The organism is Microbacterium sp. UBA1612 (assembly GCF_002321605.1).
GTDB classification, from domain to species: domain Bacteria; phylum Actinomycetota; class Actinomycetes; order Actinomycetales; family Microbacteriaceae; genus Microbacterium; species Microbacterium luteum.
Map to the genome: position 1 here is coordinate 4404 of NZ_DCMW01000041.1, position 44543 is coordinate 48946.

Sequence of the window (44543 nt, forward strand, 5' to 3'; positions counted from 1 at the left end):
CGCTCGGTGCCGTTGATGATGAACGTGCCCTTGTCGGTCTGGAGCGGGAAGTCGCCCATGAAGACCGTCTGGGTCTTGATCTCACCGGTCTGGTGGTTCATGAACTCGGCCTCGACGTAGAGCGGGGCAGCGTACGTCTTGCCGCGCTCCTTGCACTCCTCGATGGAGTACTTCTCGGGCTCGAGGTAGGGGTTCGTGAACGACAGCTGCATCGTCTCGGAGAGGTCCTCGATCGGCGAGATCTCCTCGAAGATCTCCTCGAGACCGCTCTGCAGGGCGACGTCGGTGCGGCCCGCGGCCTGCGCCTCGGCGAGGCGGTCGCGCCACGCCTCGTTGCCGACCAGCCAGTCGAAGGACTCGGTCTGCAGCGCCAGCAGGTCGGGGACCGTCAGCGTGTCGGAGACTTTGGCGAACGAGAGACGGGAAGCTCCGCGTCCGTTCTTGGGGGTGGTGGTGGATGCGTTGCTCGCAGCAGCCAAGGGGATTACCTCCGTGGGCCCGGGCGGGGCCTGTTTCCTTGTCGTCAGGTGGAGTGCTCAGTCGTCCCCGAAGTCCGCGAGCCGCACGCCGCTTCGTGTCGATCTCGTGAAGCGGGGGCACACGGACACCGCCGACCACCATATGAGGGCAGGGGGAATCCAAAGCGCAAAGACTCACTATACGCCCCGCGACGCGCCATGTCCAGCCGATCCTTGACCCGGCCCGTCCGGTGGGGTATAAACCGCTCATGACTGGGGGTTCGCCCGTCATCCGCACGCCTGACCAGCGGATACGGGTGTTCGTGAGCTCGACCCTGCGCGAGCTGCAGGGCGAGCGCCGTGCCGCCCGCGCAGCCATCGAGCGTCTGCGCCTGGCGCCGGTGATGTTCGAGCTCGGCGCCCGACCGCATCCACCCCGCACCCTTTATCGCTCCTATCTCGCCCAGAGCGACGTCTTCGTCGGGATCTATCACGCCAGTTACGGCTGGGTGGCACCGGGAGAGGACGTGTCCGGACTCGAAGACGAGTACAACCTCTCCCCGCCCACTCTGCCCAAGCTGATCTACGTCAAATCCGCTGATCACCGGGACGAACGCCTGAATCGCCTGCTGGAACGCATCCGCGACGACGACACCGCCGCCTACCTGCCCTTCGACGACCCAGCCGATCTCGAGGAGCAGATCGCGGCAGACCTCGCCACCCTGCTCGCCGAGCGCTTCGCGCAGTCGCAGGAGGCGGGTACCGGCACGGAGGCCGCCACCGCGGCCCTGCTCTCGCGCGTTCCCGCCCCCGCGACGACGACGATCGGCCGGGACGATGACATCGCACGGTTGCGCTGCTTGCTCGCGGAGGGGTCTGACCGCGTGCTCAGCCTGATCGGCCCGGGCGGGATCGGCAAGAGCCGCCTCGCGACCGAGACCGCCAGAGCCTGCGAAGACCTCTTCCCCGACGGCGTCTACTTCGTCGCCCTCGAAGGTGTGCTGGAACCAGCCCTGCTGCTGCCGACGATCGGCTACGCACTGGGCATCCGCGACAACGGCGAGGCACCGCTGGAGGATCGCATCTCGCGGTCGCTGGAGTCCAGACGAGTGCTCGTCGTGCTCGACAACTTCGAGCAGATCGTCGATGCCGCTCCGGCGCTCGTGAGACTGTCCGCGGCCGCCCCGAGCGCCCGCTTCCTGGTCTCCAGCAGAGTCGTGCTGCGCATTCGGGGCGAGCGCGTCTACGACGTCGATCCGCTGCCGTTCCCGGACGCCGGCACGGTGAGCACGCTGTCCCGCGCGGAGACGTGCGACGCCTGCGCGCTGTTCGTCGATCGCGCTCGCGCCGCCGACCCGGGCTTCGCTCTGACCAAGGACAACGCCGCCGCCGTGATCGACATCTGCCGCCGTCTGGACGGGCTGCCACTGGCGATCGAGCTGGCCGCCGCCAAGGCGCGCCTGCTCACGCCGCAGGTCATGGCTCAACGACTCGAGCGACGCCTGCCGGTGCTGAGCGCGACGGTGCGCGACATGCCGGACCGCCACCGCACCCTCCGCGCGACGCTGGACTGGAGTGTCGACCTGCTCGCCCCTGCGCAGCGCGCTCTCCTGGAGGATCTCGGCGTCTTCGGCCCGCGGTTCGGTATCGAAGCGGTCGAGGCGATCGGGGCGGGGCGCAGCTGGGAGGGCGAGGAGATCGACGCGATCGCCGCTCTCGTCGACGCCTCGCTCGTGCGCCGCGTCGCCATCGGCGGCCGTGTCGTGCTGTCCTTGCTGTCCATCGTGCGCGAGTACTCGCTCGCGCGACTGAAGGAGCGCGGCGACGCCGATCTGATGCGCGAGCGTCACGCCGACCACTACGTGGCCCTGGCCGCGCGTGTGGCGCCGGATCTGCGGGGAGCCGGTCAGACCGCAGCCCTGGGACTTCTCGGCATCGAACTGTCGAACCTGCGGGCGGCCGTCCGTCACCTCGTCTACATCGACCGACTGGATGACGCCGCCGACCTCGCCTGGAGCCTGCTCATCTACTGGTGGATCATGGGGTTGTTCGCAGGCGTGCGCATGTGGATGCTCGAGCTCCTCGACAAGCAGCAGCCGATCAGCCCGCACACCCGGGCGGTGGCCTGGTTCTTCGCGCTCTGGGGCGAGATGTGGCAGCGCCCGGCACCCGAGGTCGTCGCCGGTCTCGCCGAATGCGTGCGCCTGTTCACCGAAAGCGGCGACGAGGACGCAGCGGCGATGGCGGTCGCTGCGCGAGCGACGGCGCGCGTGCAGCTGCCCGACCCCGATCTCGATGCCGCCGAGCGGGAGCTGACCGAGGCTGTGGCATCCCTGCGGCAGCTCGGCAACGGGTGGGGCGAGGCGATCAGCCAGGTATCCCTGGGCCGCGTGGCATGGCTCCGACATTCCCTCGACGGGGCCATCGACCATTTCGAGCGCGCCGCCGACATCGCCGAGCGCGGCGGCGACCGCTTCACAGGGTCGATCGCCGGAAATCAGATCGGTCGGCTCCTGCTCGTGCGGGGAGAGACCGACCAGGCCGAGGGGGTGTTCCGCCGCACCCTGGTCGACGCCGTGCGCCTGCATCACGAAGAGGGCGTCGCCTACGGCCTCGAGGGCCTTTGCGCCATCGCGGCCGCACGTGGCGACGCCGAACGAGCCGGCGAGCTTTCGGCCGCCGCGGCCGCTATCCGTCACCGGATCGGCGTCTTCGACGTCGAGGCCTTCACCGTGCATTCACTGTCGCTGGATGCGGCGCGCGCGGCAGCGCCGGAGGAGGTCGCGGCGGGCGAGCACCGCGGCGCGTCGTTGAGTCTCGCCGAGGCGGTCGTGTGCGCTCTCCCACCCTCGGACCGGGCCATCCTCGCCGACACGCTCGCGGCGTGGTGACGCGGCGTCAGCCCGCGTGGCGCACGTGCCGGAAGCGGATCCGGGAGCCCGGGCGCGCCTGTGCGAGCAGGTCGAGATCGGCATCCGCCACCACCGCGATCACCGGGTAGCCGCCGGTGACCGGGCCGTCGGCCAGCAGCACGGTGGGTCGTCCGGTCGGGGCCACCTGGAGGGCACCGGGCACCATCCCCTCGCTCGGCAGCTCGCCGGCGCGGCGCCGCGTCAGCACGGGGCCGTCCAGTCGCACGCCGACCCGGTCGGCGTCGGCGGCGACGGTCCACTCCCCGTCGAACAGGGCGACGCGTGCGTCGTCGTCGAACCAGTCGGACCGAGGCCCGGGAGCCAGACGGAGCTCGATCTCATCGGGCGGTGCGCCCCACGTGGCCGTGGGCGCGACGGGCACCGGCGCAGCCGGATCGGGTCCCACCTCGACGTGCGCGCCGGCCGCGAGACGATCGGGTCCGAGCCCCGCCATGACGTCGGTGCTGCGGGATCCGAGCACACGCGGACCCGCGACGCCGCCGCGTACCGCGAGCATCGCGCGGACGCCGTGCTCGGCCCAGTCCACGTGCAGCTCGGCGCCGGCGGGCCATTCGTGCGCCGTGTAGGGGTCGACCGGACGCCCGTCGAGCGTCACCGGTCCCCACGCGCCGGTGACCGCGAACCACAGCCGCGTCGCTGCACGGGCCCGGAATCCGCCCATCGTGATCTCAATGCCGGCGGCACCCTCGGGATTGCCGACGAGCCGGTTGCCCGCGCGCAGCGCCGCCCGGTCGAGTGCACCCGAGCGGGCAACGCCGAGGGCCGCGTGACCCGGGCGTCCGAGGTCCTGAACGGTCGCGAGCAGCCCCGCCTCGATCACCTCGATCCCCCGGCCGGCGCCGGCGGGTGCGGTTCCGGGCGCGGCTTCGGCACCGGCACCGGGTGCGGTCCCGTGTTCGGTACCGGCCCTGGGTGCGGTCCCGGCGCCGGGTGCGGTCCTGTGTTCGGTACCGGCCCCGGGTGCGGTCCCGTGTTCGGTACTGGCCGCGGTCCCGGCCCTGGATTGGGTACCGGTACCGGGTTCGGCACCGGGAGTCGTGTGCCCCAACTCAGGCTGAGCGGGCACCGGCGGCCGCGTTCCGGCGTCTCCGGCGGGCGGCGACGTCTTCCAACCTGAGTTACGGCTCGAAACGGTGGCGACACCCGGCTGCGTGGCGGCACCTGCCTCCGAGGCCGCGGCGTCGCTCAGGACGGCGTCCGCGGCCGGGCTTCCCCCCGACGTGTGCCCTGACTCAGGCTGCGTCGGGGCGGACGGTGGTGAACCGGGGTTCTCGGCGGGTGCCGGCGGCACCCAGCCTGAGTTAGGACTCGAAACGGAGGCCGGAGAGACGGAGGCCGGAGAAGCCGGGGACGCCGTCGAAGAGGCGGGGGCGGGGGAAGCCGAGGCGGGGGAAGCAAGGGATTTCGGCGGGATGGAAGGGACGGGGATGAAACGGACGCGGGTGCCCGGCGCGAGAAGGGCGGGCTGGGCCGCGGCCGGGTCGAAGAGGGGCGCGTCGGTCGTGCCGATGAGGCGCCATCCGCCTGGCGTATCGCGCGGGTAAGCGCCGGTGAAGCCGGCGGCCAGGCCCACCGACCCGGCCGGAACGCGTGTGCGCGGGGACTCCAGACGCGGCACGTCGAACGACCACGCGTCGCTCACGAGATAGCCGAAGCCGGGCGCGAATCCGGTGAACGCCACGCTCCACGTCGCGGCAGCGTGGCGGCGCGCCAGCTCGTCTGGCGAGATGCCGAGCACCGCAGCGGTGTCAGCGAGGTCGGCACCGTCGTACCGCACGGCGAGTTCGACGGCCTGCGCCTCGACACGTTCCGACGGGATGCGCCGCACGTCACCCGTCAGCGCACGGTCGATCCACGCGCGCGCCGACGCGAGAGACAGGATCGCCGGATCCACGTGCACGAGCACCGTGCGGGCGGCGGGTACCACGTCGACCACGCCATCCGGCGGCGCGGCGACGAGCGCCGCGTGCAGGTCCAGCACCTCGGAGAGCCCCGGGGCCTCGATCAGCAGCGCTCGCTCACCCATCGGCAGGATGCGCCACGACTCACCGGACGATGCCGCCTTCACCACGGTGCCCTCACGTCCACGCCGGCGGCATCGAGCGCCGCGCGCACCGCTCGCGCCATCGCCACCGCGGCCGGGCTGTCGCCGTGCAGGCACATCGAGGGCGCGTCGACGGCGAGCATGTGGCCGTCGACGGCATCCACGACCCCGTCGATCGCCAGGCGGACCGCGCGGCGCGCGACCAGATCAGGATCGTCGAGGAGAGCGCCTGCCTCGCCGCGCGGCACGAGGCCGCCGTCCGCGAGGTAGCCGCGATCGAGGAACGCCTCGCGCACGAACGGCAGGCCGGCCTCCTCGGCGGCGCGGCTGCCGGCACCGCCGAGACCGAGGAGCGGCAGCTCGCGACCGAGACGATCGGCAAGTCGCCGCACGGCGGCGGCGACGACGCGGGCGGTCGCAGCGTCGGCGGTGACGGCGTGGTAGAGCGCGCCATGCGGCTTCACGTAGCGGATGTCCCCGCCCGCCGCGGCGAGCGCCTCGAGCTGCTCGTCGAGCGTGGCGCGCAGCTCGACCTCCGTCAGCGTCAGGGCTGACCGGCCGAAACCGGCGCGGTCGGGGTAAGACGGATGCGCCCCAACGGCGACGCCGTACCGCGCCGCCCGGGTGACCGATTCGTGCATGGATGCCGCATCGCCGGCGTGGCCGCCGCACGCGACGGAGGCGCTGGACACGACGGCGAACATCGCTTCGTCGTCGGCGGTCGGCACCCCGTCGACGGTCTCGCCGAGGTCGGCGTTCAGGTCGATGGCGGACATGTCCTCACGGTACCGGCGGCACTCGCAGCCGGGCATCGGGCAAGCTGGGAACATGGCCCGCGCGCGCAATGAGCACACCGAACCGCCGGTGCGCCTGGGCGACGGGGCGCTCGCATCCGTCGAACCGTCGCCCTATACATCGGGCTACGAACTCGTCGTCGACGGGACCCCGCAGTCGCACGTCGACCTCGACGACCCGACGCATCTGCACTTCGAGTACGTCGCGCGGATGGCCGCCGTGATCGACCGGCTGAAGCTGCCCGGGCAGCCGCTCACCGCGGTGCACCTCGGCGCCGGCGCCATGACCCTCCCCCGCTACATCGACGCGACGCGGCCCGGCTCCCGCCAGCAGGTCGTCGAACTCGAGCCCGAGCTGATCGCCCTCGTACGCGAGCGGCTGCCGCTGCCGCGCGGCGCCTCCATCCGCGTGCGGATCGGGGATGCGCGCCAGGCGCTCGGCCGGTTTCCCGCGGGACTGGTCGGCCAGGTCGACGTGCTGGTGGCTGACGTCTACGCCGGCGCGCAGATTCCCGCGCACCTGACGTCGGTCGAGTTCTACGCCGCCGCCGCGCGTCTTCTGGGTCCCGACGGCGTGCTGCTGGTCAACGTCGCCGACGGCGCGGGACTCGCCTTCGCGCGTCGGCAGGTCGCGACGGTGCGCGAAGTGCTCGCGAACGTCATCGTGCTCGCCGAGGTGCAGACCCTCAAGGGGCGACGATTCGGCAACCTCGTCGTCGCGGCCTCGGCGTCGCCGCTGCCGACGGCGTGGCTGCCGCGCCTGATGGCGGCGGGACCGCATCCGGCGAAGGTCGCCGAGGGGGCCGAGATCGAGGAGTTCGTCCGCGGAGCGCGGCCCGCGACCGACGCCGACGCCGTGCCGTCGCCGAAGCCGCCTTCGAAGCTGTTCGAGCGCTGACCAGCTCCGCCGACACCCCACACTCCGCAGTCACAACACGCGCTGACCCCGGTGCCGCACCCACACATCCTGACTGCGGAACGCCGCTGGGGTGCTCGGACTGCGGAACGCCGCTGGGGTGCTCGGACGCGGCGGCGCGGAGCGAGCGGAGCGAGACGGAACGACGCATCCGCGCGCACGGGATGCCGCCTGTCGGCGTGGCCACCCGGAACCGACGGCGCGGGAGGGCACACTGAGGAGGCGAGCCGCACGCGAAGGGAGTCGACGGTGAGCTTCATCCACGGATACGACCCCGACACGCTGCGGGAGATCGTCGACCCTGCCCAGTGCAAGGAGCGCCTGGCCGAGCTCGGCGATCAGCGCAGCCTCGTGTCGATGCTCGAACGCGTGTGGCTGCTGAAGGTACTCGGCGAGACCGACGACGCCCTCACCCTGTCGGAGCACGCCGTGCGCTTCGCGCGGATGGCCGGCACCCGCAAGGATCTCCTGCGCGCCCGCATCCTGCATGCCACGGTCGTTCAGGCGCGCGGAGCCTACGCCGCCGCCGAGCAGGAGCTCACGACGTGCGCCGAAGAGGCCGAAGGGCAGGGATGGGCCGCGATCGCGGCCTTCGCCCTCCAGCATCGCGGCAAGGTGAATTTCGACGCCGCGGAGTTCGAGGAGGCCCGCAAGGACTTCAAGCGCGCGCTCTTCCTGCGTCAGGAATCCGGCGCCCCGGAGTCGCAGCTGCAGGCCGTGCTGCTGGCGATCGATCTGTGCGACCGCCGGCGCGCGCAGACCGCGGTCGCGAGCTGATCGCCGCAGTGTCGTAGGTCTGTTCTACTCTTCCGACATGTCAGAACCGCATCGCGTACGCCAGTGGGCGGAGGCGTTGATCTCGTCGCACCTCGACTCGTCGTGGACGTTCGGCTTCGACAACGCCAAGCGCCGCGCCGGTCAGTGCGACTACACGCGGCGGCGCATCACCGTGTCGCGCTACCTCTCGGCCCGCTACGACGACGACACCAACCATCAGACGCTCCTGCACGAGGTCGCCCATGCCCTGGCGGGGGCGACGGCCGGCCACGGACCGAGGTGGAAGTCGATCGCCCGCGGCCTCGGCTACGTCGGCGGCACGACCCATCGCGGCGAGACCGCCGTCGAACTCGCCCCCTGGGTCGGGGTGTGTCCGGCCGGGCATGTGGCCTACCGTCATCGTCGGGCATCGCGTCCGACCTCATGCGCACGATGCGCGCCGCGGTTCGACGAGCGTCACCTGCTGACGTGGACCCGGCGGGAGATCACCCCTGCGACACGGCTTGCGGCGATGACGCCGCGCTGATCGACGGCCGGTAGCGGCCCGGGTCGTCGCTCGCGTCGAGTTCTGCGGCGCGCAGCACGTCGGCACGACGACCCTCGGCGACCAGACGCTGTCCGGTCCCGCCAGCGGTGAGCAGGTGTCGCACGGCGCGTCCCAGCCCGCGATACGACTCGGCGGCTGCGGCAGCCTCGGGCGACGTGTGGTCGATCCCCCGGTTCCCCAGAGCGTCGATGACGGCGCCGGCGCCGAACTGGTCCTCGACGGCGAAGCGCACGCCGTGCGGGGTCTCCTCCCCCGCCGAGACGATCGAGACGCTCGTGCGCGCTCCCCGGCGCGCCTGCTCGTCGGCGATCGCCGATGCCACAGCCGTCGCGTTGCGCAGCCCGCCCAGCAGGACGATCGACCCCGCCGCGAGAGCGGCATCCGCGATCGGGGCGGCGTCGTGCTCACCCAGGACGGAGACGACCACCACCACGTCGGCGGGAGCGAGGCGCGCGAATCCCGCACTCCCCCACTCGTGACGGACCTGATAGCGCTGCTGGTCGAACGGCGTACTCACCCGCAGAAGCCTACGGCGAGCGCGCCGGGTGCGCGGCCCGGGCGTCACACCGCGAAACGTGCGCGCGATTCGCCTGGCAGCGGATGCCGCATCCGGTGCGTTCGCTTGCCGGTGGATGTCGCATCGCGGCCGAATGGCGACATCCGCCGGCGACCGAAGCGGTGCGCGGCGGAGGGGCGGATGCATCCGCCCTTGCGCCAGCGGTGTCGCACGATGACACGATGGAGCATGCGCGTTCTGCTGAAGCTCGTCATCGACTGCGACCCCGACGCCGCGTGGCGCGCCCTGCACTCGCCGCGCGCGGTCGCGGAGCTGTACGGCCCGATGGTGTCGATGTCGCCCGTCGTCCCGTCCGGGTTGCCGACGCGGTGGGAGGAGGGCGACGACGTGCCGGTGAGCCTCGAGAGCGGACCGATACCGCTGGGGCGCCAGCTCATCCACGTCAGCCACCGTCACGTGGATGAGCCGGGCGGCGCCGTGCGCATCTTCCGCGACAGCGGCATCCCGCTGACGGGGCCGCTCGCCTTCCTCGACGTGTGGGACCACCAGATGGCGGTCTCGCCCGCCCCCGGCGACCCCACCCGCACCCTGTGGCGCGACCGGCTCGTCTTCGACGGGCCCGGGGCGGCGCTGCTGTGGCCGGTACTGTGGGCCATCTGGCAGTGGCGCGGGGCCCGCATCCGCGCGCTGGCGTCGTCGTGGGCGCACGACCCGGCGGCCGACACGACCGACACCGCCGACGATCTCGACCTCGCCACCGACCCGACAGAGGGGGCGGGTGGGTGGTGACTGAGGCCTACACCGTGCGCCGCGCTCGGTCGACGGATGCCGCCGCCATCGCGGCGGTGCACGTGACGAGCTGGCGCGAGGCGTATGCCGGCCGGATCCCCGACGAGGTACTCGACGGCATGGACGTCGCCGCGCGCGCCGAGACCTGGCGCCGCATCCTGGCCGGCGAGATCGACGGGGAAGCCGGTGACGTCTGGGTCGCCGAGCTCGCCGGCGACGTGATCGGATTCGCCTCGGCGGGCCGATGCCGCGACGACGACGCGGTCGCCGGGCGCCGCGAGCTCTACGCCGTGTACGTGCTCGAGGCCGACTACGGCACCGGCGCGAGCGACATGCTCATGGATGCCGCCCTCGGCGACGATCCGGCATCGCTGTGGGTGCTCGAGGACAATCCTCGCGCCCGGGCCTTCTACCGCCGGCACGGGTTCGATCCGGATGGCGCGGTCAAGACGCACACGGTCGACGGCGCCGCGATCCGCGAGGTGCGCCTCGTGCGCGGCGGCACGCTCGCCTGACCGGTCAGACGCCGGGCTCGCCCGAAAGCAGCCCCCGCAGCCAGTCCCGGGCCTCGACGAAGACGTCGTCGGCGTAGCGGTTGGAGTACCGCACGATCGAGCGGTCCGCGCGCGGATAGGAGCCGAGGAAGATCACCTTGGGGCTGAAGCGTCGCAGTCCCATGAGGGCGTCGGCCATGCGCTCGTCCTGGATGTGCCCGTCGGCATCGATGACGAACCGGTAGCGGCCGAGCGAGTCGCCGATCGGGCGTGAGGCCAGCAGCGACAGGTTGATGCCGCGGGTGGCGAACTGCTCGAGCATCTCCAGCAGCGCCCCGGGGTGGTCGTCGGGCAGCTCCACGATGAGGGAGGTCTTGTCGGCGCCGGTCGCGGGCGGCGGTGCGACGGTGCGGCCGACCAGCACGAAGCGCGTGACGGCGTTCTCGTTGTCGCCGATCTTCTCGGCGAGCAGGTCGAGCTCGTGGTGGTCGAGGATGCCGGGCGGGGCGATGGCCGCATCCGCGTCGCTCGTTCCCTCGAGGATGCCGAGGGCACTGGCGACATTGCTGGCGGCCGGGATGTGAGCGTGTGCGGGAAGGGTGCGCGTGAGCCACTGCAGGCACTGCGCGTAGGCGACCGGGTGCGCCGAGACGAGCTTCACGTGTTCGAGGCTGGTTCCGGGTCGCGCGACGAGCACGAAGTCCACCGGCACGAGGTACTCGCCGATGATCCGGAGTCCGGGGATGGTGGCGAGGGCGTCCTGGGCGGTGGAGACGCCGCCGTCGACGGAGTTCTCGATCGCGATCATCGCCGCGTGCGAGCGCCCCTCGACGACGTCGGCGAGCGCCTCACCGACGTTGTGGACCGATCGCCACCGCTGACCGCGGGCCTCGGGCACCTGCGCCAGGGCGGCCTCGGTGAAGGTTCCGGCGGGCCCGAGGTAGCTGTAGTGCCGGGGCTCGGCGGAGGTTTCGGAGATCGCGGTGCTCACGGGCACCCAGCCTAGATGTTCCGGCCTGCCCGGCGAGCGCCCGCGGTAGCGATGGGCCCCGAGCGCACGCGGACGCGGGCGCGAGGGAACACACGGCGACCTCGCGGGTGCCCGTCGGCCTCCGACAGGGCAGACTAGGACCCATGAGTCGCGCAGGAACGCCCGCCGAACCCTCTGACCTCATCGACATCGACGAGCTGCTGGCCGCCTACTACGACCGCAAACCCGACGCGTCGGTGCCCGCGCAGCGCGTGGCCTTCGGCACGAGCGGTCACCGGGGATCGTCGCTGTCGACCAGCTTCAACGAGGACCACATCCTCGCCACCACGCAAGCGATCGTCGACTACCGCACCGCTCAGGGCATCGCCGGTCCGCTGTTCCTCGGCCGCGACACGCACGGCCTGTCTCTGCCCGCCGAGCGCACCGCCGTGGAAGTGCTCGTCGCCAACGGCGTCGCCGTGCGACGCGATTCCCGCGACTCGTGGGTGCCCACGCCGGCGCTCAGCCACGCGATCCTCGTGCACAACGCCGGGCGCGATGCATCCGACCCCGCCCGGGCCGACGGCATCGTGGTGACCCCGAGCCACAACCCGCCCCGCGACGGCGGCTTCAAGTACAACCCGCCGCACGGCGGCCCGGCCGACACCGACGCGACGGGATGGATCGCGAACCGCGCGAACGACCTCATCGCCGCCGGCCTCGACGGCGTTCGCCGCACGCCGTTCAAGGACCTCGACGAGTCCACGATCGGCGAGTACGACTTCCGCGACGCGTACGTGCGCGACCTCGCCGGCATCATCGACGTCGAGGCCATCCGCTCCGCCGGAGTGCGCATCGGCGCCGATCCGCTCGGCGGCGCATCCGTGGACTACTGGGCCCTCATCGCCGAGGTCTACGGCCTCGACCTGACCGTGGTCAACCCCGACGTCGACCCGACCTGGCGCTTCATGACGCTCGACTGGGACGAGAAGATCCGGATGGACCCGTCGTCGCCGTCGGCGATGGCATCGCTCGTCGCGCGCCGGGACGAGTACGACATCCTCACCGGGAACGACGCCGATGCCGACCGCCACGGCATCGTCACCCCCGACGCGGGGCTGATGAACCCCAACCACTACCTCGCCGTCGCGATCGACTACCTCTACTCCCACCGGCCGGACTGGCCGGCGGATGCGGCCGTGGGCAAGACCCTGGTGTCGTCGATGATCATCGACAAGGTCGCGGCCGCCCTCGGGCGCTCGCTGCTCGAGGTCCCCGTCGGTTTCAAGTGGTTCGTGCCGGGGCTGCTCGACGGCTCCGTCGCCTTCGGCGGCGAGGAGTCCGCGGGGGCCTCTTTCCTGCGCACCGACGGATCTGTCTGGACCACCGACAAGGACGGCATCCTGCTGTGCCTGCTCGCGGCGGAGATCCTGGCGGTGACGGGCAAGACCCCGTCGCAGCGGTATGCCGAGCTGGAAGCCGAGTACGGCGCATCCGTCTACCAGCGTGTCGACGCCCCGGCCACGCCCGAGCAGAAGGCCGCCCTCGGCAAGCTCGCGCCGGAGTCGGTGACCGCCACGGAGCTGGCCGGCGAGCCGATCACCGCCAAGCTCTCGCACGCCCCGGGCAACGGCGCGGCGATCGGCGGCCTGAAGGTGCAGACCGACAGCGCGTGGTTCGCCGCGCGCCCGTCGGGCACCGAAGACGTCTACAAGCTCTACGCCGAGTCACTCCGCGGCGAGGAGCACCTGCGCCAGGTGCAGGATGAGGCGCGCGCGGTGATCACCGCGGCGCTCGGCGACGCCTGACGCGTCGCCGCACAACGTTTTACCCCCGGTGGCATCCCGGCGCGTTTGTGACGCGGTCGGAACGGGCACGTAAACATCGGTGAACAAAGCGTCCATAACCGAGCAGTTCCGTGGACGCGTTGTTAGCGTGCTCACGCGAGCCCGTCTCGGACCCGCGCTCACAGCACACTGACACAGGGAGAATCCTCGTGATGAACCGACGGATGACGGCCATCGCCGCGGGAGCGGTCGGCCTCGGAATCGTACTCGCCGGATGCGCGGGCGACGGCGGCGGGTCGGATGACGGCGACGGCGGCAGCACGGCCGAGGCGCCCGAATCGATCACCCTCGGCCTCGTGCCCTCATCGGACGTCGACCAGGTCGTCACCGACGGCGAAGAGTTGGCTGCGCTCCTGAGCGACGAGCTCGGCGTGCCGGTCGAGATCGAGGTCACCGACAACTACGCGGGGCTCGTCGTCGCCATGCAGACGGACCAGGCGCAGGTCGGCATGTTCGGCCCCATCGGCCTCGTGCAGGCGCAGGATGAAGCCGGTGCCGTCCCGGTGCTGCAGTCGGTGCGCTTCGGCGACAGCACCTACGTCACCCAGTGGTTCACCAACGACCCCGACCGCTTCTGCCTCGACGAGATCGTCACCGAGACCGACGACGACGGCTTCACCTACGCCTTCTGCAACGGCACCGAGGTCGGCAACGAGGGTCCGCTGGGCGAGGAAGCCCTCGCCGAGGTCGACCAGGACGAGACGATCGCCTTCGTCGACGAGGGCAGCGCCTCGGGCTACTACTACCCCGCCACGCAGCTGGAGAACGTCGGACTCGACCCGTTCGACCTGTCCGGCTCGTTCTTCGCCGGCGGTCACCCGAACGCCGTGCGCGCGGTGTACGACGGCGACGCGGCGGTCGGCGTGAGCTTCAACGACGCCCGCTCGTCGGTCGCCGAGGAGGAGCCCGACGTCGGCGAGCAGGTCGTCGTCTTCGCGCACTCGACGCTCATCCCCAACGACGGCGTCGCGGTGAGCGGCTCGCTCTCGCAGGAGTGGCAGGACATGATCACCGACGCGTTCATGGCGGTCGCCGAGACCGAGGAGGGCGCCGAGGCGCTCTACAACGTCTACGAGATCGACGGACTCGTGCCCGCCGACCTCGACGCGCTCGAAGACGCCCGCGCGGTGTACGAGAACTTCGGCGACCAGTGATACGACGGATGCCGGGCGGGGTCCTCCCGCCCGGCATCCGCATGAAGGTGACAACGTGATCCGCTTCGACAACGTCTCGGTGCGCTACCCCACGGGGACGCTCGGGCTGGACGCCATCGACCTCGAGATCGAGGAGGGCTCGTTCGTGGTTGTCGTCGGCCTCTCCGGGGCCGGCAAGTCCACGCTCGTGCGCACGATCAACGGGCTCGTGCCGACGACCTCGGGCACGCTCACGGTGGGCGATCGCACCGTGAGCGGCGCGAACAAGCGGCAGCTGCGGCGCCTGCGCTCAGAGGTCGGCATGATCTTCCAGTCGTTCAACCTCGTCACGCGCACGAGCGTCATGAACAACGTGCTCGTCGGGCGCCTGCACGCCACCTCGACCCTGCGCTCCCTCGTCGGCGTGTGGAAGCCCGCCGACACCGAGCTCGCTTTCCAGGCCCTCGAGCGGGTCGGCATCGTCGAGAAGGCCTACACGCGCGCGTCGCAGCTCTCCGGCGGACAGCAGCAGCGCGTCGCGATCGCCCGCGTGCTCGCTCAGGAGCCGCGGGTCATCCTCGCCGATGAGCCCGTCGCCTCCCTCGACCCGCCGACGGCCAACCAGGTGATGCGCGACCTGCGCCGCATCAACCGGGAGCTCGGCATCACGACGGTGGTGAACCTCCACTTCCTCGACCTCGCCCGCGCCTACGGCGACCGCATCATCGGGATGCGGCAGGGACGGATCGTCTTCGACGGCACCGGGGCGGAAGCCGACGACGCCGTGTTCGAGGAGATCTACGGGCGCTCCCTCACGGCATCCGACGTGCTGCCCGGGGACGCCGCGTCATGACCTCGCTCGCCGCCCCGCCGCGCACCGGACGCCCCGCCAAGCCCGCCCCGCCGTGGGGAACGTGGGCGGGGATCGCCGTCGCCGCGGCCGTGACGATCTGGGCCGGCACGGGGATCGGGTTCACCCTCGCCCCGCTGTTCACCGACTTCGCGCGCGGCTGGATCGTGGTGCAGGACTTCCTGAACCCCAACTGGGGGTTCATCTTCCAGGTCGGCAACGCCTGGCTCGAGACGCTCGCCATCGCCGTCCTGGCGAGCCTGTTCGGCTGCGCGCTCGGTCTCGTCGCCGCGATGCTCGCGTCATCGGTCACCTACCCGAACCGGGCAGGGCACCAGATCGTGAAGGGAGTGCTCTCGGTCATCCGGTCGATTCCGGACATCGGCTACGCGTACCTCTTCGTCGCGTTCGTCGGCGTCGGGTCGCTCGCCGGCATCCTGGCGCTGGTGATGTTCAACCTCGGCATCGTCGCCAAGCTCACCTCCGAGTCGATCGACGCCGTCGAGCGGGGACCGATCGAAGCTGTGGATGCCGCGGGCGGCCGCGGCATCCAGCGCGCCCGCTGGGCGGTGTATCCGCAGGTGCTGCCGAACTTCCTCAGCTACAGCCTGTACGTGTTCGAGCTCAACATCCGCGCGTCGATCGTCATCGGCCTCGCCGGCGCGGGCGGCATCGGCTCGGTCATCGCCGTGCAGCTCGGCCGGTTCGCGTGGGAGAACATCTCGGCGATCTTCATCGCCACCTTCGTCGTCGTGCTCCTCATCGACATCGTCTCGCAGGTCGTGCGCCGGAGGATCACGTGAGCGCCGCGCCGCCCGGACCCCTCACCGGCCGCCCGACACCGCCGAGCAAGCTGTGGTCGACGGTGTGGCTCCTCGTCTCGGCCGCCGTCGTGGTGTGGGCCGTCTGGACGGTCGACGCGAACTGGGCCCGGCTGCTCGGGCTGCCCGGTGAGGTCGGCAACTACGCCCGCCTCATGGGCGGCGGAGTGCTCAACAACCCGACCGCCGACCCGTGGGCGGAGTACTGGGTCCTGGCGATCTCGCGCATGCTCGAGTCGGTGCAGATGGCGTGGATCGGAACGCTCATCGGCGCCGTGCTGTCGCTCCCACTCGGCTTCCTCGCCGCGCGCACCATCGCCCCCGCGCCGGTCGTGTTCGCGGTGCGGCAGGTCCTCAACGCCGTGCGCGCCCTCCCGGAGATCATCCTCGCGATCGTGCTCATCATGCCGATCTTCGGCCTCGGACCCCTCACCGGTGCGCTGGCGCTCGGGATCGGCTCGATCGGCACGCTCGGCAAGCTCACCGCAGAGGCGGTCGAGTCCATCGACCGCGGGCCCGTGGAGGCCTCGCTCGCGTCGGGCGCACGGGGTCTCCAGCGCATCCGGTGGGCGGTCCTCCCCCAGGCGCTTCCCGAGATCGTGGCGTTCTGGCTCTACCGCTTCGAGATCAACATCCGGGCCAGCGCCGTGCTCGGCGTCATCGGCGCGGGCGGCATCGGCTCCCTGCTGTCGCAGCTGTTCAACCGGCGCGAGTGGGAGCAGATCGGCATCACCCTCGTCGTCATCATCGTGGTGACGATCCTCATCGACACGCTCTCGGGCGCCGTGCGCGCGCGCATCATCCAGGGCGGCAGCGCCCGCACCCGGCGGCGCGAGCGCGAGGAGGAGGCCGCCGCCCTCGTCTGAGCGCTGGGCGCCGGACGCGCGTGGCCTCAGCCTCGCGAGGCGGCTGCGGCGACGGCGTTGTCGAGACGGTCGGTGTCGACCGTGGGGCGCTCGGCGCGGTTGGTGAGCAGCACGTAGGCCACGCCGAGGGTCGGATGCATCCAGAACTCGGTGCCCGCCCATCCGCCGTGCCCGTACACGTCGGTGTCGAGCAGGCCCGGCGCGCGGGTGCGGAGATTCCACGTGAAGCCCCAGTCCTGGCCGCGCTCGACGGGATACGGCTCGAGGCGCGGGATGGCGCCGGTGATCGGCCGGCGCATCATGTCGAGAGTGACCGGCGAGACGATCCCCTCGCCCTGACGCAGCAGCGCCGATCCGATCGCGAGCAGGTCGCCCGCACGGGCCATGGCGCCGGCGCCCGGGTGGCGGAGCGCCGCGAACGCCGCCATGTTGACGCCCTTCTCGGCGGCATCCGGCACCGCGTGCGGCTCGCAGTCCGTGTCGAGGGTCACCCCGTCGGCGCCGACCGCCGAGGTCCACTCCCCCAGCTGCGCCTCCCACGGCGCACCGGCGGCGTGCTCGATCATCGCGGCGACACCGTCGAACGCGACCGACGAATAGCGTGAGACCGTGCCGGCGGCGAAGTCCCGCCCCGGCGCCAGGAGGGCGTCGCGGAGGCCGCCGCGCACGTCGAGCGCCGGCTCGGGGATGCCCGCGGTGTGCGAGACGAGGTGACGCAGGAGCACCGCATCCTCTCGCCCCTGCCCGAAGGACGGCAGCGCCTCGGTCAGCGGAGTCTGCGGCGTGAGCAGGCCGCGCTCGACCGCGCGCGCCGCGGTGAGTCCGACGAGCACCTTCGTGATCGACCACAGGAAGTAGTGGTCGTCGACGCGTGCCGGGCGCCCGTCGGTGCTGCCGAAGGCGTCGAGGGCGACGACGCCGGACCGGTCGGCGATGCCGAGAACCGCGGTGGGCAGCGCCCCGGTGTCGACCTGTCGGCGGGCCCAGTCGAAGGCGGCGGAGTACGTCTCGGTCATGGTGTCCGTTCCTGATCGTCGGAGAATCGCGCGTCGGTCGGAGAATACCGGCCGAATCCTCCGACATCGGCGCGATTCTCCGACCGGCGGACAGATGCGAAACGTTTTTCTGGAAAACGCCTACCATGGGGATGCCGGACGAACGAGCCCGGCGGAATCACGAGGACGCGATGAAGCGAGTGGGCATCCGCGATGTCGCCGAGCGCGCGGGCGTGTCGATCAGCACCGTCTCCAACGCCCTGAACCGCCCGGAGCGGGTGCGCGACGAGCTCGTCGCACGCGTGCGCCAGGCGGCGGACGACCTCGGGTACGTGCCCCTCCAGGCCGCTCAGCAGCTGCGCGCCGGGCGCAGCGGGATGCTCGGCATGACGGTGATCAACATCGCCAACCCGTTCTTCGCCGCCATGGTCGCCGGCGCCGAGGAGGCCGCCGCCGCATCGGGCTATCGCATCCTCGTCGGCAACGACGACGACGACGCCGAGAAGGAGCGCGAGCACCTGCGCCTGTTCGAGCGCGTGCAGGTCGAGGGCGTGCTGGTCTCCCCGTACGGCGCCCCGGGCGAGTCGATCTCGCACCTGCGCGCGCGGGGCATCCCGGTCGTGCTGGTGGATGCGGTCGACGACGAGGGCGCGCTGCCCGCCGTCTCCTTCGACGACGTCGCCGGCGGCCGGCTCTCGGCCGATCACCTGCTGGAATCCGGCCGCCGCCGACTCGCCTTCGTCGGCGCGCGCGAGGAGGTGCGGCAGGTGCGCGAGCGCCTCGAGGGCGCGAGAGCGGCGGTCGCCGCGCATCCCGACGCGACACTCGAGGTCGTCTGGTCGGCGCGCACGACGGCGCAGCTCGGCCGGGAACTCGGCGAGCGCATCGCCGCCGCGCCCACCGATCGCCGCCCCGACGGGATCGTCGCCGCTAACGACCACCTCGCGTGCGGCATCGTGTTCGGGCTCATCGCATCGGGTGTGCGGGTGCCCGAGGACATCGCCGTCGTCGGCTACGACGACATCGAGTTCGCCTCCGTCGCGGCGGTGCCCCTCACCTCGGTGCGTCAGCCGGCGCGCGAGATGGGGCGTCGCGCCGCGGAGCTGCTCATCGCCCGCATCGCCGGCGACGAGCGCGACGGTGCGACGGTGCTGTTCGAACCCGAGCTCGTCGTGCGCGCGTCGACGACCGGGGCGCTCGTCACGGCAGGCTGAAGCTCGCGGGAATCTCCCAGCGGGCCGCGTCGGCGGCCGCTCCGCGGCATCCGCCACCCTGCTCCGCAGCACCCGCCACCCTGCTCCGCAGTCACTTTTTGCGGGTGGGGAGGCCACGCACCCGCAAAAAGCGACCGCGGAGCATACAGCGACCGCGGCGCCTCCGCCGGTGAAGGCGCATCCGGCGAGCGCGGCGCATCCGCCGGTGACGCCGCGCAGCATCGGCGCTACCATGGACACGATGTCTCGGAAAACGCTTCCCGACTTGTCGGACGCCATCGACGGCCAGCGCCCGACCCGGTCGGTGCTCCGCCTGCTGCTGCGGCGACCGTGGCGGATGCTCGTGGCGGTTCTCGCATTCGCCCTCAAGGAGATCCCGCTGTGGTTCCTGCCGGTGATCACCGCCGCGATCATCGACATCGTCGCCGACGGCGGCGACGTCTCCGCCGTGCTGTGGTGGTTCGTGCTGGCAGTGGTGCTCCTCGCTCAGAACTACCCGAACCACATCCTCTACACGCGGCAGTTCATGACCGTGGTGCGCGACACCGGCGCCGATCTGCGCAACGCTCTCGCGCAGCGCCTGCAGAGCCTGTCGATCGGATACCACTCCCGTGTCAGCTCCTCGATCGTGCAGACCAAGGTCGTGCGCGACGTCGAGAACGTCGAGCTGATGCTGCAGCAGGTGACCCACCCGCTGCTGTCGGCGACGATGGTGATGATCGGGGCCCTCGCGATGACCGCGATCGCGGTGCCGCAGTTTCTTCCCGTGTACGCACTCGCCGTGCCGATCGCGATCGGCATCCGCTACGGCCTGCGCAAGCGCTCGCGCAGCCGCAACGAGCTGTTCCGACGCGAGGTGGAGGTGCTCTCGGCGCGCGTGGGCGAAATGGCCTCGCTCATGCCGGTGACCCGTGCGCACGGCCTCGAGCGCACCGCCGTCACGCGCGTGGCGACCGGCGCAGACGGGGTGCGGCGCGCGGGGCTCAACCTCGACATGCTCAACGGACACGTCGCCTCGATCTCGTGGGTCGCGATGCAGCTGCTCGGAGTCGGCTGCCTCGTGCTGGCCGCGGTCTTCGCCCTGACCGGGTTCCTCCCGATCACCCCCGGTGAGGTCGTGCTGCTGTCGACCTACTTCACGCTCCTGACCCAGGGGCTGACCCAGCTGCTCATGCTGATCCCGGTGGGCGCCCGCGGGCTGGAATCGGTGCGCTCCATCGCCGAGGTCATGCAGGAGCCCGACCTCGAGATGAACGAGGGCAAGCGCCCCGTCGACGCCGTCCGCGGCGAGATCACCCTGGCGCAGGTGTCGCACCGCTACCCCGGCGCCGACGAGGATTCCCTGCACGAGATCGACCTGCGCATCCCCGCGGGGCAGACCGTCGCCTTCGTCGGCTCGAGCGGGTCGGGCAAGTCGACGATGCTGAACCTCGTGCTGGGCTTCCTCCGCCCCACGGGCGGGCGCATCCTGCTCGACGACGTGGACATGCAGGAGCTCGACCTGCGCACGGCGCGCCGATTCGTGTCGGTGGTGCCGCAGGAATCGGTGCTGTTCGAGGGGACGATCCGCGAGAACATCGGATACGGCCTCGACGACGTCTCCGAAGAGCTCATCCTGCAGGCGCTCGCCGATGCGAACGCCCTGGAGTTCGTGCAGGCGCAGACGCATGGCCTCGACACCCTCGTGGGCGAGCGCGGTGCGCGCCTGTCGGGCGGCCAGCGTCAGCGCCTCGCGATCGCCCGGGCGCTCATCCGCGACCCGCGCATCCTGCTCCTGGACGAAGCCACGAGTGCGCTGGACCCCGAGTCGGAGCAGCTGGTGAAGGAGGCGCTCGGTCGCCTCATGGCCGGGCGCACCACCCTCATCGTGGCCCACCGGCTGTCGACCATCCGCCAGGCGGACCGCATCGTCGTGCTCGAACGCGGGCGCATCGTCGAGCAGGGGAATCACACCGAGCTGCTCGATCTCGAGGGCCGCTACGCCGACCTGCACCTCACGCAGGCCGGATCGATCTGAACCGACACCGACTCGAGGAGGAGTCTTCGTGACCACCGCATCCCCACCGCTGCGGGCCGGCATCATCGGCACCGGCGCCATCGCCCGGGCCCACGCGACCGCGATCGCCGAGCTCGACCCCCGGATCACCCTCGTCGGCGTCGCCGACCTCGACCCCGCGCGTGCGGCCGAGTTCGCGGATCGCTTCGGGGGGCCGGCGACCTACGCGACGGCGGATGAGCTGCTCGCCGCCGCGGACCTCGACATCGTCTCGGTCTGCACACCGCCGCAGACCCATGCGCCCCTCGCGATCGCGGCGATGCGGGCGGGCGTGCCGGTGCTCGTGGAGAAGCCCACCGCGCTCAGCCTCGCCGAGGTCGACGAGCTCGCCGCGGTCAGCGAGGCGACCGGTGTTCCGATCCTCACGGTCTACCAGCACCGGTTCGGCGCGACGGCGCTGCGGCTGCGCCGGCTGGTCGCCGACGGCGTGCTCGGACGCCCCCTGGTGGCCACGTGCGAGACGCTCTGGCACCGCCCCGACGAGTACTTCGCCGTGCCGTGGCGCGGGCGCTGGGACACCGAGGGCGGCGGACCCACCATGGGGCACGGCATCCACCAGTTCGACCTGCTGCTGAGCATCCTGGGACCGTGGTCGGAGGTGTCGGCCATGGCCGCACGGCAGTCGCGGCCGACCGACACCGAGGACGTGTCGCTGGTGCTCGCCCGGTTCGACAACGGCGCCCTGGCGACCGTCGTGAATTCGGTCGTGTCGCCGCGCGAGACCACGCGGCTGCGCGTGGACTTCGCCTTCGCGACGGTGGAACTCGAGCACCTCTACGGCTACACCGATGCCGACTGGAGGTTCACCCCCGCTCCCGGCCACGAGCACCTCGCCGATCTGTGGCACACGGGCGCCGGCGACGACGACGTCGTGAGCGGGCACCGCCTGCAGCTCGCGGCGATCATCGACGCCCTCGCCGACGGCGGCGAACCGGAGGTGTCGATCGTGGATGCGCGACGCACGCTGGAATTCGCCGCGGCGACCTACGCCTCGGCCTTCCGCGGCGTGCGGGTGGCGGCGGGCGAGATCTCGGGCGACGATGCCTTCATGACCCGGATGGACGGCGACGGGGCGCCCTGGGCGCCGGTGAAGGAGACCGCGGCATGACGCTCATGATCACGCGCGAGGACACCCGGCTGAGAGTGACCGCCGACACGGTCGAGATCGCGACCTACGTCTTCGACGCCGATGCGCCGGCCTTCGAGGGACCCAAGCCCTACCTGCATCCGATCCGCGCCCTCGATGGTGGGCTGCTCACCGGCTTCCGCCCGTGGGACCACCGCTGGCACAAGGGACTGCAGTTCACGTGGACGCATGTCTCGGGCGAGAACTTCTGGGGCGGCCCGACCTACATCGACGGCGAGGGCTACGTCGCTCGCGACAACGTCGGCCGCATGCGCCATGACGGCTTCACCGCGATGCGCACCGCCGGCGACGAGGTCTCGTTCCGCGAAGACCTCACGTGGATCACCCAGGCCGGCCGGGAGTGGATCACCGAGCGGCGCACGCACCGCTTCGGCGGCGTCGACCGCGAGCGGGGCCTGTGGGTCCTCGATTTCGAGACGACGCTGCACAACGTCAGCGGCGGAACCCTCGAACTCGGCAGTCCCACCACGCAGGGGCGACCGAACGCCGGCTACACGGGCTTCTTCCTGCGGATGCCGCGGGCGTGGACCGGGGGGACGGTGACCTCGCCCGTCACCTCCGATCCTGGCGCGCTCATGGGCGCCGAGGCGCCGTGGGTCGCCTTCTCCGGCCAGCACGACGACGTGGACGGCGGGGGCACGGTGCTCTGCTACGCCGGGCGGTCGTCGGCGCCGCCTCCAGTGAAGTGGTTCGTGCGCACCGAGCCGTTCCCGGTGCTCAGCCCCTCGCCGTCGTTCGACGAGCACATCGCCTTCGCGCCCGACACCGAGATCACCCTCGCGCACCGATACGTCTTCGGCGACCGCATGTGGGATCAGGACGAGGCCCGCGCGATCGCGACGGAGCTGGCACCGTGACCGCGGGTCACCCCCTCACCGGGCCGATCCGCGTACCGCCCCTCTTCCCCGGCGGAGTCGCGGTGAGCGACCTGTGCGTCTACGACACCGAGGGCGCCGACGGGCTGGCGGGCGGCTCGCCGCACCTGCATACGGCCTCGAGCGAGGGCTATGTGGTCACCGGCGGCACCGGCGAGGTGCACACCCTCTCGCACGCCGGCGCGGCCATCCATCCGCTCGCTCCCGGGGAGGTCGTCCACTTCTCGCCCGGGACCGTGCACCGGCTGGTGAACCGCGGCGATCTGCGCCTGGTCGTGGTCATGCAGAATGCGGGCCTCCCCGAGGCGGGGGATGCGGTGCTCACCTTTCCGCCCGACGTCCTCGACGATCCCGACGCCTACGCCGCCGCCGCAACCCTTCCCGACGGCGACCCCGATGTGCAGGCCTCTGCCGCGCGTCGCCGCCGCGACCTCGCCCTCGAGGGCTACGGGCAGCTGCGCGCGCAGATCCGCGACCGGGGACCGGAGGCGTACGCGGAGTTCCACCGCCGCGCCGCGAAGCTCGTGCAGCCCCGCGTCGCGCAGTGGCAGCAGCAGTGGACGCGCACCGTGGTCGCCGAGACGGAGCGCACGCGTGACCAGCTCGCTGCCCTCGCCGAGGGCAGCCCCGGCCTGATGTCCGACGCGGCCGTGGTGCGCGCCGAGCCGACCCCCGGCCCGCGGGGGTTCGGGATGTGCGGGCGCCTGCAGACCTGGCGATGGCCCGCGGGCTGACCCCCTCCGTCCCCCGCCGACCCCGAACGTCTTCCCATGGAGGAGAGCTCATGACCACCGACCCCGACCGCGTTCTGCGGTGCGCCCTGGTGGGCACCGGCAACGTCGCCCGCCTGCACGCGGAGGCCGTCGCCGCCGACCCCGCCGCCCGGCTGGTGGCGGTGACCGACCTCTCCGCCGAGGCCGCCCGCGCGTTCGCGGAGATGCACGACGTTCCGGCCGTTCACGACGACCTCGAGGCCCTGCTGACGAGTGAGCATCCCGACGTCGTACTGATCTGCACGCCCCCGGCGGTGCACCGGGAGCAGGCGCTCGCGGCGTTCGCGGCCGGAGCGCACGTGGTGGTCGAGAAGCCCCCCGCACCGAGCCTCGACGAGCTCGACGACATGCGGCGCGCCGCCGACGCAGCCGATCGGCGTCTCGCGGTGGTCTTCCAGCAGCGCACCGGCACCGCCGCCGCGCACGTGAAGCACCTCCTCGACAGCGGCGCCCTCGGCCGCCCGCTGATCGCACAGTGCCAGACGCTGTGGTTCCGCGACGCGGACTACTTCGCCGTGCCGTGGCGCGGCAGGTGGAGCACGGAGGGCGGGGGCACCACGCTCGGGCACGGCATCCATCAGCTCGACCTGCTGGCGTTCCTGCTGGGCGATTGGGCGAGCGTCGAGGCGCGGATGTGGCGGCTGGACCGCGAGACCGAGACCGAAGACGCGTCCACCGCCACGGTTCGCTTCGCCGGCGGCACCGTCGCGCAGGTCGTCGCGAGCACGGTCTCCCCGCGCCAGACCAGCTCGATCCGCATCGACACGCAGAAGGCCACCGTGACGGTCGACCACCTCTACGGCCACGGTCACGAGAACTGGGCGATCACCCCGGCGCCCGGGTTCGAGCACGAGGCGGCCACGTGGGAGCTGCCGTCGCGTGAGATCCCGAGCGGTCATGCGCCCCTGCTGCACGACGTCTTCACCGCGTTGCGCGCCGGCGGGCCGCTCCCGCCGACCGCCGATGCGCCGGCACGGTCGCTGGAGATCGTCGCAGCGATGTATGCGTCGGCCGCCGCCGACGGGCGCCCGATCACCCCGGGTGAGCTCGCGACGCATCCGACGCACCGCACGGGCTTCGAGAGCCCGGTGACCGACCTGCGGCCGCGCTGACATGCCGGCATCGCCCTGGGATCCCGCTGTCCCCGCACCCGGCGAGGTGTACCGCGACCCCGTCTACGACGGCGCGACCGACCCGACCGTCGTGCGCGCACCCGAGGGGTGGTGGATGTTCTACACGCAGCGCCGTGCGACGCATCCCGCACCCGGCCCGGGGGTCGCGTGGGTGCACGGCAGCCGCATCGGCGTCGCGCGAAGCGGTGACGGCGATCGCTGGGAATACGAGGGAACGCTCGCGCCCGGCGACGGGAGCGCCCTCGCACTCACACCCGGACCGCCGCCGCTCGAGGTCGATCGCACGCACTGGGCGCCCGAGGTGATGCACGACGGCACTCGCTGGCGGATGTACCTGACCGAGATCGAGGGCGTCCCCGATCGGTGGGAGGGCCACGCGCGCCACATCGTGGAGTACACCTCCGACGACCTGCGCACCTGGCGTCGCGTGGGCCCCGTCACCCTCGACAGCGACCGCGTGATCGACGCCGCCGTCAGACGGTGCCCCGACGGCCGATGGCGGCTCTGGTACAAGGACGAGGCGGCTGACTCGGTCACGAAGGTGGCCGTGTCGCAGGATCTCGCCGACTGGTCGGCAGGCGGAACCGCTATCGAGGGCCGCCCGCACGAGGGGCCGTTCGTGATCGATCTCGGCGGATGGTGGTGGATGCTCACCGACGAGTGGCGCGGGCTCGCCGTGCACCGCTCGGCCGATGCGGTCGTGTGGGAGCGGCAGGAGGGGCTCCTCCTCGACGAGGTCGGCCCTCCTGCATCCGCCCTGCAGATCGGACGCCACGCGATGGTCATCGTCGACGGCGAGGACGCTGCGTGGATCTACTTCTTCTCCCACCCGTGGTGGGACGGATCCGAGATCGCCGACGCCTCCGACGACCTGCATCGACGCAGTTCCGTGCAGCGCGCGCGACTGCGTGTGGTCGACGACGTGCTGGTCTGCGTCCGCTGAACCGTCGTGACCCTCATCACGCGCAGTAGTGACGAGCGAGGGTCGTCGGCCACTCGTCCGACAGATCGGTCCGGTCGGCGTGAGGCACGAGCGAGCGAGCCGTCTTGCGCAGGTGCGTGCCCATCGCGGCGACGGCAGCCTGACGGTCACCGGCGGCGATCGCGTCGGTGATCGCCGCGTGCTCGTCGAGGATGTCACCCAGCCGCACGCGAGGGGGCCGAGTGCGCTCGGGCGGCGGCGGTGTCGCGAAACGCAGGTTCTGGATCTGCGCCTGCATCCACGGGTTGGCCAGCACCGCCACGAGGGCGTCGTGCCAGGCACGGTCGGCCGCGACGAAGGCGGACACGTCCTCGACCTCGAGGGCCTCGCGCATCCGGACGGTGTGAGGAGCGAGCTCGGGAGAGATGTCGGGCGAGCCGGAGGCCGCAAGGTAGGACACCGCGCCGCCTTCCACGAGGAAACGCATCTCGAAGGCGGCCTCCATGTCGGCCAGTGAGATCCGGCGCACGACGACGCCGCGGTTCCGCTCGATCGTCACGAGGTTGATGTCGGCCAGACGCAGCACCGCTTCGCGCACCGGCGTGCGCGAGACGCCAAGCCGATCGGCGAGTGTGTAGATCGAGTGGCGACTGCCCGGCGGCATCTCGCCCTGCATGATCTCGTCGCGGAGCGCGAGGAACACCTGCTCCGACGTCGATTCCGCGGCACGCTCGCTGGACATCTGCTCAGTGTAGGGCGCCGTGTCCGCCCTTCGCGGCGCCCACCCGCCGCGTCACGATCGAGCCGGAACCGCTCCCGGAACGGTCGCCCGGGTACGGGGCGCGGGGATGAACCCCCTCAGCAGCGGATCGTCCACGCGGCGCATCCAGCTGTCGAGGTCGGTCTGGAGGCGGTCGAGCACGTCGGCGTGCGCCGGGTCGGCGGCGAGGTTGGTCAGTTCGAGCGGATCGGTGTCGAGGTCGTAGAGTTCACGCTCGAGGTTATTGGGCATGTTGCCTCGATCAAGACCGAGCGGCAGAGATCGATGCGCCCACGACTGGGTGGGATCCATCGCCAGGGGCGCGTTGGAGTAGTTCACGATGAGTTTGTGGCGTTCGTCGCGCACGCTCCGTTTCGGGTCGTAATAGTTGTGGTAGGTCATCTGACCGAACACCTCGCTCTGCCCCGGTTCGAGGTCGTCGGAGACGGCGATCAGGTTGGGCGCCGTGCGGTCCGACTCCGCGTCGCCGGCGGCGTCGAGAAGCGTCGGAACGACGCTCAGGTGCGAGACCATCGCGGACACGCGGCGCCCTGCGAGGTCGCGACGCCATGGCACCCGCACGATCAGGGCGACCTCGAGTCCGGCTTCGTACAGCGAGCACTTGGCTCGGGGCATCGCGATGCCGTGGTCGGTGGTGAAGACCACGAGTGTGCGGTCGGCGACGCCGGCGTTCTCGAGCGCCTGAAGCACCTCCCCCACGGCCGCGTCCACCGTGCGCACCGCCCCCTGCAGTTCGGCGATCTCGGCGCGGCTGGATGCGGTGTCTTCCAAATAGGGCGGAACCGTCACCCCGCGCTCCTGATCGGGCTGGATGTGGGGACCGAGAAAGCCGACCACCCCCGCCTCGTCGCGATCCGACTGCAGACGATGCGGCTCGATGAATCCGACCTGAAGGTAGAACGGGCGATTCCCGTCCGCGCGTCGCCTCACCGCGTCAGCGGCGCGACGCGCGACCTCGGGAGCGTACCCGCCGGTTTCGACGCGGTCGAAGCCGAGGCGTTCTGCGACCTCATCGTCGGGCAGCGTGCGGGACTCGTGGTGGATGCCGACCAGTTCGGTTGCGTATCCGGCACCGCGCAGCTGCGTGGCGACGTGCCGCGAAGGGTCGATCATGTCCCAACCGTGCGGGTCATGGGTGAGGCCGAGCACCCCGGTCTGCTGCGGATAGTCGCCGGTGAACAGCGACGAGCGCGCGGGGGAACACTGCGGCGCCGTGGCGAAGGCCCGCTCGAACACGACGCCTTCTCGCGCGAGGGAGTCCAGCGCGGGCGATTGCACCGAGTCGATTCCGTAAGCGGACAAGAAGCGGCCGAGGTCGTGGCAATGGAGCAGAAGGATGTTGGGCTGGGTCATTGCGGTCTCCGTTTCCGAAAGGCGTTCACAAGTAGCATGCTACCGTGTAGCATGCTACTTACCCACCCGACCTCAGGAGGACAAAGATGTTCCGATATCGCCGCTGGACCGCGCTCGCCGCGGGGTCCGTCATCGCGACCGCCAGCCTCGCGGGGTGTTCCGCCGGCGACGGCGCCGCCTCGGACGGCCCGGTCGCGCTCGACTTCGCCTACTGGGGCAACGACGTGCGGGCCGAGATGTACGAAGAATCGATCGCCCTGTTCGAGGAGGAGCACCCCGACATCGACGTCCGTGCGACCTTCCTCGGCTTCGCCGAGTTCTGGGAGAAGCGACAGACCGAGGCGGCCGGAGGCGGGCTGCCCGACGTCATGCAGTTCAGCGAGCAGTACCTGCGCCAGTACGGCGAAGCGGGCCTGCTCCTTCCCCTGGACCCCTTCCTCGGCGACCCGCTGCAGACGGACACGCTCAGTGACGAGGTGCTCGCGCTCGGCGTGTTCGACGGCCAGACCCTCGGCATCGCGACCTCGACGAACACGTGGGCATCCTTCTACAACCTCGGACTGCTCGAGGAGCTCGACCTCGAGCCCTTCGCGGGCGGGACATGGGACGAATACAACACATGGGTCGCCGAGGCCACCGCGGCCGGCGCCGACGCCGGGGTCTTCGGAGGAAGCGATTGGACCGTCGGTTTCCGCAACTTCGAACTGCAGCTGCGCGCCGAGGGCGGCAACCTCTTCACCGACGACGGCGAACCCGGCTTCGATCGCGAGCGATTGGCCGCCTTCTGGGAACAGGGCACGGCACTTCGCGACGGGGCTGCCGTCTCGGCACAGCGCGTCGAGGAACTGAGCCCGCTGACACCCTTCGACTCGGCGGTGACGGCGAGCGAGCTGCAGTGGGACAACTTCGGCGCCAGCTATGTGCAGAACCTCGGCGTCGAGCCCGAGCACATCGCTCTCGTCGCTCCGCCGACGCTCATCGAAGGTTCGAAGGACATGTTCCTGAAGTCGTCGATGATGTACACGATCGCCGCGAACACCGAGCATCCGGACGAGGCCGCTCTTCTCATTGATTTCCTCGTCAACGACCCCGAGGTGGGCGAGATCTTCGGGACCAACCGCGGCCTGCCCGCCTCCTCCACGCAGCTGGCCGGGATGGAACTCGGCCCCATCGAGACCCAGGTGCAGCAGTACGAGGCGTCGATCACCGACCGCCTCGGCGACCCGCCGCCGCTGCCGGTCTCGGGCCAGGGCTCCCTCGAGGAGAAGTTCCGGCAGCTCGGCGTCGAACTCGGTTTCGGCACCCTCACGATCCCCGAAGCCGTCGACCAGTTCTTCATCGAGATGGACGTCGTCCTCGACTGAGAAAGGCACACCCATGATCTCCATCGGCATCGTCGGAGCCGGGCAGTTCGCCCGCCACTTCGCCCCCCTGTTCGCCCTGCATCCCGGAGTCGGGGACGTCTACGTCACCGACGTGATCCCCGAACGGGCCACTGCCCTGGTCGGCGAGTGCGATCTTGCCGGCACGTTCGACGACGTCGACGCGTTGCTCGCCTCCGACGTCGACGCGATCGCGATCTTCACGCAGCGGTGGACGCACGGACCGCAGGCGGTTGCAGCCCTCGAGGCGGGCAAGCACGTGTATTCGACGGTGCCGATGGCGTTCACGGTCGACGAAGTCGAGGCCATCCTCGACGCCGTCCGCCGCAGCGGGATGGTCTACATGATGGGCGAGACCAGCCACTACAACCCCGCGACGGTCTTCGCCCGCGCCAAACGCGAGCAGGGGGCCTTCGGTCGGGTGTTCTACGCCGAGGGCGACTACGTGCACGACATGGACCTGGGGTTCTATGCCGCATACCAGTACAGCGGGGGAGCGGAGTGGAAGCGCACCGCCAGCTTCCCCCCGATGAAATACCCGACGCACTCGATCGGCGGGGTGCTCGGCGCGCTGGATGCCCACGCCGTCAGCGTCAGCTGCGTCGGTATCGCCGACGACCGCGACGACGGCGTGTTCGACCGCGACGTCAGCGACTTCGGCAACGACTTCTCCAACGCCTCAGCACTGTTCGAGATGTCCGACGGGGGCGCGATGCGCGTCAACGAGTTCCGACGCGTCGGGTACCCCTCGCACATCCGCGAGTCGCGCTTTCGCTTCTTCGGTACCGAGGGCAGCTTCGAGCAGCTCGCCGAGGTCAGCGTCTGGCAGGACAAGACGGGGGTCGACGACGTCTCCGAAGACCTCGAATGCGCGCCCTCGATGGATGCCGACGATCCCGCTCTGCGTCACATCGCCTCCGACCTGCGACCGGCGTTCGCCAGCGGGCATGCGCCGGTACACGACACCTCCCGACTGCCCGCGAGCTACGCCGCCGCCCCGAACGGCCACGACGGCAGTCACCAGTTCCTCGTCGACGACTTCGTCACGGCGGTCATCGACGGCGTCCATCCCCCCGTCAACGCGTGGACGGCCGCCCGCTACACCGTTCCCGGGCTGATCGCACACGAGTCCGCTCGGCGCGGGGGCGAGCGCCTGCCGATCCCGGACTTCGGTGAGGCGCCCGCTCGAGATCGGCCCTCCGCTGCCACCCCGTGATCCGACCGTTATGAATCGTTCAAAGGTTTTTCCGCGGCCCCTCTTGCGAAACGTTTTTCCGTGGCCTACGGTTGCAGGCAAGCGCTTTCCCATTCCCGCACCACCTGCATAGGGAACGTGCCGACACCGCATCAACGGACAACGAGCGTCTTGGTGAGAGAACACAGGCGTTCGAAGAGAGGACAAGGATGTTCAGCAAGAAGCGGACCATGGCCGCCGTCGCGCTGGCGACCGGCGCGGGACTCGTCCTGGCCGGCTGCTCGGGAGGATCCGAGCCCGCCGACACGATGGACCCGAACGAAGAGGTCACGCTCGACCTCGCCTTCTGGGGCAACGACGTGCGCGCCGAGCTCTACAACGAGGTCATCGCGGCGTTCGAGGAGGAGTACCCGAACATCACGGTGAACTCCTCGTTCCTCGACTTCCCCGCCTTCTGGGAGCGTCGTCAGACCGAAGCCGCGGGCGGCAACCTGCCCGACGTCATGCAGTTCGACTACTCGTACCTCCGCCAGTACTCCGAGAACGGCCTGCTGCTCGATCTCGACCCGTTCCTGGGCGGCATCATCGAGACCGACCCGATCCCGCAGAACATCCTCGACATCGGCGTCGTCGGCGGCACCACCTACGGCATCGCGACGTCGACCAACGCGTGGGGCATGTACACCAACCCCCAGCTGCTCGAGCAGGTCGGCGTGGACGAGTTCGCCGGCGGCACGTGGGACGACTACAGCGCGTGGATGGGCGAGGTGACCGACGCCAGCGGCGGCGATGTCTACGGCGGCTCGGACTACGCCGGGCGCATCCAGAACTTCGAGATCCAGCTGCGCGCCGAGGGAAGCGCCCTGTTCACCGAGGACGGCGAGCCCGGGTTCGACGAGGCGCGCCTCGCGCAGTTCTGGGAGGACGGCCAGGAGCTCATCGACTCGGGCGCCGTCATCTCGTCGCAGCGCCTGGAGGAGCTCTTCCCCACCTCCGGATTCGGCGCCGGCGAGACGGCCAGCGAACTGACGTGGGACAACTTCGGAGCCGGCTACCTCGGCGAGCTGGGCGAGGACTACACCGAGCTCGGACTGATCGCCCCGCCGATCACCGTCGAGGGGGCGCAGGACCTCTACCTCAAGCCCTCGATGCTCCACACCATCGGCGCGAACACCGAGCACCCCGAGGCCGCTGCGACCCTGGTGAACTTCCTGGTGAACTCGCCCCAGTCGGGTGAGATCTTCGGCACCAACCGCGGCCTGCCCGCCTCGGAGACGGCCCTCGCCGCCGCCGAGCTCGACCCGCTGAGCCAGCAGATCGCCGACTACGAGGTCTCGATCCAGGACCGCCTGGGCGACGCCCCGCCGGTGCCGATCGTCGGCTACGGCACCCTGGAGGAGGAGTTCCGTGTGATCGGGCAGGAGCTCGGCTTCGGAACCATCACCGTCGACGAAGCGGTCGACCGCTTCTTCACCGAGATGGACGTGGTCCTCAGCAACAACGCGTGACACACGCCGGGGGTCCGGCCGCCACGGCCGGGCCCCCGCCCATCGTTTCCCCTCTGTGGATGGAGTGAGCAGTGAGTACGACAGCGACGAGAGTGATCGTCACGGGAAAGAGTTCGCGGCGTTCGCTGATGCAGCGTCGGCGGGCTGAGAACGAGGCGACTCGTCCGGGTCAGAAGCGTCGTCAGCGTAAGGAGACCCTTGCCGGGTACGGGTTCCTGCTGCCCTGGCTGATCGGGTTCTTCGGGCTCACGATCATCCCGATGGTCTACTCGCTGTACCTCTCCTTCACCCGGTACAGCATCTTCCAGCCGCCCCGGTGGGTCGGTTTCGACAACTACATCCGGCTGTTCACCAACGACCCGCAGTTCATCCAGTCCGCACAGATCACCCTCGTGTACGTGCTGGTGGGAACCCCGATCATGCTCGCCGCCGCTCTCGCGGTCGCGATGCTGCTGAACTACCGCGACCGCGGGGCGGCGTTCTTCCGCTCGGCGTTCTACGCCCCGTCGCTGATCGGCGCGTCGGTCTCGGTCGCGATCGTGTGGCGGGCGATGTTCGCCGGCGAGGGCCCGGTCGACAACTTCCTCAGCTTCTTCGGCATCAACCTCGGCTCCTGGATCGGCAACCCCTCGCTGGTGCTCCCGGCGATGATCATCCTCGCGGTGTGGCAGTTCGGCGCGACGATGGTCATCTTCCTCGCCGGTCTCAAGCAGATCCCGAAAGAGCTCTACGAAGCCGCCGAGATGGATGGCGCCGGACCCTGGCACCGCTTCCGCGCGGTCACCATGCCGATGCTCTCCCCGGTGATCTTCTTCAACCTGCTGCTGGGCATCATCGGCGCGTTCCAGGTGTTCGCCTCGGCCTACATCATCTCCAACGGCACCGGCGGCCCCGCCGGCATGACGAACTTCATCACCCTCTACCTCTACAAGCGCGGCTTCTCCGACGGCCAGTACGGCTACGCCGCCGCGATCGCCTGGGTGCTGCTGGTCGTCGTCGCCATCATCGCCGTGATCCTTTTCCGCACCCAGAAGAACTGGGTCCACTACTCGGGAGACAACCAATGAGCACGCAGAGCTTCGGCGAACCGGCCGTCCAGGTCCTCGAACAGCAGGACATCGAAGAAGACCTCCCCGACCGCACCCCGCCCCGCCGCCGCAAGGTCAAGCGGAAGACCTGGCAGACCATCATCTGGTTCACGGTCCTCATCGTCATCACCGCGGTCGTGCTCTACCCGCTGGTGTGGCTGCTGTTCGCGACGTTCAAGCCGACCTCCGAGTTCGGCCAGAACCCCGGCATCCTCCCCGAGAACCCCACCGTGGGCAACTACCTCACCGTCATGGAAGGCATCGCTGGCATCCCGATGTGGAAGTTCTTCTGGAACTCCCTCGTGCTGGCCACCCTCGCCGTCATCGGCACCGTCCTCAGCTCCGCCCTCGCCGCCTACGCCTTCGCCCGCGTGCAGTTCAAAGGCCTCGGGATCCTCTTCGCCGCGATGATCGGCACCCTGCTGCTGCCGTTCCACGTCGTGATCATCCCCCAGTACCTGCTGTTCAACACCCTCGACATGATCGACACCTTCTGGCCGCTGGTCCTGCCGAAATTCCTCGCCACCGAAGCGTTCTTCGTCTTCCTGCTCGTCCAGTTCATGCGACAGATGCCCCGCGACATGGACGAAGCCGCCCGCATCGACGGCGCCGGACACCTCCGCATCTTCTGGGCCATCATCGTCCCGCTGATCAAACCCGCCCTCATCACCTGCGCGATCTTCTCCTTCATCTGGTCCTGGAACGACTTCCTCGGCCCCCTCATCTACCTCACCAGCCCCGAGAACTACCCCCTCCCGATCGCGCTGCGCCTCTGGAACGACCAGACCTCCACCAGCGACTACGGCGCCACGGTCACCGCATCGTTCCTCGCGCTGGTGCCGATCCTGATCTTCTTCATCGTCTTCCAACGCTTCCTCGTCGACGGCGTCGCCACCCAAGGCCTGAAAGGCTGACACCATGACCACATCGTCGGAGCGGGCGCGGGAGCGTCGCGAGCTGAGGGCCGCCCGTCGCGGAGACCGCGACGGGAGCGGGCCGACGCTCGACGAGCGCGCTCCCGCCCGCTTCCCGGGCGCCACGGCGAAGTTCGGCCTGCTCGGCGAGGTGCTCATGACGGGTCTGCTCGTCACGCTGGTGGCGGTGCCGGTCATCACCCTGCCCGTCGCGCTGGCCGCCGGCATCCGTCATCTGCGGCGGTTCGTGCGCGCCGAGGGCTCGCCGCTGTCGGCGTTCTGGTCGGATGTGCGCCGCGGACTCGCCGGCGGCGCGCTCCTGGGCCTCGCCGTGCTCGTGCTCACCGGCCTGTTCGCGCTCGACATCGACCTCGCCGCTTCCGGCGCCCTGCCCGGCGGACCGGTCATCGCCGTGGTCGGATGGGCCGGCCTGGCCGCCCTCGCGATCGCCGTGCTCACCGCCGCGGGCGCGTGGACACCGGAGACAGGATGGCGCGGCGCGATCGGCGCGGTCCCCGCGCTTGTGCGCCGCGACGTGCCCGGAGCGCTCTACCTGGCCGCAACCGCCGCGTTCGTCGTCGTCGTCACGTGGGCGCTCGTGCCCCTCGTGATCCCCGCCCTCGGATGCGCCGCGCTGGCCGTGGTCGCCGTTCCCGAACGCCCGCGGCGCCACGCCGGCTGAAGCATCCACCCCATCTTCGAAGGAGTCACGCGTGCTGTACGGCGCCGACTACAACCCCGACCAGTGGCCCGAAGAGGTCTGGGAAGACGACGTCCGCCGCATGAACGAGGCGGGCGTGAACATCGTGAGCCTCGGCATCTTCGCCTGGTCGCGCATCCAGCCCGCCGAAGACGTGTGGGACTTCGCCTGGCTCGACCGGGTCATCGACACCCTGCACGCCGGCGGCATCGCGGTGAACCTCGCCACGGCAACGGCCTCGCCGCCGCCGTGGGTGAGCGCGAACTACCCCGAGACGCTGCCCGCAGACGAATCCGGCGCGTCGTACTGGCCGGGAAGCCGGCAGCACTTCGCACCCTCCTCCCCCGTCTACCGACGCCTCGCCGGTGAGCTCGTCCGACGCATCGCCGCGCGCTACGTCGACCACCCGGCGGTGGTGATGTGGCACGTCGGAAACGAGTTCGGCTGCCACCTGTGGATGGACTTCTCCGATGCCGCGCGGGATGCGTACCGTCGCTGGCTGCGCGAGAAGTACGGCACCGTCGACGCGCTCAACGCGGCGTGGGGCACCAGCTTCTGGTCGCAGCGGTACAGCACCTTCGACGAGGTCTTCCCCCCGCGCCTCGCGCCCTACAGCCACAATCCGTCGTCCATGCTCGACTTCCGCCGGTTCACCTCCGACATGCTGCTGGAGTGCTACCTGGCGGAGCGGAGCATCCTGCTGCAGGCAGGCGCGACGCAGCCGATCACGACGAACTTCATGGGCCCGTTCAAGCCCGCCGACTATCGCCGGTGGGCGCCGCACATGGACGTCATCGCCGACGACTGCTATCCCGACCCGGCTCATCCCTCGCGCGTACGCGATTCGGCGTTCCAGCGCGACCTCGTGCGCTCGCTCAAGCCCGGCGTGCCGTGGCTGCTGTGGGAGCAGGCCACCGATGCCGTGAACTGGCGCCCGGCGAACCCCGGCAAGGCCGCGGGGGCGCTCGCGGCCGAGACCGCGCAGTCGATCGGGCGCGGCGCCGACGGCATCATGTTCTTCCAGTGGCGGCAGTCCCGCGCCGGCAGCGAGAAGTTCCACTCGGCGATGCTCCCCCACGCCGGCACGCGCACCCGCACGTGGCGCGAGGTCGTCTCCCTCGGCGAGCGCCTGCGCGAGCTCGGCGAGCTGCCGGCACCGGGCTCGGATGCGCGGGTCGCGCTGGTCTTCGACTGGGAGAACTGGTGGGCGGTCGAGGAGCGCGACCATCCCTTCCGGATCGACTACCTCGCCGTTGCCCTGGAGTGGTACGGCGCACTCCATCGCCGCGGCATCATGGTCGACATCATCGGGCCCGAGGAGGCGGAGCGCGGGTACGAGGTGGTCCTGGCGCCCGCCCTCTACCTGCTGCGCGAGGAGGGAGCAGCCGCGCTCGACCGGTTCGCGCGAGCCGGTGGAACGCTGCTCACCGGACCCTTCAGCGACATCGTCGACGAGCACGACCAGTTCTGCGACGGCGGGTTCCTCACGCGCCTCGGCGCCGCACTCGGCATCCGCTACGAGGACTTCGGAGCACTGGCGGGCCCTCCCGCGAGCGGCACGGGCGTCGGCGCGCTCGGTGCGGTCGGCGACGGCGAGCCCGAGACGGTGTCGTTCACGCTCGACGGCTGTGCCGCTCGCGGCACGCTCGTCGCCGAGGCCGTCCACGCCGAGACCGCCGAGGTGATCGCGACCTTCGACGACGGTCCGAACGCGGCGCGACCGGCGGTGACCCGTCAACGCCACGGCGACGGCGCCGCGTGGTACGTCGCCACGATGCCCGACGCCGCCGGTGTCGACGCGATCGTCGGCCGCCTCGTCGCCGACCGCGGCGTGCGACCGGTCATCGACGACCTCCCCGCGGGCGTCGAGGTCGCGCGTCGCGGCGCCCTCGTCACCGTGATCAACCATTCCGACGAGACCGTCACGGTCTCCCTGAACGGCAGCGACGCCGAAACCGGCGCCGCCCTCGGACGCACCGCACTGTCACCGCAGCAGGTCGTCTTCGCCTTCGCGCCCATCCCGGCGCATCCCTCGCCCGCGCCGTCCGACGCGAACGGCGCCCTCGCATCCCTCTCCTCCTGACAGGACCACGCAGAGCGTCGGCGTGATTGACTCGTGTCCCCCAAGACATCCACACCACCGGAGGAACCATGGCCGTCGCCGCCGCCCGCCTCGATCCCCATCACGAGATCGCCGACATCGACCGTCGCCTGTTCGGCGGGTTCGTCGAGCACCTCGGCCGCCACATCTACGACGGCATCCACGAGCCGGGTCATCCCGCAGCCGGAGCCGACGGCTTCCGGCGGGACGTCATCGAGCTCGTGCGCGAACTGGGCGTCAGCACCATCCGCTACCCGGGCGGCAACTTCGTGTCGGGATACCGCTGGGAAGACGGCATCGGCCCCGTCGACGAACGACCCCGCCGCCTCGACCTCGCGTGGCACTCCACCGAGACGAACGAGGTGGGCCTGCACGAATTCGCCGCGTGGCTCGAGCTCGTCGGCAGCGACCTCATGCTCGCCGTCAACCTCGGCACCCGGGGCACCCAGGAGGCGCTCGACCTGCTCGAATACGCCAACGTCGACGCACAGACGGCATGGACCGACCGGCGGGCGGCGAATGGGCATCCGGAGCCGTTCGGCGTGAGGATGTGGTGCCTCGGCAACGAGGTGGACGGACCGTGGCAGATCGGTCACAAGAACGCCGACGACTACGGCAAGCTCGCCTCCCAGACGGCCAAGGCGATGCGCATGATCGACCCGGGGCTCGAACTCGTCGCGTGCGGCTCGTCGGGGCGGTCGATGCCGACCTTCGGCGCGTGGGAGCGCACGGTGCTCGAGCACACCCTCGACGACGTCGACTTCATCTCCTGCCACGCGTACTACCAGGAGCGGAACGGCGACGCGCAGGAGTTCCTCGCCTCGAGTGTCGACATGGCGAGGTTCATCGAGTCGGTCGTGACCACGGCAGACGCCGTCGCGGCGGCGAAGAAGAGCGACAAGCGCATCATGATCTCCTTCGACGAGTGGAACGTCTGGTACCTCCACGATGACGACGGCGGGCAGAACGACAAGCCCGAGGAGAAGGGATGGCCGGTCGCTCCGCGCCTGCTCGAAGACCGCTACAGCGTTCTGGACGGCGTGGTGTTCGGCGACCTGATGATCACCCTGCTCCAGCACGCGGACCGCGTGCGCTCCGCATCCCTGGCGCAGTTGGTGAACGTCATCGCTCCGATCATGACCGAGCCCGGGGGCCCGGCGTGGCGCCAGACCACGTTCTTCCCCTTCTCGCTCACCTCGCGCTGGGCGCAGGGGCGCGCGGTGCGCGTTCCGGTGTCGGCACCGACCTTCACGAGTCCCGCGCTGGGCGAGGTGGCAACCGTGAACGCCGTCGCGACGATCGACGACGACGGCGTGTCGCTCTTCGTCGTCAACCGGTCCACGACCGAGCCCACGACCCTGTCGGTCGACCTGCGGCCGCTCCTCGGTGACCTGGGCCGCGAGATGGCCATCGACGAGGCGCACCTGCTGCACGACGACGACATCTACGCCTCGAACACCCTCGAGGATCGTGAACGCGTCGGGCTCCGGCCGATGGATGCCGAGGTCGACGGCGAGACGCTCCGAATCTCGCTCCCGCCGGTCTCGTGGGGGTGCCTGCGCCTGAGCTGAGCCGGCCGCGCCGGCGCGATCAGCGCACCGGCGATGTCGAACGCCTCGCGACCAGTTCCGGCTGGAACACCGTCTGACGCGGGATCGCGTCGGTGTCGCCGGCTTCTTCGAGCAGGATCCGCAACGCCGTCTTGCCGATCGTCGTGCTCGGCTGTCTCATCGACGACAACGGCACGGCGGCAGCCCCGGCGAACGAGATGTCGTCGAACCCGATGATCGCGATCTCGTCGGGGACGAGCATGCGTCCGTCGACGGCGAGCTGCTGGAGCAGCCCGAGCGCGATGAGGTCGTTTCCCGCGAACAACGCATCGGGACGCTCGCGTGCGGGGCGCTGCATGATGCGGGCGCCGGCGGCGATGCCCTCCTCCACGCTCATCGCGGCGGTCGCGACCACCTCGAGACCCACGCCGGACGCGTTCTCGACGGCGACGCGCGCGCCCGCCAGCCGATCGGTCATCTGACGCATCTCGAAAGGCCCTCCGACGAACGCGATACGCCGACGACCGGTCTCGATGAGGTGCTCGACGGCCATGCGGCCTCCGGCGATGTTGTCGACCGACACCGAGCTGAATCGGTTCTCACCGCTGTAGCGGTCGACGAGAACGGCAGGAATGCCCCGCTGCTTCAGACGCGACAGACGGTTGTTGACATCGCCGAAGGGGGCGATGAGCAACCCGCGCACCTGGTGCTCCTCGAAGAGGTCGATGTACATGTCCTCGCGCGCACGGTCCTCGTCGGTGTTTCCGTAGAGGATCGCGATACCACGCGCAGTCGCCTCGTCCTCTGCTCCGCGCACGACATCGTTGAAGAACGGATTCTGTCCGTTCAGGACGACGAAGCCGACGGTCGCGCTGACGCCGGCGCGGAGCTTGCGCGCGGCTTCATTGCGCACGTATCCGAGCTCGTCGATCGCCTGCTGCACCCGGGTAACCGAATCCGCGGATACCTCGTCGGGGCGGTTCAGCACGTTCGAGACCGTCCCCACGGACACTCCCGCCCGTTGCGCGACGTCGCGGATGCTCACATTCGGCATGTCGGCGCTGTCTCCTCTTCGATCGGGCACCAGTTCACGCAGCTGACTTGACCCGCTCAGGTGCGCTCCATAGAGTATGCCTGAAGTTCTCCTGAATCGATTCATGGAGATTCAGCCACCAGGTTCACCCTCAAGGAGGAGGCACCGTGACGGACACGTCGCCACAGCAAGCCACCCCCGCGCTCGAACTCTCGCGGGTGGTGAAGTCCTTCGGCGCCGTCGTCGCCCTGCGCTCCGGCAGCATCCGCCTCGAGAAGGGCTCCATCCACGCCCTCATCGGCGAGAACGGCGCGGGAAAGTCGACGATGGTCAAGATCATCGCCGGCCTCTACCGCCGTGACGCCGGCGAGTTCCACCTCGACGGCGAGCCGGTCGACTTCAGCAGCACGGCGCAGTCGAAGGCCGCCGGGATCGCGGTGATCTACCAGGAGCCCACGCTCTTCCCGGACCTGTCCGTCACCGAGAACATCTTCATGGGCCGCCAGCCGACCAACCGCGTCGGCCGTATCGACCGCAAGGCGATGCGCGCTGAGGCCAACGAGATCTTCGAGCGCCTCGGTGTGCGCATCGACCCCGACCGCCTCACCGAAGGCCTCTCGATCGCCGATCAGCAGATCATCGAGATCGCCAAGGCCATCTCACTCGACGCCCGCGTGCTGATCATGGACGAGCCCACCGCCGCCTTGTCGGGCGTCGAGGTCGAGCGCCTCTTCGCCGTCGCGCGAAGCCTGCGCGACGAAGGCCGCGCACTCGTGTTCATCTCGCACCGCTTCGACGAGGTGTTCGACCTGTGCGACACCGTGACCGTCATGCGCGACGGCGCCTACGTCGACACCATGTCGATCGACGACACCACCGTCGACGACCTCGTCCGCCAGATGGTCGGGCGCGATGTCACCGAGCTCTTCCCCAAGACACCGACCGAGATCGGCGAGGACGTGCTGGTCGTGGACGGACTGACCCAGAAGGGCGTCTTCCACGACATCAGCTTCACGGTGCGCTCCGGCGAGATCGTCGGTCTCGCCGGACTCGTGGGAGCGGGCCGCAGCGAGGTCGCGCGGGCGGTTTTCGGCGTCGACCCGTACGAATCCGGCTCGGTCACAGTCGAGGGCACGCCGCTGTCGAAGAACAACCCCCGCAAGGCGATGGCGCAGGGCATCGCACTCGTCCCCGAGGACCGCCGCAAGCAGGGCCTCGTGCTGGACCAGTCGGTCACCCGGAACATCACCCTCGCGATCCGCTCCCGGCTGTCGAAGTGGGGACTCATCTGGGGCGGCCTCGAGAACGCCGCCGCCCAGACCTGGGCGAGCCGACTCGAGGTGAAGACCGCGGCACTCGACGCCGAGACGGGGACACTGTCGGGCGGCAACCAGCAAAAGGTCGTGCTCGGCAAATGGCTGGCGACGCACCCCAAGGTCCTCATCGTCGACGAGCCCACTCGCGGCATCGATGTCGGCACCAAGTCCGAAGTGCACCGGCTCATCTCGCAACTGGCCGGCGACGGCATGGCGATCCTCATGATCTCCTCCGAGCTGCCCGAGGTGCTCGGCATGGCCGACCGCGTGCTGGTGATGCGCGAGGGCCACCTGACCGGGGAGTTCTCCCGAGCCGAGGCCACCCCCGAGAACGTGATGTACGCCGCGACGGCGGAAGAGGAGGCCGTGCGATGACCCTCACGACCGAAGCCGAGCCAAAGCAGCATCCGCTGGTGTCGGCTACCGGCCATGTGCTGAAGGCCCGCGAGACGGGCATCGCGATCGCCCTCGTCCTGGTGGTGGTCGCCGCGACCGCCGTCAATCCGTCATTCCTGTTCTCGGGTGACGGATTCCGCGATCTGCTCCTGACGCCCTCCTTGCTGATGGTCGTCGCGGTGGGCCAGGCGATCGTCATCATCACCCGCAACGTCGACCTGTCGGTCGGGTCGACCGTGGGCCTCACTGCCTACCTCACGGGGCGACTGTTCATCGACTTCCCAGGCATCCCGCCCGTTCTCGTGTTCATCGCCGGCATCGGGCTCGGCGCGGTCCTCGGCCTCATCAACGGCGCACTCGTGGCCTTCGCGAAGGTCCCCGCCCTGGTGATCACCCTCGGAACGCTGTACATCTACCGCGGCATCAACGTCGCGTGGGCCGGCAGCGACCGCATCAATGCTTCGGACATGCCTGCCGACTTCCGTGGCCTCGGAACCGGCGACGTCCTCGGTATCCCGCTGTTGACCATCCTCGCCGTCGTCGTGCTCATCGTCGCCGCCTGGTATCTGCGCAACCTCCGCAGCGGACGCGAGCTGTACGCCATCGGGTCCGACCCCGCCGCGGCACACCTGTACGGCCTCCGGGTCACCAGTCGCGTGCTCGGCGCGTTCATCGTGTGCGGCGCGCTGGCCGGACTGGCCGGCGTCCTCTACGCCGCCCGCTACGGCACCGTCAGCTCCAACGCCGGCTACGGGTGGGAACTCCAGGCCATCGGTGCCGCGGTCATCGGCGGCGTCGCCATCTCCGGCGGCGTCGGCACCGTCTGGGGCGCCGCGATCGGCGCATACCTGCTGCTGACCATCAACCGCGCCCTGCCGATCATCGGCATCGAGGACTTCTGGCAGCGCGCCGTCGTCGGCATCCTCATCATCGGCGCCATCGTCCTCGACCGGGTGCTCGCCGTGAGACAACACCGACGACTCATCGCCGCGAGGGAGGAGCAATCATGACCTCGGCCGTCCTCACCGCTCGCACCGAGCGCCGCTACCGCAACCATCACCACGCCCTGTGGCGACGGGTCGTGCTGAACCGCGAAGCGGCCATCATCGGGCTCCTCGCACTCGTGATCGTCGTCGCGACGATCGTGGTACCGAACTTCGACAGCCCGCTGACGATCACCTACCTCATCCGCGAACTCGCCCCGATCCTGCTGATCGCCCTGCCGATGACGCTGATCATCATCACCGAGGAGATCGACCTCTCGGTGGCCAGCATCGTCGGTCTCTCCTCGGTGGTCACGGGGCTCGGCGTCCAGGCCGGCTGGGGGCTGCCGCTCGCGGGCCTGGCCGCGATCATCGTCGGCATCATCGCGGGTGCGATCAACGGCGCCCTGGTCACCTTCGTGGGTCTGCCCTCGCTGGCCGTCACGATCGGCACGCTCGCCCTCTTTCGCGGAATCGCGGTGGGGCTGCTGGGAACCACGGCCATCAGCGACTTCCCGGACTTCTGGACCGATCTGGCGCGAGCCAACGTGCCGGGGACCCCCGTGCCGATGATCATCATCCCGTTCATCGTGCTGGCCGTCGTCTTCGCCGTCCTGCTGCACTTCACCCCCTTCGGACGCTCGCTCTATGCGATCGGCCTGAACAAGGAGGCCGCGAGCTTCTCCGGGATCGACGTCGGCCTGACGAAGTTCTGGCTGTTCGTCATGAGCGGCGCCGTGTCGGGATTCGCCGGCATCTACTTCACCCTGCTCTACAACAACGCCCGCGGCGACAACGCCACCGGCATGGAACTGCAGATCATCGCCGCCGTCCTGCTGGGCGGGGTGTCGATCTTCGGCGGCCGTGGCGCGCTCCACGGCGTCATCGCCGGTGTGCTGCTGATCGGGACGCTCTCCAGCGCCCTGCGCTTGGCCGGCGTCACCAGCGACATCATCAACGTCATCACCGGGATCCTGCTGGTTGTCTCGGTGGTGTCCGCAAGCTTCCTCGCATGGGTACGCACCAAGCGTGTGTCCGCCGTCGGGAAGAAGAAGGGACGCTCCGGCGCGTCCGACGCCTGAGCATCCACCTGGAATCACAGACCGACTTCACCAAGGGAAGGAAACAACGATGTTCAACACCAGGAACCGCCGCTTCGGCGTCGGCATCGCGGCCGTCGCGGCCACCGCAGCGCTCGTCCTCACGGGATGCTCCGGCTCGGGCGACTCGGGCGGAGACGCGGGGGGCGACGGCGAGGCCGTCACCATCACGATGCTGCCGAAGAACCTCGGCAACCCCTACTTCGACACCTCCAGCGCCGGCGCCGTCGAGGCCGTCGAAGAGTTCGGCGGGGAGTTCGAAGAGGTCGGTCCGAGCGAGGCGACCCCGACCTCGCAGGTCACCTACATCCAGACCGCGGCGCAGCAGGGTGCCGACGCACTCGTCGTGTCGGCGAACGACCCCGAGGCCATCTGCGACGCGCTCGATGAGGCAAGCAGCGCCGGCGTGAAGATCGTCACCTTCGACTCCGACACCAACCCGGAGTGCCGCGACCTGTTCATCAACCAGGCCACCGCAGAAGGCATCGCGCAGGTGCAGGTCGACCTGATCACCGAGCAGATCGGCGACGAAGGCCAGATCGCCGTCCTGTCCGCCTCCGCCAACGCCACGAACCAGAACGCCTGGATCGAGATGATGGAGGAGGAGCTGGCCGCCAACCACCCGAACGTCGAACTCGTCGAGGTCGCCTACGGTGACGACGACGACCAGACCTCGTTCGACAAGACCGCCGCGCTGCTGCAGACCTACCCCGACCTGAAGGGCATCGTCTCGCCGACCACCGTGGGCATCGCCGCCGCAGCGCGCTACCTGTCGACCTCGGAGTACAAGGGTCAGGTTGCCCTGACCGGGCTCGGTACGCCGAACCAGATGCGCGAGTACGTCGAAGACGGCACCGTCACCGCGTTCGCGCTGTGGAACCCGGCCGACCTCGGCTACCTCGCCGCCTTCGCCGCTGACGCGCTGGCGACCGGTGCGATCGAAGGCGCGGAAGGCGACTCGTTCGAGGCCGGCAAGCTCGGCACCTACGAGGTCGGCGCCGACGGCGTCGTCCTCCTCGGAGACCCCTACGTCTTCGACGCCGAGAACATCGGCGACTTCGACTTCTAGAGTTCACGACACGAGGGGCGTCCGGTGATCCGCCGGGCGCCCCCCGTCGCACCTATCACCCACTCCGCCGTACCTCACCGCACTCCGCAGCCACTTCACCTCACTCCGCGGTCACTTCACCTCACTCCGCGTCACCTGCCCCGCTCCGCAGTCACTTTGTGCGGATGAAGGGGCCGCGCACCCGCAGAAAGTGACTGCGGAGC

38 protein-coding genes and 1 pseudogene are annotated in these 44543 nt (G+C 70.3%); 30 read left to right on the forward strand and 9 right to left on the reverse strand.

Features of this window, described 5'->3' with window-relative positions; genetic code table 11:
- Nucleotides 1-479: pseudogene (locus B3S45_RS14445) on the reverse strand (DNA-directed RNA polymerase subunit beta); the annotation flags it as partial.
- 248 nt (nucleotides 480-727) lie between these two features.
- On the opposite strand from B3S45_RS14445, the gene B3S45_RS14450 reads away from it, so the two are divergent.
- Nucleotides 728-3349: a DUF4062 domain-containing protein gene (locus B3S45_RS14450; RefSeq protein WP_286721490.1), complete on the forward strand. Its 2622-nt coding sequence runs from the start codon at nucleotides 728-730 to the stop codon at nucleotides 3347-3349.
- 7 nt (nucleotides 3350-3356) lie between these two features.
- Here B3S45_RS14450 and B3S45_RS14455 read toward each other — a convergent pair whose 3' ends face one another.
- Both B3S45_RS14455 and B3S45_RS14460 read right to left on the reverse strand, forming a co-directional pair.
- A complete protein-coding gene (locus tag B3S45_RS14455) occupies nucleotides 3357-5459 on the reverse strand; it encodes a 5-oxoprolinase/urea amidolyase family protein (protein WP_286721493.1) in 2103 nt (700 codons plus the stop codon).
- Nucleotides 5456-6211, reverse strand: a complete 756-nt coding sequence (locus tag B3S45_RS14460) for a 5-oxoprolinase subunit PxpA (RefSeq protein WP_286721495.1) — start codon at nucleotides 6209-6211, stop codon at nucleotides 5456-5458. The genes B3S45_RS14455 and B3S45_RS14460 overlap by 4 nt, the downstream gene beginning before the upstream one ends.
- 52 nt (nucleotides 6212-6263) lie before the next feature.
- Between B3S45_RS14460 and B3S45_RS14465 the strand changes: the two genes are divergently transcribed.
- The 3 genes from B3S45_RS14465 to B3S45_RS14475 all read left to right on the forward strand — a co-directional run bounded on the left by B3S45_RS14465 (nucleotide 6264) and on the right by B3S45_RS14475 (nucleotide 8448).
- Entirely contained in the window at nucleotides 6264-7127 is an 864-nt protein-coding gene (locus tag B3S45_RS14465; RefSeq protein ID WP_071045943.1) for a spermidine synthase, read from the forward strand.
- 267 nt (nucleotides 7128-7394) lie between these two features.
- Nucleotides 7395-7922: a hypothetical protein gene (locus B3S45_RS14470; RefSeq protein WP_071045941.1), complete on the forward strand. Its 528-nt coding sequence runs from the start codon at nucleotides 7395-7397 to the stop codon at nucleotides 7920-7922.
- A gap of 37 nt (nucleotides 7923-7959) precedes the next feature.
- Nucleotides 7960-8448, forward strand: coding sequence for a SprT-like domain-containing protein (locus B3S45_RS14475; RefSeq protein WP_071045939.1), 489 nt, complete (start codon nucleotides 7960-7962; stop codon nucleotides 8446-8448).
- Here B3S45_RS14475 and B3S45_RS14480 read toward each other — a convergent pair.
- Nucleotides 8408-8986, reverse strand: coding sequence for a 2-phosphosulfolactate phosphatase (locus B3S45_RS14480; RefSeq protein ID WP_071045938.1), 579 nt, complete (start codon nucleotides 8984-8986; stop codon nucleotides 8408-8410). The two genes, B3S45_RS14475 and B3S45_RS14480, sit on opposite strands and share 41 nt — an antisense overlap.
- A 228-nt stretch (nucleotides 8987-9214) precedes the next feature.
- On the opposite strand from B3S45_RS14480, the gene B3S45_RS14485 reads away from it, so the two are divergent.
- Both B3S45_RS14485 and B3S45_RS14490 read left to right on the forward strand, forming a co-directional pair.
- Nucleotides 9215-9775, forward strand: a complete 561-nt coding sequence (locus B3S45_RS14485) for a hypothetical protein (RefSeq protein ID WP_286721499.1) — start codon at nucleotides 9215-9217, stop codon at nucleotides 9773-9775.
- Entirely contained in the window at nucleotides 9769-10290 is a 522-nt protein-coding gene (locus tag B3S45_RS14490; RefSeq protein ID WP_349676004.1) for a GNAT family N-acetyltransferase, read from the forward strand. The genes B3S45_RS14485 and B3S45_RS14490 overlap by 7 nt, the downstream gene beginning before the upstream one ends.
- A gap of 4 nt (nucleotides 10291-10294) precedes the next feature.
- Here B3S45_RS14490 and pheA read toward each other — a convergent pair whose 3' ends face one another.
- Nucleotides 10295-11260 (reverse strand): prephenate dehydratase, encoded by a 966-nt coding sequence (pheA, locus tag B3S45_RS14495; protein ID WP_071045932.1) that lies wholly within the window; start codon nucleotides 11258-11260, stop codon nucleotides 10295-10297.
- A 143-nt stretch (nucleotides 11261-11403) separates the two neighbouring features.
- On the opposite strand from pheA, the gene pgm reads away from it, so the two are divergent.
- The 5 genes from pgm (at nucleotide 11404) to phnE (B3S45_RS14520) (ending at nucleotide 16756) form a co-directional block, all read left to right on the forward strand.
- Entirely contained in the window at nucleotides 11404-13047 is a 1644-nt protein-coding gene (gene pgm, locus B3S45_RS14500; protein WP_286721501.1) for a phosphoglucomutase (alpha-D-glucose-1,6-bisphosphate-dependent), read from the forward strand.
- Nucleotides 13048-13238: 191 nt separating this feature from the next.
- A complete protein-coding gene (phnD, locus tag B3S45_RS14505; RefSeq protein ID WP_286721503.1) occupies nucleotides 13239-14240 on the forward strand; it encodes a phosphate/phosphite/phosphonate ABC transporter substrate-binding protein in 1002 nt (333 codons plus the stop codon).
- A gap of 55 nt (nucleotides 14241-14295) precedes the next feature.
- Entirely contained in the window at nucleotides 14296-15072 is a 777-nt protein-coding gene (phnC, locus tag B3S45_RS14510) for a phosphonate ABC transporter ATP-binding protein (protein ID WP_286721505.1), read from the forward strand.
- Entirely contained in the window at nucleotides 15069-15872 is an 804-nt protein-coding gene (phnE, locus tag B3S45_RS14515) for a phosphonate ABC transporter, permease protein PhnE (RefSeq protein WP_286721506.1), read from the forward strand. The genes phnC and phnE (B3S45_RS14515) overlap by 4 nt, the downstream gene beginning before the upstream one ends.
- Nucleotides 15869-16756 (forward strand): phosphonate ABC transporter, permease protein PhnE, encoded by an 888-nt coding sequence (gene phnE / locus B3S45_RS14520; RefSeq protein ID WP_286721508.1) that lies wholly within the window; start codon nucleotides 15869-15871, stop codon nucleotides 16754-16756. The genes phnE (B3S45_RS14515) and phnE (B3S45_RS14520) overlap by 4 nt, the downstream gene beginning before the upstream one ends.
- 26 nt (nucleotides 16757-16782) lie before the next feature.
- Here phnE (B3S45_RS14520) and B3S45_RS14525 read toward each other — a convergent pair whose 3' ends face one another.
- Nucleotides 16783-17772, reverse strand: coding sequence for a serine hydrolase domain-containing protein (locus B3S45_RS14525; RefSeq protein ID WP_286721510.1), 990 nt, complete (start codon nucleotides 17770-17772; stop codon nucleotides 16783-16785).
- 131 nt (nucleotides 17773-17903) lie between these two features.
- On the opposite strand from B3S45_RS14525, the gene B3S45_RS14530 reads away from it, so the two are divergent.
- The 7 genes from B3S45_RS14530 to B3S45_RS14560 all read left to right on the forward strand — a co-directional run bounded on the left by B3S45_RS14530 (nucleotide 17904) and on the right by B3S45_RS14560 (nucleotide 25892).
- Nucleotides 17904-18965, forward strand: a complete 1062-nt coding sequence (locus B3S45_RS14530) for a LacI family DNA-binding transcriptional regulator (protein ID WP_228480832.1) — start codon at nucleotides 17904-17906, stop codon at nucleotides 18963-18965.
- A gap of 241 nt (nucleotides 18966-19206) precedes the next feature.
- Nucleotides 19207-20982: an ABC transporter ATP-binding protein gene (locus B3S45_RS14535; RefSeq protein ID WP_286721513.1), complete on the forward strand. Its 1776-nt coding sequence runs from the start codon at nucleotides 19207-19209 to the stop codon at nucleotides 20980-20982.
- A gap of 28 nt (nucleotides 20983-21010) precedes the next feature.
- Complete coding sequence (locus B3S45_RS14540; protein WP_286721514.1) at nucleotides 21011-22129, forward strand: Gfo/Idh/MocA family protein; 1119 nt, start codon at nucleotides 21011-21013, stop codon at nucleotides 22127-22129.
- A complete protein-coding gene (locus tag B3S45_RS14545) occupies nucleotides 22126-23025 on the forward strand; it encodes a PmoA family protein (RefSeq protein WP_194383833.1) in 900 nt (299 codons plus the stop codon). The genes B3S45_RS14540 and B3S45_RS14545 overlap by 4 nt, the downstream gene beginning before the upstream one ends.
- A 62-nt stretch (nucleotides 23026-23087) precedes the next feature.
- Nucleotides 23088-23777: a cupin domain-containing protein gene (locus tag B3S45_RS14550; RefSeq protein WP_286721516.1), complete on the forward strand. Its 690-nt coding sequence runs from the start codon at nucleotides 23088-23090 to the stop codon at nucleotides 23775-23777.
- Nucleotides 23778-23827: 50 nt separating this feature from the next.
- Nucleotides 23828-24928 carry a Gfo/Idh/MocA family protein gene (locus B3S45_RS14555; protein ID WP_286721518.1) on the forward strand — a complete coding sequence of 367 codons (1101 nt, stop codon included), beginning with the start codon at nucleotides 23828-23830 and terminating at the stop codon, nucleotides 24926-24928.
- 1 nt (nucleotide 24929) lies between these two features.
- Nucleotides 24930-25892 carry a family 43 glycosylhydrolase gene (locus B3S45_RS14560; RefSeq protein WP_286721520.1) on the forward strand — a complete coding sequence of 321 codons (963 nt, stop codon included), beginning with the start codon at nucleotides 24930-24932 and terminating at the stop codon, nucleotides 25890-25892.
- 16 nt (nucleotides 25893-25908) lie between these two features.
- On the opposite strand, the gene B3S45_RS14565 is transcribed toward B3S45_RS14560, so the two are convergent.
- On the reverse strand, nucleotides 25909-26613 hold the full coding sequence (locus B3S45_RS14565) for a GntR family transcriptional regulator (protein ID WP_286721522.1): 705 nt from the start codon (nucleotides 26611-26613) through the stop codon (nucleotides 25909-25911).
- 51 nt (nucleotides 26614-26664) lie between these two features.
- Nucleotides 26665-28005 (reverse strand): sulfatase family protein, encoded by a 1341-nt coding sequence (locus B3S45_RS14570; RefSeq protein ID WP_286721523.1) that lies wholly within the window; start codon nucleotides 28003-28005, stop codon nucleotides 26665-26667.
- Between the two features lie 86 nt (nucleotides 28006-28091).
- Between B3S45_RS14570 and B3S45_RS14575 the strand changes: the two genes are divergently transcribed.
- The 8 genes from B3S45_RS14575 to B3S45_RS14610 all read left to right on the forward strand — a co-directional run bounded on the left by B3S45_RS14575 (nucleotide 28092) and on the right by B3S45_RS14610 (nucleotide 38464).
- Nucleotides 28092-29369: an ABC transporter substrate-binding protein gene (locus B3S45_RS14575; protein ID WP_286721525.1), complete on the forward strand. Its 1278-nt coding sequence runs from the start codon at nucleotides 28092-28094 to the stop codon at nucleotides 29367-29369.
- Between the two features lie 13 nt (nucleotides 29370-29382).
- A complete protein-coding gene (locus B3S45_RS14580) occupies nucleotides 29383-30603 on the forward strand; it encodes a Gfo/Idh/MocA family protein (protein WP_286721527.1) in 1221 nt (406 codons plus the stop codon).
- A gap of 188 nt (nucleotides 30604-30791) precedes the next feature.
- Nucleotides 30792-32090, forward strand: coding sequence for an ABC transporter substrate-binding protein (locus B3S45_RS14585; protein WP_071045913.1), 1299 nt, complete (start codon nucleotides 30792-30794; stop codon nucleotides 32088-32090).
- A 128-nt stretch (nucleotides 32091-32218) separates the two neighbouring features.
- Nucleotides 32219-33157: a carbohydrate ABC transporter permease gene (locus B3S45_RS14590; protein ID WP_414683099.1), complete on the forward strand. Its 939-nt coding sequence runs from the start codon at nucleotides 32219-32221 to the stop codon at nucleotides 33155-33157.
- The gene (locus B3S45_RS14595) at nucleotides 33154-34092 is read left to right on the forward strand and encodes a carbohydrate ABC transporter permease (protein WP_083336659.1); all 939 of its coding nucleotides are present in this window, start codon (nucleotides 33154-33156) and stop codon (nucleotides 34090-34092) included. The genes B3S45_RS14590 and B3S45_RS14595 overlap by 4 nt, the downstream gene beginning before the upstream one ends.
- Before the next feature lie 4 nt (nucleotides 34093-34096).
- Entirely contained in the window at nucleotides 34097-34774 is a 678-nt protein-coding gene (locus B3S45_RS14600; protein WP_286721532.1) for a hypothetical protein, read from the forward strand.
- Between the two features lie 31 nt (nucleotides 34775-34805).
- The gene (locus B3S45_RS14605) at nucleotides 34806-36875 is read left to right on the forward strand and encodes a beta-galactosidase (protein ID WP_286721534.1); all 2070 of its coding nucleotides are present in this window, start codon (nucleotides 34806-34808) and stop codon (nucleotides 36873-36875) included.
- A gap of 68 nt (nucleotides 36876-36943) precedes the next feature.
- Entirely contained in the window at nucleotides 36944-38464 is a 1521-nt protein-coding gene (locus B3S45_RS14610) for an alpha-N-arabinofuranosidase (RefSeq protein WP_286721536.1), read from the forward strand.
- 19 nt (nucleotides 38465-38483) lie between these two features.
- Here B3S45_RS14610 and B3S45_RS14615 read toward each other — a convergent pair whose 3' ends face one another.
- Nucleotides 38484-39497, reverse strand: coding sequence for a LacI family DNA-binding transcriptional regulator (locus B3S45_RS14615; RefSeq protein ID WP_286721538.1), 1014 nt, complete (start codon nucleotides 39495-39497; stop codon nucleotides 38484-38486).
- 146 nt (nucleotides 39498-39643) lie between these two features.
- Between B3S45_RS14615 and B3S45_RS14620 the strand changes: the two genes are divergently transcribed.
- The 4 genes from B3S45_RS14620 to rhaS are packed head-to-tail and all read left to right on the forward strand — an operon-like array spanning nucleotide 39644 to nucleotide 44340.
- The gene (locus tag B3S45_RS14620) at nucleotides 39644-41167 is read left to right on the forward strand and encodes a sugar ABC transporter ATP-binding protein (protein ID WP_071045896.1); all 1524 of its coding nucleotides are present in this window, start codon (nucleotides 39644-39646) and stop codon (nucleotides 41165-41167) included.
- The gene (locus tag B3S45_RS14625) at nucleotides 41164-42198 is read left to right on the forward strand and encodes an ABC transporter permease (protein ID WP_286721540.1); all 1035 of its coding nucleotides are present in this window, start codon (nucleotides 41164-41166) and stop codon (nucleotides 42196-42198) included. Before B3S45_RS14620 ends, B3S45_RS14625 begins: the two co-directional genes overlap by 4 nt.
- Complete coding sequence (locus B3S45_RS14630) at nucleotides 42195-43253, forward strand: ABC transporter permease (RefSeq protein WP_071045894.1); 1059 nt, start codon at nucleotides 42195-42197, stop codon at nucleotides 43251-43253. Before B3S45_RS14625 ends, B3S45_RS14630 begins: the two co-directional genes overlap by 4 nt.
- 49 nt (nucleotides 43254-43302) lie before the next feature.
- Nucleotides 43303-44340, forward strand: a complete 1038-nt coding sequence (gene rhaS / locus B3S45_RS14635; protein WP_071045893.1) for a rhamnose ABC transporter substrate-binding protein — start codon at nucleotides 43303-43305, stop codon at nucleotides 44338-44340.
- Nucleotides 44341-44543 lie beyond the last annotated feature (203 nt).

Excerpts from the sequence above, each read along its gene's own strand:
- B3S45_RS14525 (WP_286721510.1), bottom strand. The coding sequence starts at position 17,772 with ATGACCGAGACGTACTCCGCCGCCTTCGACTGGGCCCGCCGACAGGTC.
- B3S45_RS14535 (WP_286721513.1), top strand. The coding sequence starts at position 19,207 with ATGTCTCGGAAAACGCTTCCCGACTTGTCGGACGCCATCGACGGCCAG.
- phnE (WP_286721506.1), top strand. The coding sequence starts at position 15,069 with ATGACCTCGCTCGCCGCCCCGCCGCGCACCGGACGCCCCGCCAAGCCC.
- B3S45_RS14595 (WP_083336659.1), top strand. The coding sequence starts at position 33,154 with ATGAGCACGCAGAGCTTCGGCGAACCGGCCGTCCAGGTCCTCGAACAG.
- B3S45_RS14585 (WP_071045913.1), top strand. The coding sequence starts at position 30,792 with ATGTTCAGCAAGAAGCGGACCATGGCCGCCGTCGCGCTGGCGACCGGC.
- B3S45_RS14630 (WP_071045894.1), top strand. The coding sequence starts at position 42,195 with ATGACCTCGGCCGTCCTCACCGCTCGCACCGAGCGCCGCTACCGCAAC.
- phnD (WP_286721503.1), top strand. The coding sequence starts at position 13,239 with ATGAACCGACGGATGACGGCCATCGCCGCGGGAGCGGTCGGCCTCGGA.
- B3S45_RS14570 (WP_286721523.1), bottom strand. The coding sequence starts at position 28,005 with ATGACCCAGCCCAACATCCTTCTGCTCCATTGCCACGACCTCGGCCGC.
- B3S45_RS14590 (WP_414683099.1), top strand. The coding sequence starts at position 32,219 with ATGCAGCGTCGGCGGGCTGAGAACGAGGCGACTCGTCCGGGTCAGAAG.
- B3S45_RS14475 (WP_071045939.1), top strand. The coding sequence starts at position 7,960 with ATGTCAGAACCGCATCGCGTACGCCAGTGGGCGGAGGCGTTGATCTCG.
- B3S45_RS14545 (WP_194383833.1), top strand. The coding sequence starts at position 22,126 with ATGACGCTCATGATCACGCGCGAGGACACCCGGCTGAGAGTGACCGCC.
- B3S45_RS14575 (WP_286721525.1), top strand. The coding sequence starts at position 28,092 with ATGTTCCGATATCGCCGCTGGACCGCGCTCGCCGCGGGGTCCGTCATC.
- B3S45_RS14560 (WP_286721520.1), top strand. The coding sequence starts at position 24,930 with ATGCCGGCATCGCCCTGGGATCCCGCTGTCCCCGCACCCGGCGAGGTG.
- B3S45_RS14580 (WP_286721527.1), top strand. The coding sequence starts at position 29,383 with ATGATCTCCATCGGCATCGTCGGAGCCGGGCAGTTCGCCCGCCACTTC.
- B3S45_RS14565 (WP_286721522.1), bottom strand. The coding sequence starts at position 26,613 with ATGTCCAGCGAGCGTGCCGCGGAATCGACGTCGGAGCAGGTGTTCCTC.
- B3S45_RS14555 (WP_286721518.1), top strand. The coding sequence starts at position 23,828 with ATGACCACCGACCCCGACCGCGTTCTGCGGTGCGCCCTGGTGGGCACC.
- B3S45_RS14615 (WP_286721538.1), bottom strand. The coding sequence starts at position 39,497 with ATGCCGAATGTGAGCATCCGCGACGTCGCGCAACGGGCGGGAGTGTCC.
- B3S45_RS14465 (WP_071045943.1), top strand. The coding sequence starts at position 6,264 with ATGGCCCGCGCGCGCAATGAGCACACCGAACCGCCGGTGCGCCTGGGC.
- B3S45_RS14610 (WP_286721536.1), top strand. The coding sequence starts at position 36,944 with ATGGCCGTCGCCGCCGCCCGCCTCGATCCCCATCACGAGATCGCCGAC.
- B3S45_RS14600 (WP_286721532.1), top strand. The coding sequence starts at position 34,097 with ATGACCACATCGTCGGAGCGGGCGCGGGAGCGTCGCGAGCTGAGGGCC.
- B3S45_RS14485 (WP_286721499.1), top strand. The coding sequence starts at position 9,215 with ATGCGCGTTCTGCTGAAGCTCGTCATCGACTGCGACCCCGACGCCGCG.
- pgm (WP_286721501.1), top strand. The coding sequence starts at position 11,404 with ATGAGTCGCGCAGGAACGCCCGCCGAACCCTCTGACCTCATCGACATC.
- rhaS (WP_071045893.1), top strand. The coding sequence starts at position 43,303 with ATGTTCAACACCAGGAACCGCCGCTTCGGCGTCGGCATCGCGGCCGTC.
- B3S45_RS14460 (WP_286721495.1), bottom strand. The coding sequence starts at position 6,211 with ATGTCCGCCATCGACCTGAACGCCGACCTCGGCGAGACCGTCGACGGG.
- B3S45_RS14450 (WP_286721490.1), top strand. The coding sequence starts at position 728 with ATGACTGGGGGTTCGCCCGTCATCCGCACGCCTGACCAGCGGATACGG.
- B3S45_RS14625 (WP_286721540.1), top strand. The coding sequence starts at position 41,164 with ATGACCCTCACGACCGAAGCCGAGCCAAAGCAGCATCCGCTGGTGTCG.
- B3S45_RS14530 (WP_228480832.1), top strand. The coding sequence starts at position 17,904 with ATGCCGGACGAACGAGCCCGGCGGAATCACGAGGACGCGATGAAGCGA.